Here is a 57,671-nt window from a genome sequence, read left to right as displayed (position 1 = left end):
ATACTACCCATCTTTCTACTCATACTCTTGCGGAACGTCTACGCGAATTTTTACGAGGAAATAGTGATAAAGAACTAAAAATCGTTGTTGAATCTTTTGGCTTTAAATATGGAATTCCTTTAGATGCGGATTATGTTTTCGATGTACGTTTCTTACCTAACCCACATTGGGATCCAACATTACGCCCAATGACAGGATTAGATGCGCCAGTAGCAGAATTTCTAAATAGCCATACACAAGTGAATGAATTTATCTACCTCACTCGTAACTATATTGATACTTGGTTGCCAATGTTAGAAAAAAACAATCGTAGCTATTTAACCATTGCCATTGGATGTACTGGAGGCAAACACCGCTCCGTTTATATAGCACAGCAGTTAGGCGAATATTTTCAAGCTAAAGGGAAAATCGTCCAAATTCAGCATAAATCTTTAGAACGAAATAAAAAGGCATAAAAAAGTGCGGTCAAAAATAATTTTATTGACCACACTTTCTTATAAATTAACAGGTTTTACAATCTCGCTAGGATAACAACCTAAAATCTTTAGATAGTTACTACAATTCTCTAACTCTTCCAAAGCTTGCTGAATATCAGGATGATGGATATTCGCTTCTATTTCGAGATAAAACATTTCTTCCCAAGGTTTCCCATAAATTGGACGAGATTCTAATTTCGTCATATTAATTTGATGTTTTTTGAAAACTAAAAGTGCATCAACTAATGAGCCAATTTGCTGTGAAGTTGTCATTAGCAATAATGTTTTTGCCGGTATCTGTGGTGAAACCTCACGCTGTTCTTTAGCAACGACAATAAAACGCGTAATATTGTTCTCTTGATTAGCAATATTAGTTTTTAATACGCTAAGTCCATACAATTTACCACCATCTTCATTTCCTAATGCCGCAATATTCGGCTTATTTAAACTTGCAATAAGTTGCATTGCATGTGAGCTACTTTCACAATACTCAATATGTACTCGATCAAGACTATGTATAAATTGACTACATTGTTGAATTACTTGCGGATGACTATATAAAGTATCGATTTCACTTAATTTAGTCGTGCCATTTACCAAAACACAATGCTGGATTGGATAAGCTAGCTCGCCTACCAATGATAGGTCTGTATGCTGGAGCAAATCATAAACTTCATTAATAGCGCCTGATGTTGTATTTTCTAAAGGCAATACACCAAAATCAGCCTCTCCACTTTGCACTTTTTCAAATACTTGCTCAAAAGACTGACATCCTAGTTCTACAAATTGTTTTTGATAACGAGCAGCATAATTACGTGCAGCTAAATTTGAATAAGACCCTCTCTTACCTAAAAAAGCAATATGTAAATTTTGATTGCGTTGTTCATTAAGTTTATTCTGCAAATAGACTTGCTGGGTCAATACTGAATCTTCAATAATTTTTTGGAAAATTGAAGTGATATATTGTGGTTCAAGTTGATAATTCTCATTTTCTGAGAATTGAACTAATTCTTGTAAAAGTTGCTGTTCTCGCTCTACATCACGTAAAGCTTTTTGCGAAATCTCTTTACTTCTCACTACATCGAAAGCTAAACGATGACGCTCAGAAAGCAATTTTAATAAACTACGATCTATTTGCGTAATTTGTTGGCGAATTTCAGATAATTCTAGCTTCATAGCATCCCCTTATAAAAAATAAGAAAAACAAACCGCACTTTTAAGCCTTAGTCATTTAAAGTGCGATGAAAATAAAAAAGCTATACTTCTTAGCAGAAATATAGCTTCTTCAAAAATAAAATGATTAGATAAATACTTGAACAGGCGCAACATATCCTTGAGGTACTTGTTCTTTATCTTCGAAAGTTACAAACTCCCACGCTTCTTGATTTGCTAAAACAGCACGTAGTAACTTGTTATTTAAACCATGACCAGACTTATAAGCCTTGAAATCACCAATAATGTTATAACCAGCCATATAAAGATCGCCAATTGCGTCTAACATTTTATGACGAACAAGTTCATCTTTAAAGCGTAAGCCATCTTCATTTAAAATTCTATAATCATCAAGAACAATAGCATTATCAAGGCTACCACCTAATGCTAGCCCTTGAGATTGAAGATATTCTATATCTTTCATGAAACCAAATGTTCTTGCTCGACTAATTTGATGAACAAATGCTTGAGCAGAGAAATCCATGACATAATTGCGAACATTTTTGCCAATAGCGGGATGCTCAAAATCAATAGTGAAATCTAAACGGAAACCATTGTAAGGTTTAAATTCAGCCCATTTATCACCATCTTCAACTCGAACATATTCTTTAATACGAATAAATTTCTTAGGTGCATTTTGTTCTTCAATTCCAGCATCTAATAACAAATAGATAAATGGACTCGCACTACCATCCATAATAGGAATCTCAGGCGCATCAACCTCAATAATGATATTATCAATACCAAGGCCCGATAGTGCGGCATTTAAATGTTCAACGGTAGAAATTCGTACACCTTGCTCATTAATTAATGCAGTACAAAGCATTGTATCACGCACTGAATTTGGATCAGCAGGGAATGCCACAGCTGGATTTAAATCTGTACGATAGTAAACAACACCGGTATTTGGCATAGCTGGACGTAACGTTAAAGTCACTTTCTTACCGCTATGCAAGCCAACGCCTGTTACTTTAATACTTTGTTTTAATGTTCTTTGTTTAATCATTCTACTACCTTAATATTCCAGGTATTTCTCAAAACCAATTAAATTAATTTTCTTCACGTTGCGCAGGATTAAAGAAACTGTTTTTCTTAAATGCTTCTAAACGATCTGTAATAGGTTTATCCAGCGGGCGATGATATTCTTCCGCTGGCGTTTTTTGAGTTTCTACTGGCTCACGAGTATGTATATCAGGCACAATATTTACGCGACCTGTACCTTCTGGCTCAACTGGACGAGAAGGTCGCAATACTTGAACAGACTCAGTTGGGGCGATTTCTCCTAATCCTGTTGCCACAATAGTCACTCGAATTTCATTACTCATCTCAGGCACTAGACTCGTACCAACAACAACTGTCGCTTCTTCAGAAGCAAAACTACCTATTGTCTCACCTATAATGTTAAACTCTTCAAAAACTAAATCCATTCCAGCAGTAATATTAACTAAAATACCTTGAGCGTTAGAAAGATCTATTTTTTCTAGAAGATCGTTACGTACTGCAAGACAAGCAGCCTCTTCTGCTCTACCCTCACCAGGTTCTCCCATAGCTGAACCAAAACCAATCATGGCTTGTCCTTGAACGGACATCACTGTTCTTACATCAGCGAAGTCCACATTAATTAAACCAGGAGAGGTAATCATATCTGAAATTCCCATCACGGAATTACGCAACACGTCGTTTGCAGCAGCAAAAGCCTCAATTAATTTAGCATTTTTAGAGAGAACTTTTTGGATTTGTTGATTCGGAATAATAATCATTGAATCAACATATTGGGATAAATCTTTAATACCGAGCTCTGCAAATTGCATACGCTTCTTGCCTTCAAAAGCAAATGGTTTGGTCACAACAGCAACAGTTAAAATACCTAATTCTTGAGCTATTTTTGCGACAACAGGCGCTGCACCAGTACCAGTACCACCGCCCATACCAGCTGCAATAAAGACCATATCCGCACCTTCAAGCATTTTGCGAATTTCTTCCTGATCATCTTCAGCAGCCTTACGACCAATATTCGGATTTGCCCCAGCACCTAAACCTTTGGTAGTTTCTCCACCAATTTGTACAGTTTGTTGAACTTGGCTTTTACGTAATGCTTGAGCGTCTGTATTTACAGCATAAAAAATAATACGGCCATGCTCTTCTGAAGTTAATGAGCTTTCACCTAAATAAGTTCCACCCATTTCTTGCTTGACCATACTCATAACCATATGGTTTACAGCATTACCGCCACCGCCGCCAACACCTACGACTTTGATCAGTGCGCCGGACTCATTAAAATTATCGTACTCAGGGTACTCTGGGTATAACATCGATGTTCTCCGTTAAGGCCAGATAAGCTGGCTCAATATAAAACCTAAATTCTCTCTATTGTAGATGAAAAATCAAAATAATCAAAATTCTGACCGCACTTTATTCATAATTTTTTTAATTCCATTCAAAATTAGTTTTAGTATTCTATCATCAGATTCATCATTTCCAGAAATCAAATCATCATCACTGTTACTATGGTTATACTGCAACAAACCCACCACCGTTGAATATTGAGGGCGATTGACGTAATCTGTCAATCCGGTAATATTTAGCGGGCTACCAATACGTACTTGGCAATTAAATACGTCAGATGCACATTCTTTCAAATCTTCTATTTGCGCACCACCACCAGTAATGACAACGCCAGCAATAAGCTCAAACTTCACGTGTTTTGTTTCCAACTCAGCCTTTAATTTATCTAATTCGTCTTTCACAACACCTAGAAGTTCCGTGTAGCGAGCTGATGTAATTAAGGATAGATCACTCTTTGTTAATGAACGAGGAGCACGCCCACCAATACTTGCAACTTCAATTTTTTTATCGCCGTGCAAACGAGCTGGGTAAAATGCGCTTGCATAATTAACTTTAATTCGTTCAGCTTCCGCACGCGAAATAGTACAAGCGTGGGCAATATCGTTAGTCACAATATTTCCTGCATAAGGAATAACCTTACTGAAACGTAATGCGCCGTTTGTATAAACCATCACATTCATTGTGCCTGCACCGAAATCAATCAAGCAAACACCAAGATCTTTTTCATCTTCAGTTAATACTGAATGTGTTGCTGCAAAACCAGAAAAAACGACTTTATCCACTTGTAAACCACATCGCTCAACCGCTTTTTTCAGGTTATTTTGCCAATCTTGATGACAGGCGATTAAATGTACTTGTGCTTTTAAACGGACACCTTGCAAACCCAATGGATTTTTAATATTCAACTGGCGATCCACTGCATATTCTTGTGGAATCACATGCAATAAGGATAAACCTTCAGGCAACTTGATGGAGCTTGCTGTATGCAGTGCGGAATCAATTTCATCTTGTGTTACTTCGCCATCTGAAATTGGCACAAAACCACTTTCATTTAAACTTTGAATATGTTCACCAGTAATTGCCAAAGTGACACTCATAATCTGACAATCAGCCATAGATTCAGCCGCTTCAATGGCTCTTTGAATAGAATTTACGACAGCTTCAAGATCTGTGATACTGCCACGATCAATCCCTTTAGATGGGCAACTACCAACACCTAACACATTCACTACGCCATCAGGAAATACCTCACCTACTACGGCAACAACTTTTGACGTACCGACTTCTAATCCTACAATTGTTTTAGCTTCCACACCTTTAACCATTTTCGCACCTAATTTTTATTTATCAGCCATACCCACTGCAGCGCCTGCCGCATATCGTAAATCTACATAATCTATTTTTTTATTTTCTGGAACATCAACTTGCGGATAAATCGTGACAAATCGTTCAAGCTTAGACTTCCATTCTCCACGACCTAACTTTAACACAATGTCATTATCAAGTGTTACTTGCCATGCACCACGTTCATCAATATTCATGCCTTTTGCAATTAAATTTTTTGATTTAAAATCTGCATAAATCTGATTCCATGCTTCCAATACTTTTAAACTTTGATAATTAGGCCCCCCTAAATAAGGCAAAGTATTTTCTTTTAAGCGTTCAATTGGAAGTTGGAATACAACGCCATCCTGAGTAACAAATTGATTCTGATTCCAAAATGCCACTGGTTGATATTCAGTAATCCAAATACTTAAACGATTTGGCCATATTTTTCGCACAATTGAGCTTTTAACCCAAGGTAAAGCTTCTATTTGCGCTTGAATTGGCTCAACATCTTGCCCCCAAAAGCCTTTAAGAGTGCCCATTTTTAATAAGCTTTCCTTAATATCGGCATCCGTAGTAAAAATCTTTTGTCCAGCCAATGCAAAACCGCTAATAGGCTTATCATCCATTTTATCTAGCAGAGTTTGCCAATTAAAATAGATACCAAGAGCAAAAAGTATACCAAGCAAGGCCAAGAAAGCCCGAATATGAAAATAATATTTAGGCTTTTGTTCACCAAAACGAATATTCTGTGGAGTTTTCCTTTTCAGGATGTTCATTACACACTTAGCTCCAAGATTTTCACAACAAGCTGTTCAAAAGAAATACCCACGCTTGCAGCCGATTTTGGGAATAAACTGTGGCTCGTCATTCCTGGATTCGTATTCACTTCAACTAAACGAAAATCACCTTTCGCATCGCACATAACATCAATACGGCTCCAACCACGACAGCCCACTGCATCATAAGCGCGTTTGACCAATATAGCTAACTCTTGCTCACGCTCAGGCGCTAAACCTGCAGGGCAGAAATATTGAGTATTATCAGAAATATATTTCGCATTGTAATCGTAGAACTCACCTTCAGGAACAATACGAATAGCTGGAAGCACCTGGCTATCCAATACAGGCACGGTTAATTCATCACCAGCCAACCATTCTTCAATCAGAATCGTATTATCAAATTTAAGTGCATATTCCACCGCACTTTTTAGCTCATCCATGGCTTTAACTTTAGTTAATCCAACACTAGAGCCTTCCAAAGAAGGTTTCACCATTAACGGCAAACCCAATTTATCTACTACAACCTGAGGGTCTAAATCAGCAAAGGTTTCACGGGTAACAACCTCCATATCAGCTACAGGTAATCCAAATGCCTTCCACAACATTTTTGTACGCATTTTATCCATAGTTAATGCTGAAGCCATCACTCCACAACCAGTGTAAGGTAAACCAATTTGCTCTAATAAACCTTGCATTGTGCCATCTTCACCACCTCGACCATGCAAAATATTAAACACACGATGAAAACCATCCTTTTTAAGATTAGCAACATTATATTCTTTAGGATCAATAGGATGAGCATCATAACCTTGGTTTAATAAAGCCTCTAATACCGCTTTACCTGAATTGAGAGAAACTTCACGCTCAGCGGATGTTCCGCCCAATAACACTGCAATTTTTTCTTGTTTTAAATTCATTTTATCCTACTTATATATCTTATTCTGATGTCCTTAATTAATAGATAAGGTCATCTCAAATTTCTAAAATCTGTTTATAAAAGTCTTAATTTTTCCAAGATTGAGCTAAGCCACGAGAGATTTTACTTACGCTACCCGCACCTTGTGCCAAAATCAAATCGCCATCTTGAATAATTTGATCAAGAACGTCGCCTAATTGTGATGTGTCAGAAACCAAGATTGGATCGATTTTTCCTAAATTTCTAATGGAGCGACAAAGCGATTTACTATCAGCTCCAACAATCGGCGTTTCTCCCGCTGCGTACACATCAAGCATAATTAATGCGTCCACTTGCGAAAGCACTTGTACAAAATCATCAAATAAATCACGAGTACGAGAATAACGATGAGGTTGGAAAATCATCACAATACGTTTATCACCCCATCCTTCTCGTGCAGCTTTAATCGTTACGCCCACTTCTGTTGGGTGATGACCATAATCATCAACTAAACGAACCTTACCATTTGGACGAATAAACTCACCTAACTGATCAAAACGACGACCTGCACCTTGGAAATCAGCAAGGGCTTCTAAAATAGCTTCATTGCCAATACCTTCTTCTTTTGCTACAGCAAGTGCAGCCGTTGCATTTAACGCATTATGTTTTCCTGGCACATTTAACAGCACATTAATACGCTCATTATCTGGGCAAATCACTGTGTAATGACCTTGAAAACCTGTTTGTTCATAATCTTCAATGCGATAATCTGCATGTTCACTAAAACCATATGTAATCACTTGGCGACCAACTTTTGACACAAGTTCCATTAATACTGGATCATCTGCACACATCACAGCTAAACCATAGAATGGCAAATTATGCAGGAATTTCACATAGGTAGCTTTCATTTTTTCGAAATCACCTTCGTAAGTGTCCATATGGTCTGGTTCCATGTTAGTCACAACAGATACCATTGGCTGCAAATGTAAAAACGAGGCATCGCTTTCATCCGCTTCAGCAATTAAATAACGACTAGCACCTAAATGTGCATTTTTACCTGCAGATTTCACCAAACCACCATTAACGAACGTTGGATCGAGTTTTGCTTGAGTGTAAATCATGGAAATCATAGCGGTTGTCGTCGTCTTCCCGTGTGTTCCTGCAACAGCAATACCATGACGGAAACGCATGATTTCAGCCAACATTTGTGCTCGTTGAATCACTGGAATGCGTTTTTGTTTCGCTGCAACTAATTCAGGGTTATCATCTTTTATCGCACTGGATACAACAACAACACTGGCCCCTTCAATATGTTCTTCTGCATGGCCGATGTAGATTTTTGCTCCAGCTTGAGTTAAACGTTGAGTTACTAAGCCGTCAGCAATATCTGAGCCAGAGATTTGATAGCCTTCATTCAATAAAATCTCAGCAATACCACTCATTCCCGCACCACCAATTCCAATAAAATGAATTTGTTGCACTCGACGCATTTCAGGGATAATTTTTCTAATTTCTTCGTGGGAATGTTTCATTTATTTTTCCTTTTTGACACATTGGCAAAATATTGGTGCCTATTCTAAAAGTGCGGTTGAAAATCGCAATATTTTTCTTATTCTTTGGAATATCAATTAGTTTGAATTTTCTATAATAACCTCAGCAACTCGTTGTGCAGAGAGAGGAGTCGACATTGCTTTCGCTTTCTCAGCCATTTGTAATAAATTTTCACGAGTAAAGTTTTTTAAATAATTCACCAGAATTTCAGGCGTTAAATCTGCCTGTTCTATAATCTTTGCTGCCCCCACATCAGCCAAATATTTCGCATTCAAATATTGTTGACGATCTTTATGCTGGAAAGGTACAAAAATAGCTGCTGCACCAACTGCCGCAATTTCACATACAGTTAATGCGCCAGAACGGCAAATTATCACATCAGCCCAGGCATAAGCCTCAGCCATATCATCAATAAATTCTGTTATCTTAACTTGTTCTGAATTCTCGCCATAAAGTTTGGTAACTTCTTCTACCGCACCTTTACCTACTTGATGACGAATATCTAATTTATCTGCAAGCTGGGCGGCTACTTTAGGTAAAGTATGATTGAGCACTCGCGCGCCTTGACTACCACCGACTACTAAGACTCGTAATTTTTCCTTACGCTCCGCAAAACGAACTTCAGGATATGGCATCTTAAATAAATCTTCTCGAACTGGATTTCCTACAACTTCAGCATGAGGAAAAGCACTTGGAAACGCTTGTAATACACGAGTTGCAATTTTAGCTAACCATTTATTCGTTAAACCCGCTATCGCATTTTGCTCATGCAAAATTATCGGTACACCGCAAAGTTTTGCAGCAATACCTCCAGGGCCTGAAACATACCCCCCCATTCCAAGCACAGCGTCAGGTTTTTCTTCTTGAATAATTTTTTTTGCCTGCAACACAGCACGGAAAATCGCGAAAGGCGCGCTTAATAAAGCTTTAATACCTTTACCACGCAAACCCGAAATTTGGATAAATCTAATCGGGATTCCATGATTTGGTACAAGATGAGCCTCCATTCGATCTTTGGTCCCTAACCAGCAAATATCCCATCCTTGTTTTTGTAAAAATTGGGCCACAGCTATCGCTGGAAAAACATGACCGCCAGTTCCACCAGCCATCACTAATAATTTTTTATTTTTCATCTTCTTTATCTCTAATCATCGCGTAGTCGTGCTTGACCTGCGCGAAGTAAACGGTTTTCGTGATCAATACGTAATAAAATGCCAATAGTCGCTGACATAATAATAATACTCGAACCACCATAACTCACGAGTGGAAAAGTTAAACCTTTAGTCGGCAACATTCCAAGCGCCATACCTAAATTAACAAAGCCTTGGAAGAAAATCCAAAAGCCAATACCTAACGCTAAAAATCCTCTAAAACGCTGTTCTAACATTAAAGATTCCTTTCCGATCTTCAACGCTCTAAACACAAGTAAACCAAGCAAAATAACAACAATTAAAATGCCTATAAAACCAAACTCTTCACCAATAATCGCCATAATAAAGTCAGTATGCGCTTCAGGTAAATAATCTAGTTTTTGAATTGAATTACCTAACCCTTCACCCGTTATTTCTCCACGACCAAATGCCATAAGAGAGTTCGTTAATTGGAAGCCTGTACCATAAGGGTCTTTAAATGGATCTAAAAAACCGGTGAAACGCTTTAAACGATAAGAAGCAGAGATGATCAGCCAAGCGCCAAGAATTACACCTGTTGCACCAAGCAAAATAAATTGGAAAAAGTGCGCGCCAACGATAAATAGCATACCGAAAGTAATAACAAACAGTACAACTGTACTTCCCATATCAGGCTGAACTAAGAGGAACATCCCCATCACGCCCATCACAATAAAGGGTTTTATCGCACTAAATTTTCTACCTCGAACCTCATCATAACGACGAGTAAAATAGCTTGCCAAGAAACAAGTCAGTGCTAGCTTCGCAAATTCAGCTGGCTGAAAATTCAAAACTCCCAATGAAATCCAACGCTTAGCACCATTCACTGATGTACCGATAAATAATACGGCTATCAATAAAGCCACGGCAGCCCAGAAAATATTTACATTCCATTTTTCCAACTTTTCAGTTGGAATATACAACATGGCATAACAAGTCGCTAAAGAAAGAAATACATAAAAAGCATCGCGTTTTGCAAAGTAAAAAGGATCATTAAATAAACGAGAGCTATAAGGAATAGAAGCAGATGTTACTGCAATTAAACCAATTAAAAGCAAAATAACAAATAACCAAAATAGCGCACGATCATACAACAAACCTTGCGGTGTGATACGTGTCCATTCATCGTAATTTTTTTTGATGTTTTGTAAAAATTCCATCTTATTTTTATTAATGACTAAATTAGGCTGAATATTGAGCTAAACGAGTAAATTCTTCACCGCGCTTTTCAAAAGAGGCAAACTGATCGAGACTTGCACAAGCTGGCGACAATAATACCATATCTCCGCTTTGCAATGTTGGGCGCAAAAATTCTATCGCTTGTTCCATTGTATCGAACAAATGGCTTTTCGATGAAAGCTTAGCGAGTTGAGCACCATCTCGACCAAAACAATAACAAATAATGTATGGTTGATTAATTAATTCAGCTAATTCTGAAAAATCAGCTCCTTTTCCATCACCGCCTAACAACAAGTGCAATTTTCCTTCCACATAAAGGCCTGCTAATGCGGCAACTGTACTCCCTACATTTGTTGCTTTAGAGTCATTAATCCAACGAACGCCATTAACTTGATGCGCTAATTGAAAACGATGATCTAACCCTTTGAAATGACGAAGTGCGGTACGAATTGAATCTAAATTAATACCGACAGCTTGTGCCAATGCCGTTGCCGCCAAAATGTTCATATAATTATGGCGACCAACTAATGTTGCTTCTTCACAAGGCAAAATTACTTCATCTTTTGCCATTAAGTATTGCTTGCCATTTTCAGTTTTTAGCCAATAATCCGCACCATTTTCTGCAAAAGAAACGATTTGTTCTGCTTGATTTTCGCCTTCCCCAAAAGTCAGCCTATCTTCATTATTCAACACACCTACTTTAGTATTATGATAGATACGTAATTTTGCTTGGCGATAATCTTCTAAATCCACGTAGCGGTCCATATGATCTTCAGTCACGTTCAAGACCGTTGCAGCCGCAGCTTTTAAGCTGTAAGTTGTTTCAAGCTGAAAACTAGACAGCTCTAATACATAAAATTCACAATCTTCATTTAATAATGACAAAGCTGGAATCCCAATATTTCCACCCATACCAACTTTCACGCCAGCAGCTTTCGCCATTTCATAAACTAAAGTAGTAACAGTACTTTTTCCATTTGAACCGGTAATCCCCACAATAGGCTTTGTCGCAGCGCGGCAGAATAATTCAATATCACCGATTACTTCTACGCCAGCTTTAAGTGCGGTTTGAATTTCAGGTGTTTTTACCGCAAGCCCTGGGCTGATAACAATCATATCGCTTTCAAGTAACCATTCCTGATTTAAACTACCAGTATGAAGAGAGATATTTTGAGGAAGTTTATCTACACCAGTAGGATTTTTTCGGGTATCAATCACACGAATATTAGCCTGTTGGGATAAGAGATAATCCACGCAAGAAAGACCTGTTTTGCCAAGCCCGATGATAGTAATATTTTTGTTTTGATAGGCGTTCATTTTCTTTCTTCTTAATTGCTATAAATTTTAAAATTATATTATTGATAGAAATATAAATTTCCTTTACTAACGTAAAAAAGGTCGCCCTTTCAAAAACTAAAAGAGCGAACCTAGCTATATTTATTAACGCAACTTCAAGGTGACCAATCCCATCAACACCAACATTAAGGAAATAATCCAAAACCGAATAATCACTCTTGGCTCTGGCCATCCCTTCAATTCAAAATGGTGGTGAATTGGTGCCATTCTAAAAATGCGTTGTTTACGCAACTTATAAGAGCCCACTTGCAAAATAACAGAGAGCGCTTCAACAACAAATACTCCGCCCATTATCACAAGTAAAAATTCCTGACGAACTAGGATCGCCACGACACCAAGTGCTCCACCTAATGCAAGAGAACCTACATCGCCCATAAAGACTTGCGCGGGATAAGTATTGAACCACAAGAACCCTAACCCTGCACCAACGATGGCGGTACAAAACACAACCACTTCAGAACTATATTTAATGTATGGGATGTGCAAGTATTCCGCGAAATTTACGTTACCCGTTGCCCATGCAATTAACGCAAACGCGCCTGCGACAAGCGCGGTTGGCATAATCGCCAATCCATCCAAACCATCTGTTAAATTCACCGCATTACCAGTTCCAACAATCACAAAGTAAGACAACACAATATAGAACAAACCTAATTGAGGCATAATGTCTTTAAAGAATGGAATCACTAAACGAGTTGCATCAGTGTCGTGTCCAAGCCAATAAAGCCAAAGGATTGCCACTAATGCCACAACAGACATCCAGAAATATTTCCAACGCGCAATCAAACCATCCGTGTTTTTACGAGTAATTTTGCGGAAATCATCCACAAAACCAATAGCACCATATCCAAATAATACAAATAAGCAAACCCAAATATAGGGATTAGAGAGATTTGCCCATAATAACGTACTTACTCCAATAGAGAATAAAATCATCACACCGCCCATAGTAGGGGTGCCTTTTTTTGCAAAATGACTTTCAGGACCATCATTTCGCACTTCTTGGCCAAATTTTAAGATCTGTAAACGTTTGATCACTTTAGGGCCAATCCAAAGTGAGATAAAAAGTGCGGTTAATAATGCAAGAATTGCACGGACAGTAATATAAGAAATCGCATTAAAAGCGGTTTCATAACGAACAAGATATTCAGCAAGCCAGACTAACATTTAATTTTATCCTTTAATGAATAGATCACATCTTCCATTTTCATTGAGCGCGAGCCTTTTCCTAGCACCACGACTTTATTATTTTGTTGTAATTGGGTTTCAATCAATGGCACAAGAAAATCAACCATTTTCACCTTATCAGTAAAATGCGTACCCGAAACAGCCTCAGAAATAACCGCACTTTCGTTGCCATAAGAACAAACTAAATCTAAATTTACCGAGTTGGCATATTGTCCTACTTCACGATGAATAGTGAGAGAGTTTTCGCCTAACTCTTTCATATCGCCGACACACAAAATACGGAAAGTGTCATAACTTTTTAAAACATCAATGGCAGCACACAGAGAATCTTTATTTGCGTTATAAGTATCATCTAATAACAATAAATTAGGCGTTACTTGAATTGGGAATAAACGTCCTTTCAGTTGTGAACGTTGTTCTAATCCAGCTTTTACATCCGTAAGAGTGGCGCCAACATTCATGGCAAGTGCGGTGGCAGCCAAGGCATTTTTTACATTATGTTCACCAAGGTAAGGTAAGTTAATCTCAATTTCACCTTGTGGGGAAATAAGTGTAAAAGTGGAACCTTGATCAGTATGATGAATATCTTTTGCAGAATAATCTTTACCGTTGAAATATTGAATTTCATGTTCACCGATTTCTTTTTGCCAACAATCTAAATGGTTATATTCTGCGTTAATAATCGCTACACCATTCAATGTTAAACCACGATAAATCTCACCTTTAGCTTGTGCAATGCCCTCTAAAGAACCAAAGCCCTCTAAATGCGCGGGCGCAATATTATTAATCAATGCGGCATCAGGTTGAGCTAATTTTGTGGTGTAATCAATTTCACCTTGATGATTGGCACCAAGTTCGATCACTGCGAAACAATGTTTTTCTGTTAAACGAAGAAGGGTTAAAGGCACACCAATATCGTTATTAAAATTCCCATTGGTAAAAAGTACCGCTTCTGAATCAGCCGCAGTATGTTGCAAAATACTCGCCGTCATTTCTTTCACCGTAGTTTTACCAGAAGACCCTGTCATCGCGACAGTACGCGGATTAATTTTCTCGCGTAACCATTTTGCAAGTTCGCCTAAAGCAATTCGAGTATCCTTAACCACCAGCTGAGGAATAGAAATGGAAGAATTTTCTTGGTGAACAACAACGGCTACCGCACCTTGTGCTACCGCTTGCTCAAGATATTGGTGAGCATCAAACTTTTCACCTTTCAACGCAAAAAATAAACTATTTGATACGCTTTTTCGGGTATCTGTATTAATTTCTTCAACTTGCACATTTTTATCGCCAATTAATTTAGCTTGAAGAATCTGTGCTAATTGTTCAGTAGAGAGTTTAATCATAATTTAATTGTTATTATTTTAAAAAATCATGTGCAATTTCTTGGTCAGAAAAATGTACGATTTCAGTGCCAATAATCTGATAATTTTCATGGCCTTTGCCAGCAATTAAAATCACATCATTTTCAACCGCACTTTCAATCGCAAACTGAATCGCCTGTTCTCTATCAGGAATAATTCCTACTTTATCCATATTTTTAAAGCCAGCGATAATATCTGCTTCAATTTGGCTTTGTGATTCTGTTCTAGGATTATCTTTTGTCACAATAACCTTTTCAGCAAACTGTTCTGCAACTTGTGCCATTAATGGGCGTTTGCCTCTATCGCGGTCTCCACCACAGCCAAAAATACACCATAACTCACCTTGGCAATGTTCACTCGCTGCCATCAAGGCTTTTTCTAGTGCGTCAGGTGTATGCGCATAATCTACAATAACTGTTGGTTTATTTGGGTATTGAATCATTTCCATTCTTCCACATACTCCTTTCAAAGATTTCGCCGTAGCGAGTAAATTTTCCAATGGGTAACCAAATGATAATAACGTGGTCATCACTAATAACAAGTTGCTTACATTGAAAGCACCGATTAATGGACTATGCAATACGCCATTACCCCAGCTAGATTCAAAAGTAATATCAGCGCCTTTAGCATGATAATGAATATTTGTTGCCTTCATCCATTGATGTGAGTTTGATAAGAAATCAGGGCTCGTACTTACCGCAATAGCATCTGGCAATTCACTCAACCATTGACTTCCAATCCCATCATCAGCATTAATCACTTTAATTTGCGTATCTAATTCGGTGAATAAGCGTTTTTTAGCCGAAGCATAATTTTCCATAGTCTGGTGATAATCTAGATGATCACGCGTTAAATTCGTAAAAATCCCTGCTTTAAAATGCAGCGCCTCCACGCGATGTTGTGCCAAACCATGCGATGAAACTTCAATAGAGGCAAAATCTGCGCCAGCTTGCTTAAAACTGAAAAGTGATGATTGAATTTCTACTGCTGATCCCGTTGTATTTTTAGCTTCTACAACTTGACCTAAAAGCCCATTGCCAATAGTTCCCATCACTGCCGAACGATGACCTAATAATTCCGCCCATTGTGCTAATAATTGAGAAATAGTCGTTTTGCCATTTGTCCCCGTGACACCAACAAGCGTTAATTTTTTAGAAGGCGAATCATAGAAAATATCCGCCAAAGACGAAAGATGACGTGCAAGTTGATAATATTTAACGACAGGCACATTCCCAATAAAAGCCACAGTTAAATGCTCGCTAGATAATTCTGTCTCAGACACCACCGCACTTGCACCAGAATGAATAGCCGAATCAATAAATTGATTTCCATCGACTTGATGCCCTTTTATCGCCACAAAAAGATCTCCAGCTTTAACTTTACGGCTATCTAACACCATATTATGGAGTTCTATATCATTCTTTAATTCAGGCAAATTAAAAAGTGCGGTGAGTTTTTTCATAATTTTTCCTTAATTCACTTTTTGATTCTTGTGATCACCAACATACACGATATGTTTTGCGCTTTTCGTTGCTGTTTTTTCAGCAGGTTCAGCATCTTGTGGAATAGCATTTGCACGCAAAGCATAACCCATAATGCTAGAGAATACTGGCGCAGAGACTGCACCACCATAATATTCACCGGCTTTTGGATCATTAATCAAAATCACTAATGCATAACGAGGGTCACTAATCGGTGCAATACCCGCAGTAAATGCCACATATTTATTTACATAATGTCCATTTTCAATCTTACGTGCCGTACCCGTTTTCACGCCAACACGGTAGCCTTCCACCATTGCGCGTTTATTTTTAATTGCTACTTTCTCTAAAATCCCTACGATATCTTTGGTTATTTTTTCAGAGAAAACACGTTTTCCAATCACTGGCGGATCGACTTTTGTGATAGAAAGCGGGCGATAAACACCAAAACTACCAAGGGTTGCATATGCTCGAGCAATTTGTAAAGGTGTCGCAGTAATACCATAACCATAAGCAACTGTTGCACGTTCAATATCTGCCCAGCGTTTACGGTTTGCGTTCAAAATCCCAACTTGTTCACCGATCAAACCTAAATCTGTCGGTTTACTTAAACCTGCATTTTGATAAGTTTCCATCAATGCACTAGGTGGCATACGCAATGCAAGGCGACTCACACCACGGTTACTAGAATTAATTAAAATCTCATCTAAAGTTTGTTGTGCGCGAGGTGCAACGTCTACAATTTCTTTACCACTCACTGTGAATGATCCCGTGTTGATGATTTCATCACGACGCACTACTCCACGTTGAAGTGCGGTTAAAACTACGAAAGGTTTTACAGTGGAACCTGGCTCAAACGTATCAGTGATTGCTCGGTTACGCATTAATTCTGATTTCACACCGACACGGTTGTTTGGATTATAAGATGGCGCAGTAGCCATAGCCAACACTTCACCAGTTCGAACATCGACTAATACTGCAGTACCAGACTCTGCATTATTGTCAGACACCGCCTTTTTAATCTCACGATATACCATGGATTGTAATTTTTCATCAATACTCAAGGTGACATCTTGCGCATCATATTTTTTCTCATCCGCAATATGTTCAACGATATTTCCACGTTTATCTTTACGAACAGTACGTGAACCATCTTTACCCACAAGCATGGAATTAAAGCTTTTCTCAATGCCCTCAATACCGTTTCCATCAATATCGGTATAACCCACCACATGCGCAGCTTCTTCTACGCGAGGATAAAAACGACGATGCTCTGTTTCTAAATTAATACCTTTAATCTTAAGTTTACGAATATAATCTGCTTTGTTAGATTCTACTTGACGGGCTAAATACAAATAACCTGATTTAGAATTCTTCTCGATTTTTTTCACCAAATCATTTTCGCTCATACCCAATTCTTGAGCCAAAGCAGTAACCCGTTCTTTATCCGCAAGTGCATTTTCTTTTAGCATAGTTTTCGGATCTGCAACTACAGCATTCATCGGTACACTCACAGATAAAAGCTGACCATTACGATCTAAAATTGAACCACGCACAGATAACACTTCATCTTTACGCAAAGAACGTTTATCCGCCTCTCCAGATAAGGTACTCGAATCAACAGACTGCACATAAGCCGCACGAGCGACTAAAGCACATAAACCAGCCAAAATAAAAAAAGCAGAAACTCCATAACGAACACGCATAAAACATTTTTCAAACACAATTTTCTGTTTGTTATGTTTTACGGTTTCAGGTGCGGTCAATTTTCTAATTGTTTTTTTTGCTTTACCTGATTTACGAGAGGAATTGAACTTAACCATCTTTTCTACCTATTATTCTCTAATTTCAACTTCTTGTTCTGGGGATAATATTTTCATTTTTAATGTACCAACAGCAATAGACTCTACTCTAGTACTATCTCCCTCTGTTGCTTCTTGCACTTGCAAATTTCGATATTCACTTTCAAGTGCTTGGCGCTGTAAAACCAATTGACCATTTTCAGAAATTAATCGACGAGTCTGATGAGTTACCCAAATCACGCTCATTGATGAAATCAAAATCGCAACCAATAACAAGACAATTAATTTATTTGAAGAAAATAGATCTTCGACCAAAATCTGCTGTAACGGATAACGAGGTTTATTATTTTCAGACATCACTAAATTCTCTCCGCCACACGCAATACCGCACTTCTTGAACGAGGATTTGCTTGAATTTCTACATCACTTGGTTGAATTGCTTTACCTATAATTTTTAATTTTTGATTACGTTGAATTTGATCTTCTCGCAATGGAAAACCTTTAGGGATATCCTCACCTTTACTTTGTTTTTTCATAAAATGTTTCACCATTCTATCTTCCAAAGAATGGAAACTAATAATTGATAAACGCCCTTCTGGCGCTAACATATCTAAAGCAGAATTGAGTACACTTTCCAATTCATCTAATTCTGCATTAATGAAAATACGGATAGCTTGGAAACTGCGAGTCGCAGGATGTTTATGTTTATCTTTAAAAGGTACCGCTTGTGAAATAAGCTCAGCTAATTGACTAGTACGCGATAAAAATTCAGTGCCATTTTTAGCCGCACTTTTGTTGTAATCAACAATAGCAGTCGCAATACGTTTAGCGAAACGTTCTTCGCCAAAAGTTTTCAAAACCCAAGTTAAATCCTCAATCGATACTTGTTTTAACCATTCTTCAGCCGACAAACCTTGAGTCGTGTCCATACGCATATCAAGCGGGCCATCTTTCATAAAACTAAAACCACGCTCTGCTTCATCAAGCTGTGGGGATGACACGCCAAGATCAAGCAAAATACCGTCAATTTTGCCAACCAAATTTAATTTTTCACAAATTTCAGGAATATGTGAAAAGCTGTTGTGTTCAATCTGAAAACGTGAGTCTTGAATTTTCTGAGCTTCAGCAATGGCTCTAGGATCACGGTCAACGCCAATAAGACGACCATTTGAGGATAATTTAGAAAGGATTAAGCGAGAATGTCCACCACGGCCAAAAGTACCGTCAATATAAATTCCATTTTCCTTCAATGCCAAGCCATTCACGGCTTCGTGAAGTAAAACTGTGATATGTTCAGATGAAGAAAAGGAATTTTCGGTATCCATAAATACAATATAAAAGTAAAAAACGGTGAATCATTTTCTATAATGAGAAATCTTTCAAAGCCTCAGACGCAAAGTCTGTACTTGAACCAATTTCCATATCTTCTTCAATTTGAGCATGCCATTCTACAGCACTCCAAATTTCAAATTTATTAAGTTGTCCTACCAACATTAAACCTTTTTCTAATTTTGCATGTTGACGTAATGGTCCACTAAGCAAAATACGGCCCTGAGCATCCATCTCACATTCAGTGGCATGGCCAAGCATTACTCGTTGCAAACGGCGTTGGGTAGGATCAAAGTTAGAAAGTGCGAGAAGTTTTTGTTCGATTTTTTCCCATTCATCAAGGGGATAAAGTAAAAGGCAGGGTTGGCGAATATCTACAGTACAAACCATTTGTCCTTGATTCTTTTCAAGAATTTCAGAACGATAGCGGGTTGGGATCGCTACGCGTCCCTTAGAATCTAAATTAACCGCTGTTGCACCACGAAACATATTACGCCTTAAAATTGAACTTATTTTGAGAAATTTTTCTACAAATCTCCACAAAACACCACTTTTCTCCACACATGCGTAAGTTTATAATTTGTTTGATTAAGTTGCAAGCGATTAACCCTGAAACAACCCTATTTTTTATCAAAATAAAAGCCGTTTGAGAAAATATCCCAAACGGCTTTTTTAAACCAAATTATCTTGATTAATTATTCACATAAGCTTCTTCATCACGCTCACCTAATGGCTTGAGCATAGCGAAGAATAACACAATACAAACAATTGTTGTTGCAAAACCAAGATAAACTGAAAGTTGATAATCTAAACCGAAACCGATTTTGTTGTAGAACAAGTAAGTTGCACATACTGTTGTAATAAACCAAGCCGGAATAGACGCAACCCAGTGGAATTTATGGTAGCGATATAAGTATGCTGCTGCAGTCCATAACATTACCATTGCAGTCATTTGGTTTGCCCAAGTGAAATAACGCCATAACACGCTAAAGTCAATGGTTGAAACGAAATAGCCTAATACGAATAGTGGTACAGCAATTAATAAACGTTTAGGTAATGAACGTTGGTCGATATGGAAAATTTCCGCTAATTGTAAACGAGCAGCACGGAATGCGGTATCTCCAGAAGTAATAGGTAAAATCACCACACCTAACACAGCAAAGATACCACCGATAAAGCCTAAGAAGTGTAATGAACTGTCATATACAACTTTAGATGGTGAACCCGCCGCAATCGCATCTTGTAATGCTTGTGGGTTTTCATAGAATGCAAGACCAACCATACACCAGATTAACGCAATTACACCTTCAGCAATCATTGCACCGTAAAAGATAAAACGACCTTCTTTTTCATTTTCAGCACAACGCGCCATTAAAGGAGTTTGAGTTGCATGGAAACCAGATAATGCACCACAAGAAATAGTCAAGAACAATAATGGCCAAATTGGAACATCACCTTTCACTTGGAAGTTTTGCGTGAATTTCTCTAAAGTTAAACCTTGACCATCTACATTGATAGTACGGAAGAACTCAATAGGATCAACAGCACTAAAGTGTGCAGAAACTAAGCCATACACCATACCCATAGACATAAATAGCAACAACGCGCCAAAGAGCGGATAGATTCGACCGATAATTTTGTCGATCGGTAATAAAGTCGCAAGAATATAGTAAGCAAAGATAATAATAGTCCAAACTGCAACAACAGTTGCTTTATCCATTCCCCATACTTTGATACCACCGGCTTCAACTGCATGATGAACAGCTTCAGCATCACCTAATTGTAACGCGCCTTGAGATGCGCCCAATAAGTCCATGGTAATCGTACCCATTAATTGAGCTGGGCTTGATACAAATACAACACCTACTAATAATAAAAGTACAAGTGCTAATGTGTTAATAAATACTTTTACAGGACGACCTAAGAATTTACCGGCTAAATGAGGCATAGTTGCACCGCCATGACGGATACTTAACATACCACAGAAATAGTCATGCACTGCACCGGCAAAAATACAACCGATTACAATCCAAAGCATTGCCACTGGTCCGTATAACGCACCAAGAATTGGACCAAAAATAGGACCAGTTCCAGCAATGTTTAATAATTGAATTAACCAAATTTTGGTTTTTGACATTGGCATATAATCCACGCCATCATTTACCTGGTAAGCAGGGGTCTGACGTTGTGGATTAATCACAAAGATTTTTTCGATAATTTTTCCATAAACAAAGTAACCAAGAATCAAGATGGCTACACAAAAGAAAAACCATAACATAGAAAGGCTCCTCAAAAGATAAAAGAAAGTATTTAGTAGATGCCCTAAACAAGCCGCGGTATTCTATTTCAAATTGTTCTAAATCAAAAATTGAATTTAAAGATTTTTATAGATTTGTGACTTATATCACATTTGTAAAATCTAAAAATTCAATTAATATACTAATAAATAAGTAATTTTATAATTATAGAGAAAAAGATGGCCTTAACTCGATGCCCTGGATGCAGAAAAAAGATTAGTGAAAATGCAGAAAACTGCCCTAATTGTGGTTTTTCGTTCAAACAAGCAGATTTAGAAATTTATAAACAACAATTAGAAAGACGTCGATTGCATAATGCTGAAATCAATCGTAAAAGCACAAAACTCCACATAATTTGGTTTTGCATCTTTGCTATTTTTATCGTGCTGGCTAGTTGGATTACAAATAAATAGAAAAAATATCTCGTATGTATATAAAGTTACTTCAAATATCAACTATTTATTCGTTCATATCCACTATAGATATTCCCTTTACCTTCTCTTGCAAAGCCAATCAAAGTCAAATGATGGGCTTCAGCCATTTTCACAGCAAGATCAGTTGCCCCAGAAATGGTCACTAACATTTCCACCCCGCAAGAAATAGTTTTTTGAACCATTTCATAACTTGCACGACTCGAAGCGACAATAATTCCATTAGGCTTGCCTGATTTTGCATGCCAGCCAAGTAATTTATCAAGTGCGACGTGACGACCCACATCTTCAAAAATAGCAAGCATATTACCTTCTAAATCAAAAAAGCCACAAGCATGTGTCGAACCTGTTTGCTGACCTAATCGTTGATTTTTATGAAGCTCTGACAAGCAGCCATCGAGCAAATTCAAATCAAACTTAAAAGTGCGGTCTAATTTTGGAAAGTTTTTATACACTTGATTAAGCTGCTCCGTGCCACAAATGCCACACCCAGTACGTCCTGTAAGATTACGACGATGCTCTTTTAATGCCATAAATTTTCGACTAGACAGTTCGATTTGCACTTCAATACCATTGCAAACTTCCACAACATCGATTCCGTAAATATCCGAAGGTTTTTCAATAATGCCTTCCGTAAGAGAAAACCCCAGAGCAAATACCTCTAAATCTTTCGGTGAACACATCATAACCGCATGAGAAATACCGTTATAAACTAATGAAACTGGCATTTCGACCGCTAGAAAATCTTCTTTTGATTGTAAAAGTGCGGTTGAATTTTCTATACTTTTATTTCTTTTAAAAAAGTTAATCGTTTGTCTAATCAGCCAATCCATTCTTTACCTACCCATTACTAAAATGTAAAAAAAATGTTAATATTTTGGTAAATTTATGATCTAGATCATAATATTTCTGCATTATAATGCCATTTGATTATAGATTTATCGTTAAAAAATCGTTATTCTAGGCGCCCATAAATTGGTCTACTTTGAACCAATTTTCGATGTTGAATAACGTTATTCTAACGGAATCAACCAAATTATCTAGTTACACTAGACGAATTTATTACTATCTAAATATCTCAACAACTTGTTGTTGAAAGGAGTGATTATGCAGATCTCAAGAAGAAAATTCTTTAAGGTCTGTGCAGGTGGTATGGCGGGAACATCGGCTGCAATGTTGGGTTTTGCTCCAGCAAATGCATTAGCTGCGCCGCGTGAATATAAATTATTACGCGCATTTGAATCTCGTAACACTTGTACATATTGTGCCGTAAGCTGCGGTATGTTGTTATACAGCACAGGCAAACCTTACGATTCATTAAGCAGCCATACTGGCACAAATACTCGTTCAAAACTCTTTCACCTTGAAGGCGATCCAGATCATCCAGTCAGTCGTGGAGCTCTTTGCCCGAAAGGTGCTGGCGCACTAGATTATGTCAATAGTGAAAGCCGTTCTTTATACCCTCAATATCGCGCACCTGGTTCTGATAAATGGGAGCGAATTTCTTGGAAAGATGCAATTAAACGCATTGCCCGTTTAATGAAAGATGACCGTGATGCTAACTTTGTTGAAAAAGACGCAAGTGGCAAAACTGTGAACCGTTGGGCAACTACAGGTATTATGACTGCATCTGCTATGAGTAATGAAGCTGCACTTCTTACTCATAAATGGGTGAGAATGTTAGGCATAGTGCCGATGTGTAACCAAGCGAATACTTGACACGGACCAACGGTAGCAAGTCTTGCTCCATCATTTGGTCGCGGTGCCATGACAAATAACTGGGTTGATATCAAAAACGCAAACCTTATCATTGTTCAAGGTGGTAACCCTGCTGAAGCTCACCCTGTTGGCTTCCGTTGGGCAATTGAAGCGAAGAAAAACGGTGCTAAACTTATCGTCATCGATCCACGCTTTAACCGTACAGCCTCTGTTGCAGATTTACATGCGCCAATTCGTTCTGGTTCTGATATCGCATTTTTAATGGGTGTCATCCGTTACTTATTGGAAACAAACCAGATTCAACACGAATACGTTAAACACTATACCAATGCCTCATTCTTAATTGATGAAGGTTTCAAATTTGAAGACGGTTTATTTGTAGGTTACAACGAAGAAAAACGTAACTACGATAAATCTAAATGGAACTATCAGTTTGATGAGAACGGACAGGCTAAACGTGATATGACCTTACAACATCCTCGTTGTGTCATTAACATCTTAAAAGAGCATGTTTCACGTTATACTCCAGAAATGGTTGAACGCATTACAGGTGTAAAACAAAAACTTTTCCTACAAATCTGTGAAGAAATTGGTAAAACCTCTGCACCAAATAAAACCATGACGCATCTATATGCGTTAGGCTTTACCGAGCATTCAATCGGTACACAAAATATTCGCTCAATGGCGATGATCCAATTACTTTTAGGTAATATGGGTATGCCTGGTGGTGGTATTAACGCATTACGTGGACACTCCAATGTGCAAGGTACAACAGATATGGGCTTATTGCCAATGTCTTTACCAGGTTATATGCGTTTACCAAACGATAAAGATACCTCTTACGAGCAATACATTAATGCGATTACACCAAAGGATATCGTTCCAAACCAAGTGAACTATTATCGTCATACTTCAAAATTCTTTGTTAGTATGATGAAAACCTTCTATGGTGATAAAGCAACCAAAGAAAACGGTTGGGGTTTCGATTTCTTACCAAAAGCAGATCGCTTATATGATCCTATTACTCACGTTAAATTAATGAATGAAGGCAAATTACACGGTTGGATTTTACAAGGCTTTAACGTATTAAACTCATTACCGAACAAAAACAAAACTGTTGCAGGAATGAGTAAGTTAAAATTCTTAATCGTGATGGATCCGCTTCAAACTGAATCTTCCGAATTCTGGAAAAACTTTGGTGAGTCAAACAATGTAAATTCTTCAGAAATTCAAACTGAAGTCTTCCGCTTACCAACAACCTGTTTTGCTGAAGAAGATGGTTCGATTGTAAACTCAGGGCGTTGGGCTCAATGGCACTGGAAAGGTTGCGATCAACCAGGTGAAGCATTACCAGATGTTGAAATTCTTTCTATGATTCGTGAAGAAATGCATCATCTTTACCAAAAAGAAGGTGGTCGCGGTATTGAATCATTTGAAGCAATGACTTGGAATTATGCTCAACCACACTCACCAAGTGCGGTAGAATTAGCCAAAGAATTAAATGGTTACGCGCTTGAAGATCTTTATGATCCAAACGGTAACTTGATGTACAAGAAAGGTCAATTACTCAATGGATTTGCACATTTACGTGATGATGGTACAACAACATCAGGTAACTGGTTATATGTTGGTCAATGGACTGAAAAAGGTAACCAAACCGCAAACCGTGATAACTCAGATCCATCAGGTTTAGGCTGTACCATTGGTTGGGGCTTTGCATGGCCTGCAAACCGCCGCGTACTTTATAGCCGTGCATCATTAGATATCAATGGTAATCCTTGGGATAAAAACCGCCAATTAATCAAATGGAACGGTAAAAACTGGAACTGGCATGATGTAGCAGACTATGGTACACAGCCACCGGGTTCAGATACAGGTCCATTTATTATGTCTGCTGAAGGTGTAGGTCGTTTATTTGCGGTTGATAAAGTTGCAAATGGTCCAATGCCTGAACACTATGAGCCGATTGAAAGCCCAATTGATACAAATCCATTACACTCTGCAGTGGTAAGTGATCCAACTGTGCGTATTTATCCTGAAGATAAAGAATTTATCGGTTCAAATAAAGAGTTCCCATTCGTGGCAACAACTTACCGATTAACAGAACACTTCCATAGTTGGACTGCACAATCTGCATTAAATATCATCGCACAACCACAACAATTTGTGGAAATTGGTGAAAAATTAGCGGCAGAAAAAGGTATCCAAAAAGGCGATATGGTAAAAATTACTTCTCGTCGTGGCTATATTAAAGCGGTTGCCGTGGTTACAAAACGTCTTAAAGATCTAGAAATTGATGGACGTACCGTACACCATGTAGGTCTTCCAATTCACTGGAATATGAAAGCCTTAAATGGTAAAGGTAACCGTGGATTCTCTACTAATACCTTAACACCATCTTGGGGTGAGGCAATCACGCAAACACCAGAATACAAAACATTCTTGGTGAATATTGAAAAAGTTGGGGAGGCATAATATGGCTGGAACTGCTCAAGGCGTTCAAACGCAAGATGTTATTAAAATCTCCGCAACTTCAGGCTTAACGCCTGCACCACAAGCGCGAGATCATAAAGTTGAAGTGGCAAAATTAATCGATGTCAGTACTTGTATCGGTTGTAAAGCTTGCCAAGTTGGCTGCTCAGAGTGGAATGACATCCGCTCTGATGTAAATGCGCAGTGTCATGGTATTTACGATAACCCTGTAGATCTAAATGCCAAAGCATGGACTGTGATGCGCTTTAACGAAGTAGAAGAAAATGATCGTTTAGAATGGTTAATCCGTAAAGATGGCTGTATGCACTGTGCAGAGCCAGGTTGTTTAAAGGCTTGTCCTGCACCAGGTGCTATCATTCAATACGCCAATGGTATTGTGGATTTTCAATCTGATAAATGTATCGGATGTGGTTATTGTATTGCAGGCTGTCCATTCAACATTCCACGTATGAATCCAGATGATAACCGTGTGTACAAATGTACTCTTTGTGTGGATCGTGTTTCTGTAGGTCAAGAGCCTGCATGCGTAAAAACTTGTCCAACAGGTGCAATTCGTTTCGGTTCTAAAGAAGAAATGAAAGTGTATGCTGAACAACGCATTGCTGAATTAAAATCTCGTGGTTATGAAAATGCAGGACTTTACGATCCTCCAGGCGTAGGCGGAACACACGTAATGTATGTGTTACATCACGCTGATAAACCAGAGCTTTACAATGGTCTTCCAAAAGATCCACAAATTGATTTAAGTGTGACTTTATGGAAAGATGTATTGAAACCAGTAGCAGCAGTTGCAATGGGTGGATTGGCATTAGCTGAAATCGCTCACTACTTAACTGTAGGTCCGAATATTGAAGAAGATGTGGAAGATCATCACCACGAATTTGAAGAAGAAAAACCATCTCAGGGGGAAAACAATGAGTAAAATTGAGATCAACAACGATACTCGAATCGTCCGCCATAGAACACCAGCGCGTATCAGTCACTGGATGTTGGTTATTTGCTTTTTTATGACGATGTTCACTGGTGTTGCGTTTTTCTTCCCTGATTTCGCATGGTTAACAGAAATTTTAGGTACACCACAAATTGCGCGTGCAATTCACCCATTTACTGGGATTTTAATGTTCTTTGCCTTCATCTACTTGGCATTATTGTACTGGGATCACAATATTCCAGAAAAAAACGATATTCGCTGGGCAAAAGGTATCGTTGAAGTTCTTAAAGGGAACGAACACGCGGTTGCGGATAATGGCAAATATAACCTTGGTCAAAAAATGCTCTTCTGGACATTAAATTTGGCGATGGTAACGTTATTAGTCACTGGCATCATTATGTGGCGTCAATATTTTTCGCACTACTTCTCAATCCCAGTATTGCGTTTCTCGATTCTGCTCCATTCTTTGAGTGCATTTATGTTATTCACTGGTATCTTAGTGCATATGTATATGGCATTCTGGATTAAAGGTTCGATTCGAGGAATCATTGAAGGTTGGGTAACCGTTCGTTGGGCGAAGAAACACCACCCGAAATGGTATCGCGAAGAAATTTTACCTGAGCTTGAAAAAGATTTACTCAACGAGCAATCAGGTAAAAAAGGCAAAACCAAAGTATTATTTAAAGGATTTGGCAAATAAGCTGAAATCCTGAAAAAGAAAAAAGTGCGGTTAAAATTGACCGCACTTTTTATTACAAAAGTGAGAAGAATATGAGTATCAAAATCTTATCTGAATCAGAAATTAAACAAGTAGCAAATTCATATCAAGCCCCAGCAATTTTATTTGCCAATCCTAAAAATCTTTACCAACGCAGAGCAAAACGTTTAAGAGACTTAGCACAAAATAATCCTCTATCCGATTATTTATTATTTGCCGCAGACATAGTTGAAAGCCAACTTTCCACGTTAGAAAAAAATCCTTTACCAGCACAACAGTTTGAACAGTTAAATGCTATCGAGCCACTAAATACCAAAACCTTTAAGCGAGACAGTATCTGGCGCGAATATTTAACTGAAATTCTTGATGAAATAAAGCCCAAAGCTAACGAGCAAATTTCTGCAACAATCGAATTTCTTGAAAAAGCCTCCTCTGCCGAATTAGAAGAAATGGCAAATAAGCTATTAACACAAGAATTTAATTTAGTTAGCAGTGATAAAGCCGTCTTTATTTGGGCTGCACTTTCTCTTTATTGGCTACAGCTCGCCCAGCAAATTCCCCATAATAGCCAAGTTGAGAACGCCGAAAATTTACATCACTGCCCTGTTTGTGGTTCTTTACCTGTTGCAAGTATTGTACAAATTGGTACATCGCAAGGGTTACGCTACTTACATTGTAATTTATGTGAAAGTGAATGGAATTTGGTACGCGCACAATGCACCAATTGCAATAGCCACGATAAACTCGAAATGTGGTCATTAAATGAAGAACTTGCACTTGTTCGTGCCGAAACCTGTGGTAGCTGTGAAAGTTACTTGAAAATCATGTTCCAAGAAAAAGATTCTCATGTAGAGCCAGTAGCCGACGATTTGGCTTCTATTTTCTTAGATATTGAAATGGAAGAAAAAGGTTTCGCACGCAGCGGATTAAATCCATTTGTTTTTCCTGCAGAAGAAGCATAAAAAAATATAGCCTAGGATAAACATTCTAGGCTATATCATTTGTATCTATAAATAACAGGCCATTACTACAGCATTTTCTCGTCCACCACTAGGTTTAGGATAATAATTTTTCCGAATATCCACTTCATTAAAACCAATTTTTTCATACAAAAAACGAGCAGGGTTAGACTCTCTGACTTCTAACCATAAGGTCTGTACACCTTTTTCTTTTAACCGAGCGATTAACTCATTCAACAATAATTTCCCCAATCCATTACCTTGATGAGACGGTAAAATAGCAATATTAAACAAAGTCGCTTCATCCAATACGGTTTGGCAAATAGCAAAACCGATAATCTGATTATTCTCAATTAATTTTAAATTGAGATAACGCTCACCTTGATTGTTTTTTAACGTACCAAATGACCAAGGCACAAGATGTGCTTGCTGCTCGATTTCATACAATCGGTCAAAATCATTGGCTTCAATTTGAGAAATAATAGACATAATTAAAGCTGTTGAATTTGTTGCCATAAGGCTCGTTTGGCTTGGTGATTAGATTGAAATTGTTGCCAACTTGGCGAACGATAAACGCGCTCAGCCTGCATGCAAAATAATAAAGTGCGGTCAATTTTTTCGCTATTGTCTGATAGTAACCAATAACGAATAGGCTGCTTACATTCCATATGCTGGATTTGATCGTAATTCAAACATAAGCAATCTTCTTTTTTAAGATCAAGGCTTAACAGCACATCAGCCAACAAAGGCGAGCTAGTGATATTTTCATCAGAAACAGTGATAAAGCGAATATTCTCTGCCACACTGATTCCTACTGAACCTTGCAGCACCTCGGGGCGATATAACGTCCACTGGGAAATCCCCATTTCTTGTAAAAGAAGATCGCGTCTGTTCATAAGTGAATTTTTAAAAACGTTGCTTGAAAAATAGTATTAATTTCTTTTATTAATCTTTGCTAAAATGGCGCATAATTTTAACCAATAACCCACAGGATTCAAAGCGTGATTTCTCTAGAGAGCCAAGTTTTAGAACGCCATCTCTCATTTTTTGATGGTAAATCAGTATTATTTGCTGGAGGTATCTCTGATAATTTTCCTCAAACATTAACCTCAAAATGCCAATCAATCCAAATTTGGAGCTGCTATTTTGACTATGCAAGAACGCAAAGTGCGGTCAATTTTTCCGTTGAATTTCAAGGTCAAGCTGATTTAATCGTTTATTATTGGACTAAAAACAAACAAGAAGTTAGTTTCCAACTGCTTCAACTATTAGCTCAAGCGCCTATTGGTCAAGAGATGTTAATTATTGGAGAAAACCGTTGTGGCGTGCGTTCAGTAGAAAAAACATTAGAACCTTATGGGAAAATAGCGAAAATTGACTCTGCTCGCCGTTGTGGTTTATATCATTTTTCACTACAAAACAAGCCGAACTTTGAACTTAAAAATTTCTGGAAAACCTATCAACATTCAACACTTAAAGACTTAACTATATATAGTTTACCCGGGGTATTTAGTGCTGCGGAATTAGACACAGGCACAGAACTGTTACTTTCAACCATTGATAATAAAATAAAAGGAAAAGTGCTTGATCTTGGCTGTGGCGTGGGAGTAATTGGCTCTATGATAAAAAAACGCTCGCCTAACACACAAATTACAATGACAGATATTCACGCTATGGCGTTAGAATCAGCGCGTAAAACACTTTCGGAAAATCAATTACAAGGGAAGGTTCACGCCAGTGATGTCTTTTCTGATATAGAAGGAAAATTTGATTTAATCATTTCAAATCCGCCATTCCATGATGGCATTGATACCGCCTATCGAGCCGTAAAAGAACTTATCACTCAAGCGAAATGGCACCTCAATCAAGGTGGAGAATTACGCATTGTCGCCAATGCATTTTTGCCTTATCCCGAATTACTTAAACAACATTTCAATGATTATCAAGTTCTTACTCAAACAGGAAAATTTAAAGTGTATTCAGTGAAAAATTAGAAACAAAAAAATCCCCATTACAATAATGGGGATTTTTATTATGCGTATAAATTTTACCGCACTTTATTCATCCATATATCCTAAACTACGCAGTGCACGTTCATCGTCAGCCCAACCAGATTTCACCTTCACCCAAAGTTCGAGGTGAACTTTGTTATCAAATAAACGTTCCATATCAGCACGCGCTTCCATACCAATAGTTTTAATTTTTTGACCGCCAGCACCAATCACCATTTTTTTCTGGCCTTCACGTTCAACGAGAATTAAGCCATTTATTTCATAAGTGCCACGTTCATTCACTTTAAATTGTTCAATTTCCACAGTAACAGAATAAGGCAATTCTTCACCAGTAAAACGCATTAATTTTTCACGGATTATTTCCGAGGCCATAAAACGTTGCGAACGGTCTGTAACATAATCTTCTGGGAAATGATGCACACCTTCGCGTAAAGATTGGCGTACAATTTTCTCTAATTCATGAACATTATTACCACGCTGTGCAGAAATTGGCACAATGTGAGCAAAATTAAATTTACTGCTAAGTTCCGTAATAAACGGTAACAAATCATCTTTATTTTTGATGTTATCTACTTTATTAATAGCTAACACAACCGGTGCTTTTGCATTGCGTAATTTGTTTAGCACCATCTCATCATCTGAATTCCAGTGTGTGCCATCTACGACAAAAATAATTAAATCAACATCGCCGATAGCACTACTTGCTGCGCGGTTCATTAAACGGTTAATAGCACGCTTCTCTTCAATATGAAGTCCCGGAGTATCCACATAGATTTCTTGATACGCCCCTTCAGTTTTAATCCCAACAATACGGTGACGGGTGGTTTGTGCTTTACGTGATGTAATTGAAATTTTTTGTCCTAAAATTTTATTTAAGAGCGTTGATTTACCCACATTTGGGCGACCTACGATAGCAATAAAGCCGCAATAGGTTTTGTCGAATTGTTCGGTCATTTGATGTCCAGTTCTTTTAAAATTTGTTCTGCTGCCGCTTGTTCAGCTTTACGACGGCTAGATCCTTTTGCCACAAAAGTGCGGTCAATTTTCTCCGCACTTTTCACTTTGCATTCAACAGTGAAAATTTGGCAATGGGCTTCCCCTTGAATATTGACTACTTCATAAGTTGGCAATGGCAGATGTTTACCTTGTAAATATTCTTGTAAACGCGTTTTTGCATCTTTTTGATTATCTCCAGGTTTTATTTCTGCCAATAATTGTTGATACCAATTTCGAATCACTTGGGTCGTCACGGCTAATCCTTGATCCAAAGACATCGCACCTATAATCGCTTCTACACAATCGGCAAGAATAGATTCACGGCGAAAACCACCGCTCTTTAGCTCGCCAGAACCAAGCAACATATAATCGCCTAATTCAAATTGGCGCGCTAAAATCGCTAAAGTGGGTTCGCGTACCAAAGTAGCACGCATACGGCTCAGTTCGCCTTCATTACAACGTGGAAACTGATGATAAAGTGCTTCAGCGATAGTGAAATTAAGAATGGAATCGCCTAGAAATTCTAGGCGTTCGTTATGTTGAGTTGCCGCACTTCTATGTGTAAGTGCCTGCTTTAAGAGCGCAATGTCATTAAAACGATAGCCGATTTTACGCTCAAGTCGATCTAAATGATTCATCTTATTTTATTGCTGTAAAGAAACGATCAAAACGGAAACCTGTTGGCCATTCATTCGCTTCTTTTTCTAAGCTCATCCAAATGTAAGTGGCTTTACCCACAATATTTTTTTCAGGCACAAAGCCCCAGAAACGGCTATCATCACTGTGATCGCGATGATCCCCCATCACAAAATACTGCCCTTCTGGCACAAGCCATTCTGCAGTTTGCATCCCCTCTTGTGGGAAAAATTCAGGGCCTGAATAACGACGATATTCACTAATTAACACGTTATGTGTTACATCGCCTTTTTCAGTCAATTCTAATTCATTCGGAAAAGCAGGATTTGTTGGATTTTGTGAATATTCAAACGCCTTGGTTTCGCAATCAATTTCACAAGGTTTGCCTTCTTTGCCATATACCACTTTTAGCGTTTTTTGTTCCGCATCAAAAATCACGCGATCTCCGCCCTTTCCAACAATACGCTTAATATAATCAACGCCAGACATATTATCTTTTGAGGTTAATGCAAGATTTTCTGCAAAAGCCGCTCGCGTTGCACCAAGACCTGTACGAATTAAGGCTTGTTGTGGTGCTTTAAACACAATTACATCGCCTCGTTGTGGTTTTTCGCCCGCAATAATCGTATTTTGGAAAATCGGATCTTTCACGCCATAAGCATATTTGTTCACGACCAAAAAGTCACCAACTCGTAAGGTTGATTCCATTGAACCAGAAGGAATTTGAAATGGTTCAAATAAAAAAGAACGCACTAAGAATACGACAGAAAGCACCGGAAAAAGAGATGATAAAAACTCAGAGGCTTCGGAAATCGGTTCAATTTTGTCTTTTTCTTCCTCACTTAAAATTTTGCCAGAACGTTGTTCTGCACGTGCGACTTGACGATGACGTTTTGGCAGCACAACAAAACGATGATAACACCATAATACGCCTGAAAGTGCGGTCAAAATTAGCAATACAATACTGAATGTGTTTGGTAATTGGAAATAATCCAATAATTTCCATACTCCAAAACCAACAGCTAGTAAAATCACAAAAAATAAATTTGACATAATTTTCCCTATTTATCTTTTCCTACATGTAAAATTGCTAAAAACGCTTCTTGTGGTACTTCTACATTACCTAAAGATTTCATACGTTTTTTACCTTCTTTCTGTTTCTGCAAGAGTTTTTTCTTACGGCTCACGTCGCCACCATAACATTTTGCTAATACGTTTTTACGTAATTGTTTTACGGTTGAACGCGCAATAATGTGGTTTCCAATCGCTGCTTGAATGGCAATATCAAATTGCTGACGAGGAATTAACTCACGCATTTTTTCAACCAATTCACGACCACGATATTGTGAATTATCTTTATGAACAATTAAAGCCAACGCATCTACTCGTTCGCTGTTAATCATAATATCCACGCGAACCATATCTGCAGCTTGGAAACGTTTAAAACCGTAATCTAACGAAGCATAACCACGCGATGTTGATTTTAAACGGTCAAAGAAGTCTAGAACCACTTCGCCCATTGGAATTTCATAAGTCAGCGCAATCTGATTACCGTGATATACCATATTGGTTTGCACACCACGTTTTTCAACGCAAAGGGTAATAACGTTACCTAAATATTCTTGCGGCACCAGCATATTACATTCAGCGATTGGCTCGCGAATTTCAGCAATATTATTAAGTGGAGGCAATTTTGCAGGACTATCCACATAAACAACCTCGCCATTCGTTAATTGCACTTCGTAAATTACCGTTGGCGCAGTAGTGATAAGATCTAAATCATACTCACGCTCTAGACGCTCTTGAATGATTTCCATATGTAGAAGTCCAAGGAAACCACAACGGAAACCAAAACCAAGTGCGGTCGAAGTTTCTGGTTCATAGAAAAGTGATGCATCGTTTAAACTTAATTTACCAAGCGCATCACGAAACGCTTCATAATCATCAGAACTTACAGGGAAAAGCCCAGCATAAACCTGTGGTTTTACTTTTTTAAAACCTGGCAACACTTCAGTTGCAGAATTATGTTGATGGGTTAAGGTATCGCCCACTGGCGCACCTAAAATATCTTTAATCGCACAAACAACCCAACCCACTTCGCCACATTCTAAAACAGTCGTATCTTCTTGTTTTGGCGTAAAAATCCCTAAACGATCTACGTTGTAAGTTTGCCCTGTGGACATCACTTTAATTTTATCGCCTTTACGTAATACCCCGTTTTTAATACGCACTAAAGATACCACGCCCAAATAATTATCGAACCAAGAATCAATAATCAATGCTTGTAATGGCGCATTAGGATCGCCTTCTGGTGCGGGAATTTTTGCAACGATTTCTTCTAATACATCTTCGATACCTACCCCCGTTTTAGCTGAGCATCGAACCGCTTCCATCGCATCAATTCCCACGATATCCTCAATTTCTTCCGCTACTCGTTCAGGATCTGCGGCAGGCAAATCGATTTTGTTTAAAATCGGTACCACTTCTAAATCCATTTCAATTGCGGTATAACAATTTGCCAGAGTTTGGGCTTCCACCCCTTGACCAGCATCGACTACCAACAACGCCCCTTCACAAGCAGCAAGAGAGCGAGACACTTCATAAGAAAAGTCCACGTGTCCTGGGGTATCGATAAAGTTTAATTGATAAGTTTCGCCATCTTTGGCTTTATAATTTAAAGTCACACTTTGTGCTTTGATGGTAATTCCACGCTCACGCTCAAGATCCATTGAATCTAGCACTTGTGCTTCCATTTCACGATCCGAAAGGCCACCACAGGTTTGAATTAATCGGTCAGAAAGGGTTGATTTACCGTGGTCAATATGGGCAATAATAGAAAAGTTGCGAATATTCTTCATAAAAGATAGTTTTTCTCAAAAATCATTAAATTTAACTGGCGGATTGTACCTGAAAAGCGTGTAAATCGCTAGGGATGAAAGGGAAAAGTGCGGTCAAATTTTTTAACCTTTTAGATAAAACAAAACCCCGAATAACTTCGGGGTTTCTTTTTTCATTCAAACTGAAATTATAGGCTTTCAGTGAAAGTACGAGTGATAACGTCGCGTTGTTGTTCTGGAGTTAAGGAGTTGAAACGTACTGCGTAACCAGAAACACGGATAGTTAATTGTGGATATTTATCTGGATTGTTTACCGCATCTTCTAAAGTTTCACGACGTAATACGTTTACATTTAAGTGTTGGCCACCTTCAACTTTAACAGTTGGCGCTACGTTCACTGGTAATTCACGGTATTCGATTTGACCTAATTCGCTAACAGCAACAACTTGGTCTTCAGCGAATTCGCCTTTTGCACATAAGCAACGCGCTTCATTTTTTTCGCTGTCTAATAACCAGAATGAATTAAGCAAATTGTCATTTGCCGCTTGAGTAATTTGAATACCTTTAATCATAATAGCCTCCTAATTGGCATTGGAATAATCATAAAAACTGTACAAAGTTTATCAAATAATTTGAAGATTTCAAATTATTTTGGATTTTTTTGATAAAGAACAGGTTATCTTTTTAGAATAATTTTACAAACTTGATCTAAATTAAACTTTACTCATCTATATAGCGATTCACCAAAATTTATTTAACATTAATTTAACCTTTAAACTTTTTATTGCCTTAACCTTTTTGTTTATAATAAGAGCAAATTTATTAATAGGATCAAAATAATGAAAACCTGGACAGATGTTATCGGAAAAGAAAAAGAACAACCTTACTTTCAACACGCACTACAACAGGTTCATCTTGCAAGAGCAAGCGGGAAAACGATTTATCCCCCACAAGAAGATGTATTTAATGCATTCAAATATACCGCTTTTGAAGATGTAAAAGTGGTGATTTTAGGTCAGGATCCTTATCATGGACCAAACCAAGCTCATGGATTGGCTTTTTCAGTAAAACCTGAAGTGGCCATTCCCCCTTCTCTATCAAATATGTATAAAGAACTTACACAAGATATTTCTGGATTCCAAATGCCATCTCATGGTTATTTAGTCAAATGGGCAGAACAAGGGGTATTGCTGCTCAACACAGTGCTTACCGTGGAACGTGGTATGGCTCATTCACATGCTAATTTCGGTTGGGAGACATTCACCGATCGTGTTATTACGGCGCTTAATGAACATCGTGAAAAACTCGTATTTTTACTTTGGGGGAGTCACGCACAAAAAAAAGGGCAAATTATTGACCGTACTCGTCACCTTGTTTTAACGGCTCCGCATCCTTCCCCGTTGTCAGCACATCGAGGTTTCTTTGGTTGTCATCATTTTTCCAAAACAAATTCATATTTGAAAAGCCACAGAATAAAACCGATAGATTGGCAAATCTAAAGCATATCCCCCTAAAAAATAACCGCACTTCAATTTCTCAAAGTGCGGTTAAATATTTCAAGATTTCAATTAGCCGTGGTAACGTCCTACACCTAATTCATCTTCTTTACGTGTGCGATTCATCACTTCTTGTGGAGATTGCGCAATACGTAATCCCATTTCATCTTCAGTACGCACCACTTCACCACGTAGAGAATTGGTATAAACATCAGTGATTTTCACATCCACAAATTTACCAATCATTTCTGGAGAACCCTGGAAATTGACAATACGATTCGTTTCAGTACGCCCTGTTAATTCCATTATATCTTTCTTCGATGGCCCTTCAACTAACACGCGTTGTTCTGTGCCAAGCATACGACGGCTAAACTGTGCGGCTTGTTGATTAATACGCTCTTGTAACACGTAAAGACGCTGTTTCTTTTCATCTTCCGTCACATCATCTGGCATATCTGCTGCTGGCGTACCTGGTCGGGCTGAGTACACAAAACTGAAACTCATATCAAAGTTCACTTGTGCAATCAAATTCATAGTTTGCTCAAAATCTTCTGCAGTTTCACCTGGGAAACCAACAATAAAGTCTGAGCTAATTTGAATATCAGGGCGCACAGCACGAAGCTTACGAATAATAGATTTATATTCTAATGCTGTATGACCACGTTTCATCATCGTTAATACACGGTCAGAACCTGCTTGAACTGGAAGATGCAAGAAACTCACCAATTCAGGCGTATCACGATATACGTCAATAATATCATCCGTAAATTCTATTGGATGACTGGTTGTAAAACGTAAACGGTCAATACCATCGATAGACGCCACAAGACGAAGCAACTCAGCAAAGCTGCAAATTTGACCATCATGTGTCGGACCACGATAAGCATTCACGTTTTGCCCAAGTAGATTGACCTCACGCACGCCTTGATCCGCTAGTTGCGCAATTTCAAATAAGACATCATCCACAGGACGGCTGACTTCTTCACCGCGAGTATAAGGTACAACACAGAAAGTACAGTATTTATTACAGCCTTCCATAATCGAAACGAATGCTGTTGGGCCTTCTGCACGAGGTTCAGGTAAGCGGTCAAATTTCTCAATTTCAGGGAAACTTACATCTACAACAGAACTCTTACCACCACGAATTTGGTTAATCATTTCAGGCAGGCGGTGCAAAGTTTGCGGACCAAAAATAATATCTACATAAGGCGCTCGATGGCGAATATGTTCACCTTCTTGAGAAGCTACACAGCCGCCCACACCAATCACTAAATTTGGATTATTTTTCTTTAATTCTTTCCAACGACCAAGTTGGTGGAACACTTTTTCTTGTGCTTTTTCACGAATAGAACAGGTATTCAATAATAATACGTCTGCTTCTTCTGGAATTTCAGTAAGTTCTAATCCATGAGTACTTAATAAAAGATCGGCCATTTTAGATGAATCGTATTCATTCATCTGGCAGCCCCAAGTTTTAATATGTAATTTTTGAGTCATTTTCTACAATATCGTCAGGTGTTATAAATAATTAGTCGAATAAAGCGGTCGGCTATTTTACAGACTTGCAATAATTCTGGCTAGTAAATATTCGGTGAAAAAAAACATCAAAAATAAACCGCACTTTCGTGACAAGCAAAAAGTGCGGTTTAATTCAGAGCAGTTTTCAATTATTTCACTAATCCGCCACTGGCTTGTAAATCAGCGTGATAAGAAGAACGAACAAATGGTCCACAAGCCGCATGTTCAAAGCCCATTGCATTGGCTTTTTCACGGAATTCATCAAATTCAGCTGGCGGAACATAACGGGCCACTGGTAAATGATGGCGGCTAGGTTGAAGATATTGCCCCAACGTGAGCATTGTCACACCGTTATCACGTAAATCTTGCATGACTTGTAAAATCTCTTCATTAGTTTCACCTAATCCCACCATTAAACCTGATTTAGTTGGGATATTCGGGAACATTTCTTTAAATTCACGCAATAATTTAAGTGACCATTCGTAATCTGCTCCAGGACGAATCTCTTTGTACAGGCGCGGCACGTTTTCTAAATTATGGTTAAAGACATCTGGCGGATTATCTTTTAATTTTTCCAATGCCTGCGTAATGCGACCACGGAAATCAGGCACTAAAATTTCAATCTTAATGTTAGGATTAAGCTCGCGCACAGCTTTTACACATTCTGCAAAATGACCCGCGCCACGATCAGGCAAATCATCGCGATCCACCGATGTAATCACTACATATTTAAGTTTCATATCTTGGATAGTTTCAGCCAATTTTTGTGGCTCTTCAGGATCGGGCGGTAATGGTTTCCCATGCGCAACATCACAGAACGGACAACGGCGCGTGCAAATTGCGCCTAAAATCATAAAAGTTGCTGTTCCATGATTAAAACATTCGTGTAAATTTGGACAAGATGCTTCTTCACACACGGAATGCAAACCATGACGACGCATTCCATTTTTGATGCTTTCAATTTTAAGTGAATTTGCCGGAAGTTTAATTTTCATCCATTCGGGCTTTTTCAATAGCTCTTGGTTTGGATCAATATTTTTTACTGGAATAATCGACGTTTTTGCCGCATCGCGATATTTTACACCGCGTTCCATTTTGAAAGGCGTAGACATAAGCGTTCCTAAATAAAAATGCCCAAACAGGGCATTTTTGATCATTAAATATTACAAATTTGTTACATTATAGCCTAAAAGCTCGGCAAAGTGTTTAATTAATTTTGGTGAAACCTTATCACAATTAGCCTCATCTTGATTAACAAAATCCGCTAATTGACACATTTCAAGACCAGCATAGCCACACGGGTTAATATAATGAAATGGATTCAGATCCATATTGATATTCAATGCTAATCCGTGAAAAGAGCAACCACGACGAATACGCAGCCCAAGAGAACAAATCTTTTTTCCATCCACATACACGCCTGGCGCATCAGGTTTTGGATAACTTTCAATACCATATTCAGCTAAAGTTTTTACCACCGTTTGTTCAAGTGCGGTAACTAATTGACGTACATTTAAATTCTCATGACGCTTAATATCAATGAGCACATACATCACTTGCTGACCAGGTGCATGATAGGTTATTTGCCCACCACGATCCGACTGTACCACAGGTATTTCACTACGTTGTAAAAGATGCTCAGGTTTACCTGCTTGCCCTTGGGTAAATACAGGAGGATGTTGCACTAACCAAATTTCGTCTTGCGTTTCCGCGATGCGACTATCTGTAAAATTCTGCATTTTATGCCAAATTTCTTGATAATCTTGCAACCCTAACTGACGAACGATAAGGGAATTATTCATACTAGATGACCATTTTTACGCCTTCAACTTTAGCAAGTTCTTTATAAAGTGTTTCTACTTGCTCAAAGTTTTCAGCAATAATGTCGATTGAAACCGAATTATAGGTACCTTTACTACTCCGTTTTTCCTTAGGAATATAATCGCCTTTAATATATTTTTGAACGACTTGAATTAGATCTTGCGCTAACCCCTCACGATTAATTCCAGCAACTTTAAATGTCATTTTTGCTGGAAATTCCATTAATTCTTTAAGTTTTGCGTAATCATTTTCTGTTGTCATATTATCTCCCAATAATAAAAATGATGTGTGAATAGTGGAGCACTCACACATTACGAATGCCTCAATTAAAAATGAAAAAAGTGCGGTAAGTTTCTGGCATATTTTATGCAAATAAGCCTTTTACAGTGAGCACGAGCCAATCCCAAGCTTTTCCGAAAATACCCGCTTCGCCCACCTCATCCATCACTTGTAAGTTTACCGCTGCAATATCTTTGCCTTCTAATTGATAAATGACTTTACCTACGACTTGGCCTTTTGCTAAAGGCGCTTGTAAGTTTTTACTTTCTAACTCATAGCGCGCTTTAAGCTCATTTTGTTTACCTTTCGGAACAATAATAAAGCTATCTTGTAACGTACCTAATTTCACACTACCTTTATTACCGTAATAAACAGGTTGTTCTGAAATTTCTTTGCCAGCCTCTAAAGTTTTAAATGTTTCAAAATTAGCAAAACCCCATTGTAAAAGTTTTTTACTTTCTACTTCACGACCTTTGTAAGTTGGCACACCCATTACTACAGAAATTAAACGCATATTGTTCGGTGTAATCGCTGAAGCAACTAAGTTATATCCAGCTTGGCTAGTATGCCCTGTTTTCATTCCATCAACATTGATAGTTTTATCCCACAATAAGCCATTGCGGTTAGGCTGTTTAATTTTGTTAAAGGTAAAATCTTTTTCTGAGTAAATTTTATATTCTTCAGGTAAATCACGAATAATATGCGCACCAATAATTGCCATATCACGCGCGGAAGAATATTGATTTGGATCGTCTAAACCATGCGGCGTGGTGAAATTCGTGTTTTTCAAACCAAATTGTTGAACATATTTATTCATTGTTTCTACGAAATTCGGTACATTGCCAGAAATATGTTCAGCTAATGCCACTGTCGCATCATTACCAGATACAACAATCACACCACGATTCAAATCTGCTACAGATACTTGTGTATTTAAATCTAAAAACATTTTTGATGAGTCAGGGAAATTACGCCCCCACGCACTTTCACCAATGGTAACCATATCGGTATTATGGATTTTGCCTTGTTTTAAAGCGCTCCCTACCACATAACTTGTCATCATTTTAGTTAAAGATGCGGGATATTGACGCTCGTCAGGATTAAGTGCGGCTAAAATTGCACCTGAATTGTAATCCATCAATACATACGTTTGAGCAGTAATTTGTGGTGGAGTCACGCCAAACTGCATATCCTCTGCAGATACCGAAAAAGCACTAAATGCCACAAAACTTGATAAAAATACGATTTTTGTTGTTCTTTTCAACATAGTGTGTTCCTACAATTAATTTTTATATGTGTAAACAATTAGTGGCTTGTTTACTGCCATTTTTTGTAATTTAGCTCTCACTTGTGCCATTTGTGCTTTATTATCAAAGGGCCCTATGTGAATTTCATATTTATTTCCCGAGCGATTTACTTCAGTTTGAATATTCGCTAACGCAAGTTGCGTAATTAACTTATTTGCTTGGCTACGAGAGGTTAATTCAAGCATTTTCAAACGGTAAAATTCGGTTCCTTTTAGAGCATTTATTGACTTAGATGCGTTATCAAAAAGCGTATTAGATTTTAATACTAAACGATCAGCTGCTTCTTGAGTTTTTGCATGCTTAGCCAGCGTTCTTGTCGCTGCGCCTGATAAATTCCCATTTTTGGCAACGTGCAACGCCTCAATTCTAACATGCCCCATACCGCGAGAAATTAATCCAATTTCTTTCGCCGCTGCATGAGAAAGGTCAATTAAACGTTTATCACTAAAAGGCCCACGATCATTAATACGTACGATAACTTTACGATTATTATGTAAATTAGTCACCAAAGCATAAGAATTTATTGGCAATGTTTTATGTGCCGCAGTAAATTGCGTTGAATTATAAACATCACCACTTGCAGTTCTACGCCCATTAAATTTGAGATGATAGTAACTTGCCATCCCTTCTTTCGTATAGGATTTAGCATCATCTTCAGCTTTTGTCGTATAAGTTTGCCCTTTCACGGAATAAGTACTAGGAGAAGGTACTTTGGTTATAATCGAAAGTTTATCCCCTCGAATACCATACATTTTTTGCGTATCAGCCTGCGCAGGAAAAGCTACGCTTATCATAAACAGCAAAAGTGCGGTCAGATTTAATAATGTTTTTAATTTCATAAGCGTTGACTATTTTCATTTATTTACCCTTTTAAGAAAAGCAAAAATGAAATTAGTTCCCTTTCATAAATTTTACTTGATGTGTATGAACTGACATCACCAAGCCAAAAGCAGCCATAATAGCAACGTAAGAAGTCCCGCCATAGCTAAATAAAGGTAATGGCACACCCACTACAGGCAAAATACCACTTACCATGCCTATGTTAACAAACACATAGACGAAGAAAATTAACGTCGTTGCTCCAGCAAGAATTCGCCCAAAAGAAGTTTGAGCGTTCACGGCAATTATCAAACCACGTATAATAATGAACATATAAATGGAGATCAAAATAAGAAAACCAACCATTCCATGTTCTTCACTCATTACAGCAAAAATAAAATCTGTATGAGGTTCGGGTAAAAACTCAAGCTGAGATTGCGTACCCTGCATCCAGCCTTTTCCCCAAAGGCCACCAGAACCAATCGCAATCTTTGATTGTAAAATATGATAGCCTGCACCAAGAGGATCTTTTTCTGGGTCTAATAATGTAAGTACGCGAGTGCGTTGATAATCGTGCATTAGATATAGCCACATGATCGGAATAAATCCAGCTAAGCCAATCACTGCAGCTAAAATTAGCCACCAACTCATCCCTGCTAAAAATACTACAAATAAACCTGACGCACTTACCAAAATTGATGTGCCTAAATCTGGTTGTATAGCCACAAGTAAAGTCGGAATCATAATCATTGCAATCGCAATAAATGTTTCACTTAATTTAGGTGGAAGTGGTCGATTACCTAAATACACCGCGACCATTAATGGCACCGCAAGCTTTACAATTTCAGATGGCTGAAAACGAATAAATCCAAGATCAAGCCAACGCTGTGCACCTTTACTGGTTGTTCCAATTGCATCCACTAAAATCAACATGATAAAGCCTATCAGATAGAGATAAGGCGCAATGCGTTGATAAAATTTAGGTGGAAATTGTGCCATGACAAGCATAACAGTAAATCCAAGAAAAACCTGAATAATCCGGTTGTTAAACATAGTTTCACTGGCACCAGTGGCACTATAAAGCACAAGCATGCCATAGGCTGTTATTGCAACTAAGCCAATAAACAGCCAAAAATCAATATGCAAACGTTGCCATGCGCGCAACCAGAAAGGGATTTTATCTTCCATTTATTTGTTCGCTCTCTTGTGACAAATCTTTTTTTTGCTGAATAGGTATATTATATTTTTCAACTTGTGGTAAACGCTGATTCAAATAGTAATCCATCACTTTACGTGCTAACGGTGCGGCATTACTTGAACCACCACCTGCATTTTCTAAAATCACTGTCACAACCAATCTAGGATTTTCATAAGGTGCATATGCGGTAAACCATGCGTGATCATGTAATTCTTTTTTCAATCCCGCCGCATTGTATTTTTCATTTTCTTTTAAACTAAACACTTGAGCTGTACCAGATTTTCCTGCCACACGATAGTTTGCTCCAGCAAAAGCCTTTCTCCCCGTCCCTAAAGCTGAATTGACAACATTATACATTCCACGTTTTGCAGCATCCCAATAGCTTTGTTTAGCCTCTGTAATATCAGGATAAAGCAAAGGATCTTCATAAGGTTTTAGCGTAGATACTTCAATTGCTTTCATCAAATGTGGGGTATTCACCTTTCCATTGTTCACCAATACAGCCGTTGCTTTTGCCACTTGTAATGGTGTCGCAGTCCAATACCCTTGCCCAATTCCCACAGAAATAGTATCACCTTGTACCCAAGGGCGTTTATAACGTTTTTGTTTCCATTCGCGCGTTGGCATATTGGCTGCCGTTTCTTCTTGAATTTCAATCCCAGTTGGCATACCAAAGCCAAAACGTTTCATCCAATTAGAAAGACGATCAATTCCCATACTATGAGCGACTTGGTAAAAATAAGTATCGGATGATTCTGTAATTGCTTTATTTAAATCTGTATAACCATGACCGCTCTTTTTCCAATCTCGGAATCGCTTGGTCGTATTTGGCAATACCCAGTAGCCAGGATCAAAAATCGTTGTATTTTGAGTAATCACATTTTCAGTTTGTGCAGCTACTGCAATAAAAGGTTTCACCGTAGAAGCAGGAGGATACACCCCTTGGGTCGCACGACTATAAAGCGGGCGAGCAGGATCATTTAATAGGCGCTTATAATCTTCTGAGGAAATACCATCAACAAACAAATTATTATCATAACTTGGCGTAGACACCATAGCCAGTACACCACTATCTTTAGGATCCAATACAACAATCGCACCTTTTTGCCCAGACAAAAGATCAGTGATATAACGCTGCAACTCTAAATCAATAGTAAGATAAATACTTTTTCCTGCAACTGAAGGTTGTTCACGTAACTTACGAATAACTTTACCACGATTGTTGATTTCTACTTCTTCAAAACCTGTGATGCCGTGTAACTCATCTTCATAATAACGTTCAATGCCCAATTTACCTATATCATTGCTACCAGAATAATTGGTAAATTTTTCCTCTTTTTTCAAGCGTTCAACGTCTTTATCATTGATTTTTCCCACATAACCTAAAATATGCGTCATAATCTCGCCATATAAGTAATAGCGTTTGAAATAAGGACGTACATCTAAACTCGGATATTGATAGCCACTCACTGCAAAACGTGCGATTTGTTCTTCTGTTAAATTCGGTTTCAATAAAATAGGCGTGTAACGCGTTCCGCGGCGACGTTCCTTTTTAAAATTTTCAATATCGTTATCCGTTAATCCCACAATGTAGCGTAATTCATCTAAAGTGCGGTCTAAATTTTCAGTTTTTTCCGGCACAATGTATAAACCAAAAAAAGTAAGATTTTCGGCTAATAATTTACCGTAACGATCATAGATTAAGCCACGCGTTGGCGGTAAAGGTAATAATTTAATTCGGTTACCATTAGAACGCGTTTGGTAAGTATCGAAATTAACAATCTGTAGCTGATAAATATTGGTGAATAACACCCCTGTTAGTAGCAAAATCCCCAAAAAAGCCACTAAAGTTCGGCGTGCAAAAAGGTTACGCTCCGCTTTTTTATCGCGAAACGGTTCATGAGTTGGCGTATTGAAGAATCTTTTTAAATTCATCTGACTAAAATGAGGATTTACTATTCTCGATGATAAGGATGATTAGTTGTGAGCGACCACGCACGATACAAACTTTCAGCCACCACAACACGAACAAGTGGATGAGGTAATGTCAATGGTGAAAGCGACCAACTTTGCTCTGCAGCGGCTTTACATTCAGGTGAAAGACCCTCAGGACCACCGATCAACAAACATACATCACGACCATCATTTTTCCACGCTTCTAATTGCTCGGCTAACTGCGGGGTGGTCCAAGGTTTACCTGGAATATCTAACGTCACGACTTTGCCTTTTCCACTGGCGGCTAACATCGCCTTACCTTCTTGCTCTAAAATACGTTTAATATCAGCATTTTTTCCACGCTTGCCTGCTGGGATTTCAATCAGTTCAAAAGGCATATCTTTTGGGAAACGGCGTTGATATTCCTCAAAACCCGTTGTAACCCAAGAAGGCATTTTTGTTCCGACAGCAATTAACGTGATTTTCACAAGTCATCCTTATCTAAAAAGTGCGGTTATTTTTCACCGCACTTTACTAAAATTTACGCCCAAAGTTTCTCTAATTGATACATTTCACGCGCGTCACGTTGCATGATATGTACGATTGCTTGACCAAGATCCACCACAATCCAATCTGCAGTATTTTTACCCTCTTCACCAAAAGTTTCAAAACCTGCTTTTTTGCATTCTGTAATTAAATTATCTGCCATTGCAGAAACTTGGCGGCTCGATGTACCCGTGCAAATAATCATATTATCCGTAATCGATGATTTTCCACGTACATCAAAATGTACAATATCTGTTCCTTTTAACCCATCTAAGGTTTCCATCAAAAATTCAACTAATGCCATTTTGTTCTCGCTTCGCAATAAAAGTGCGAGATTCTATCATTGAATACCCTCTCGCGCAAAATCCACACAAAAAATAAGCGCGAAATTAACCGCGCTTTTGTTTGTATAAATTGAACTTATTTTGGCTATGCTGCCCACAATAACACTGCTAATAATTGCGGTGACATTATCCGCAAGAACATCACCAATGGATACACAGTGGCATAAGAAAGTGCTGCTGCACCGTTATCTTCTTTAATTTCATTAGCAAATGCTAAAGCCGGAGGATCTGTCATTGAACCCGCAAGTAAACCACAGATTGTAAGGTAATTCAGTTTGCCATATAGACGAGCCAAAACACCAGTAATCATTAATGGAATAAAGGTGATAAAAATACCGTATCCCATCCATTCAAGACCAGAGCCATTCAACAAGGTATCAAAGAAACTTCCACCTGATTTTAAACCTACCACTGCTAAGAAAAGGACAATCCCTATTTCACGCAATGCCAAGTTAGCACTAGGTGGCATAAACCAGTAAAGTTTACCAATCGTGCCAATTCTCGCTAAGATCAACGCAACCACCAATGGCCCACCGGCAAGCCCTAATTTTAATGCGACAGGGAACCCTGGAATATAAAATGGAATCGAGCCGACAAGCACACCTAAACCAATGCCGATAAACACTGGTAACATTTGCACTTGAAGCAATTTTTGTTGTGCATTGCCAATGACTGAAATGGCTTGATTTAGTACATCACTGCGTCCGACCATATGTAGCACATCGCCAAATTGCAGTGTGGTATTTCCCGTTGGAACTAGCTCAATACCTGCACGATTTAAACGTGAAATCACAACCCCATATTTTTGATGAATCCCCAACGTGCGGATCTTTTTACCTAAGACTTTTTCGTTCGTCACTACCACTCGCTCGGAACGAATTTCGCCACTATAGGCAACGGTTGGTGCATCAACTTCGTGCCCGATAATCAAACGCATTTTTGCAAGCGAATTATCATCCCCAACTAGTTGTAAAATATCGTTGGTACGAATCTCAGTACTTGCCTTTGGAACGATTTCCATATCATCGCGTTTTAAACGTGAACATACGACTTCTTCATCACTAAATCCTGGAATTTGAATTAACGTAAGACCATCTAGATTTTGGTTCGTCACTTTTAAAGAAATATTATGTAAACTTTCTTTTTCTTGACCGCTCTCCACATTAAAACGTGCCGCTTCATCGTCCACTTTAACTTTAAAAAATAAGCGGATTAACCACATTGCAAGCAAAATACCGCAAATACCGAATGGATAAGCCATTGCATAAGACATCCCCATAGTTACAGTGGTTTGAGGTACCCCTAATTCTGCCAGAATTTGCTGCCCTGCCCCCAACGCAGGCGTATTGGTGACAGCACCAGAATAAATACCTAAGGCAATATCAAGTGGAACATCTGTAATTTTATGTACAAGAACCACCGCAACAGAACCCAGTAAAACAATCAAAATAGCAAAAGCATTTAGCTTTAAACCAGATTTTCGTAAAGAAGAAAAAAAGCCCGGTCCAACCTGAATACCAATAGTGTAAACAAATAAAATTAGACCAAATTCTTGCACAAAATGCAGCGTATGCGCATCCAGTTTCAAGCCATATTGACTAGTAAAATGGGCAACAATAATGCCGCCAAACAGCACACCACCTATGCCAAGTCCAACCCCGCGGATCTTCCAATGCCCGATCCATAAACCGATTACGGCAACAAGGGCAAGAAGACTAATCGTGATTGCAATATCACTCATATTGACCCCTTAAAAATGAAATTTAACTCCTTCGGATTATATCCAAGTTGTTTTTTGAAAACCTTAACCAAACTCAAAAAATGATACGTTCGTCACATTTTTTCTTGCGAAATTGAACATAGGCTCTACAATACCGAAAATTTTTGACCCTTTTACAAAAAGTGCGGTTATTTTTCACCGCACTTTTATCTCGGATGGAATATTTATGGATTACGGCCAAGAAGCCATTACTTCTCTTATTTGGATTTTACAAACGCTAGCCATCACCTCAGTCGTCTTTAGTTTTGGCATTTTTCTTTTGGTGCGTTTTACCCAATGGGGAAAACAATTTTGGATGTTTGCAGGTGGCTATCTTTCACCTAAACGTAGCATAAAACCTATCCTATTCTTTCTGCTTATTGTTGCGATGACATTACTCAGCGTACGTATCAGTCTTGTGCATTCTGAGTGGTACAAAAATATGTACACATCACTGCAAGAATTTAATGAACATGTATTTTGGCAACAAATGGGCTTGTTCTGTGTCATCGCGGCAAGTTCTGTTTCTGCGGCATTAGTAAGCTATTATTTAGAGCAACGTTTGACCATTAACTGGATTGAATGGCTTAACGAACAACTTGTTGATAAATGGATGGCACATCGCGCCTATTACAAAACTCAGTATTTATCCGAAAGCCTAGATAACCCCGATCAACGTATTCAACAAGATGTCCAATCTTATGTAAAAACCACGCTTTCTTTAAGCACTGGGGTTATTGATGCGGTCACCTCGATGATCTCTTACACGATTTTGTTATGGGGATTAGCGGGTCCAATGATGGTACTTGGCGTGGAAATTCCACATATGATGGTATTCTTAGTATTTGGCTATGTCATTTTCACTACCCTCATTGCATTTTGGCTCGGTCGTCCATTAATCTCTTTGAATTTTATTAATGAACGCTTAAACGCAAACTACCGTTATTCTTTAATTCGCATAAAAGAATATGCCGAAAGCATTGCTTTTTATGCAGGTGAAAAGGTAGAAAAAAATCAGCTTTACCAACAATTCAATGCTGTCATCCATAACATGTGGGTAATCGTATTTAGAACGCTAAAATTTTCAGGATTTAACTTAGTTGTAAGTCAAATTTCTGTTGTTTTTCCATTGTTAATTCAAGTTGGGCGTTACTTTGAAAAACAAATAAAACTCGGTGATTTAATGCAAACTTTACAAGTATTTGGTCAGTTACACGCAAATCTTTCATTCTTCCGCAATACTTATGATAATTTTGCAAGCTATAAAGCAACGCTAGATCGTTTAACTGGGTTCAGTTATGCCATTGAAAAAGTAAATAATAAATCACAAACACAAATATATAATCATCCAACAGATGTAATTTTCAACAACTTAAGTGTTAAAAATCCATTAGGTCACACACTGGTAGAAAATCTCAACATTACGCTACCGCCAGGAACAAGTTTACTCATTCAAGGAAAATCTGGTGTAGGGAAAACGACACTTTTACGAACAATCGCAGGACTCTGGAGCTACGCAGAAGGTGAAGTAATTTGTCCAATAAACAGTCAACTTTTCTTATCACAAAAACCCTATTTGCCACAAGGAAATTTGATTTCAGCATTAACTTATCCCAATAAGCCAGACAATATTTCACATACGCAAGCGGTAGAAATATTAAATAAAGTGCAGCTAGGGCATCTGGCTGAACAATTAGAAAAAGAACAAGACTGGACGCGTATTCTTTCTCTTGGTGAGCAACAGCGTTTAGCGTTTGCGCGTTTGATTCTACACAAACCTGCCGTAGCCTTCTTAGATGAAGCTACAGCAAGTATGGATGAAGGTTTAGAATTTGCGATGTATCAACTGTTAAAACAAGAGCTACCAAAAACCACGCTAATCAGTGTTGGGCATCGTTCAACGCTAAAAGCATTACATCAACAACAACTGATTTTGCAAGATAAAGGTCAGTGGCAACTAATGTAAAAAACACGAAAAACAACTGTAATTTCAACACATTTTTTGGTACATTTAGCACAATTTTTTGCGTGCTTGGCGATGAGATAATTTCACTTTTTCAGCCAAGCAAAATTAACTCTGATTTTAGAATGGAATAATTATGTTATTTAAAAAAATACGTGGACTTTTCTCCAACGATCTTTCTATCGACTTGGGTACAGCCAACACCTTAATTTATGTCAAAGGTCAAGGTATTGTCTTAGATGAACCTTCTGTTGTTGCAATTCGCCAAGATCGTGTTGGCACATTAAAAAGCATCGCTGCTGTAGGTAAAGAAGCGAAATTAATGCTTGGACGTACACCAAAAAGCATCGCTGCCATTCGCCCAATGAAAGATGGCGTAATCGCAGACTTCTTTGTTACAGAAAAAATGTTGCAATACTTTATCAAACAAGTTCACAGCGGTAATTTTATGCGTCCGAGCCCTCGTGTACTTGTATGTGTGCCAGCTGGTGCAACACAAGTAGAACGTCGTGCAATTAAAGAATCAGCAATCGGTGCTGGCGCGCGCGAAGTATATTTAATTGAAGAACCAATGGCAGCGGCAATTGGGGCTAAATTACCCGTTTCTACCGCCGTTGGCTCAATGGTAATTGACATCGGTGGCGGTACAACTGAAGTAGCTGTGATTTCCTTAAATGGAATCGTGTATTCTTCTTCGGTTCGTATTGGCGGTGACCGTTTTGATGAGGCAATTATTTCTTATGTTCGCCGCACTTTTGGTTCTGTTATCGGTGAACCAACAGCAGAACGTATCAAACAAGAAATCGGTACAGCCTATATTCAAGAAGGTGATGAAATTAAAGAAATGGAAGTGCATGGTCACAATCTTGCTGAAGGCGCACCTCGTTCATTCACCTTAACCTCACGCGATGTTTTAGAAGCTATTCAACAACCATTAAATGGTATCGTAACCGCTGTTCGTACTGCTCTTGAGGAATGTCAACCAGAGCACGCAGCTGATATTTTTGAACGAGGTATGGTGTTAACCGGTGGTGGTGCACTATTGCGTAATATTGATACGCTTCTCTCTAAAGAGTCTGGCGTTCCAGTAATTATCGCAGAAGATCCATTAACCTGTGTTGCTCGCGGTGGTGGTGAGGCATTAGAAATGATCGATATGCACGGTGGCGACATTTTTAGTGACGAAATTTAATTTAGACCAAAAATAAAAAGTGCGGTTAAAAATGACCGCACTTTTCCTTTTAATCTTTTTATCTCAACGTAGGACGCTTAATGAAGCCTATTTTCGGTAAAGCCCCCCCGCTTGGCATTCGATTATTATTAGCTGTAGCAGCTTCCCTTTCTTTAATCTTAGCTGATGGTCAAACTAATTCAATGACTAAAGCTCGCAGCGCCATGGAAACTGCAGTGGGTGGGCTCTATTATCTTGCCAATAGCCCTCGTACAGTATTAGATGGGGTATCGGATAATTTAGTGGATACCAGTAAATTACAAATCGAAAATAAAGTATTACGCGAACAATTACGTGAAAAAAATGCCGATTTACTCTTACTAGATCAACTCAAAGTCGAGAATCAGCGTTTACGTTTATTGTTAAACTCCCCTTTACGCACAGATGAATACAAAAAGATTGCTGAAATTTTAACTGCAGAAACTGATATTTATCGTCAACAAATTGTTATTAATCAAGGCGAAAAAGACGGTGCATATGTAGGCCAGCCTGTAATTGATGAAAAAGGCGTCATTGGTCAAATTATTTCTGTGGGAGAGAACACCAGCCGAGTATTACTCTTAACTGATGTCACTCATTCTATTCCAGTACAAGTTCTACGTAACGATGTTCGCGTCATTGCAAGTGGAACTGGGCATACTGATGAGCTAACTCTTGATAATGTACCTCGTTCTGTGGATATCGAAAAAGGCGACTTACTTGTAACGTCCGGTCTTGGTGGCCGTTTCCTTGAAGGCTATCCAGTAGCGGTTGTGCAAAGCGTTTCACGCGATGGCTCCAATTACTTTGCGACTGTCAAAGCCAAACCTCTCGCAGCCCTTGAACGCTTACGCTATGTATTACTACTTTGGCCAAGCAATTTAGATATGTCTAAAGTAAAATCTATGTCTCCAGAAGAAGTGCGTAATTTAGTGCAAAAACGTTTAGAAAGCCAAGCGAATGAAGCTGATTACAAAGTAAAAAAAGCCCCATTAACAGACGATAATCTTCAAGAAAATAAGGATAAATCAACGGTTGAACCTGAAATTCCAACCGATGCACCGCAAAATGAAGAGGCTGTACCGTCAGAACAACAAGAACATAGGGAAGAAGATTAATGCAAACTCGCTTTATTTTACAATGGCTCACAATTTTAAGCTTCTTTGTCGTGGCATTAGTGCTAGAACTCGCGCCCTGGCCACTTGGTTTTCAGGCATTTAAGCCTGCTTGGTTAGTTCTCGTTTTACTTTACTGGGTTCTGGCTATTCCAAATAAAGTCAGTATTGGGTGGGCATTTTTATTAGGGCTTGTATGGGATTTAATCCTAGGTTCCACATTAGGCATTCATGCTTTAGTCCTTTCTGTGACAATTTATTTTGTGGCAAAAAACTATCTCGTACTCAGAAATTTATCGCTTTGGTTTCAAAGTCTTTTAGTGATTGCGTTTGTGTTTATTGTCAGATTAGCTATTTTCTTGGTTGAATTCTCCCTGCATACCGCATTTTTTAACTGGCAAGAAATCTTTGGAGCTTTAGCGTCGGGAATACTATGGCCATGGGTATTTTTATTAATGCGTAAAATGCGCCGAAAAGTTAAATTACATTAAAAAAGAGAGATAAATATCTCTCTTTTTTATGACTTACGAGTATCTAAAAAACTAATTCAACTGCTTGTTCGCATCCATTAAAGAATCACATTCCCAACCGATATACTCTCCCGAAAATTGTTCAGCCAATTTTTCGAAACGTTCTACTTGTTCAAAAATTTCGCTATTTTCTAATGAAATTTCTTGCTCTAATTTCACCAAGAAATAAGGTTCATCATCTTCATTAAACTGAATAGCTTGTGCAGAATATTGTAATGTCGTGAAAGAATAATCCCCTAAACTAAGCTCATCCATAAAAGGAAACATTTTCTCTTCTTCATCAAAATGAAAACTATGCTCCACCAGATACGTATCACTTAAATCACGACCTTTATTTTTCAGCAAATCAAGTAACTCTTCCGTTGCATTTAACTTAATCTCTAATGGAGAAGCAAGCAAAAAGTCAAAATAAGTATCCCAACTTAAATCCTTTTGTACATTAATATCTTTAACAAAATCAATTTGTTGTAAAGTTTCTACAATAAGATTTTCATGCTCACAGTAAAAATGCATTTTAGCTTGGGAATTACAAATAAAATGTCCCGCAAAAAATACATTCGGAAGTGCGGTTAATTGCGCCAGAATTTTAAATACACGATTAATTAACTTATCGTATTCAACTTCTGAGGGCAAACCTGTTTCATCATCAGCCTTATAAGCGATTGTGAATTGCACTATTTTATCGAGATCTTTACCGTGATATTTTTCAACATCTTCAATATTTGCGGTAAACACGGCGGGCATACCATTCACGGTAGAACGATAATTCTGCCAATTTGCCATATCCATTTCGCTTTCCTATTTAAATTCAGCCCAAATCGGTGCGTGATCAGAAGGTTTTTCCATTGCTCGAATATCCAATGCAATGCCCACATCTACACAGCGTTCAGCCAATTGTTGGCTTACTAAAATATGATCAATTCGTAAACCTCGATTATCATCAAAACCTTTAGAACGGTAATCAAACCATGAGAATTTATCATTTGCCGTTGGATTTAGCTTACGGAAACTATCTTCTAATCCGTAATCATATAAACGTTGATACCACGCTCTTTCTTCTGGTAAGAAAGAACATTTACCTGTGCGTAACCAACGTTTACGATTTTCATCTCCGATACCAATATCTAAATCACTTGGGCTAATATTCATATCGCCCATAATTAAAATAGGATTCGATTTGTCGTGTTCTTTTTCTAAATACTGTTGAAGATCTGCATAAAATTTCTCTTTAGCTGGAAATTTAGTCTCGTGCGCACGACTTTCCCCTTGAGGGAAATAGCCATTAATTACAGTCAGTAAACCAAATTCAGTTTCAAGATCAGCCATAATAATGCGTTTTTGCGCATCTTCATTGTCTGTTGGAAAACCACGACGAACCGCTTTAGGTTCTTGTTTAGTCAATAATGCTACGCCATAGTGACCTTTCTGTCCGTGATGAAATACGTGATAACCTAAGTTTTCTGTAATTTCATAAGGAAAAGCCTCATCAGCAACTTTAATTTCCTGCAAGCCGATTACATCTGGCTGATATTTTTCAATAATGGCTTCAAGTTGATGTGGTCGAGCACGTAAACCATTTATATTAAAAGAGATAAATTTCATTTTTATTCCTATTAAAGAGTAAAATTGTCTTTATTATACAGAGATTTCTATTTTGATAAAAACGGCTTTGCCAGATAAGCCTTAATTTGCTCAAACACACTGGATTTAATCCAAAATTGACCTTGAGAGGGTAAACAAGTTACCGAAATAAAATCATTCAAATAATCAAATTCCAATTGGGCAGCATGCAAATAAGTGCGGTCAATTTTTTCAGTATTTTTACCATAAAGTCCATCGCCTAAAATCGGGCTACCTAAACTTTTCATCGCAACACGTAATTGATGCGTTTTTCCCGTTTGTGGTTTTAAAATAAATAAACGTAAATTAGGCTCACAACTTACACTTTCAAAACGCGTAATTGCGGGATTGTCTTTTGTTTGGCAAAGTTTCCATGCGCCATCTCGGACTTTCTTCATATCCCCAATAATCAATCCTTGTTTCTTTTTAGGCTTTTGGTTACTTAAAGCCAGGTAAGTTTTATGAATTTTATGTTCAGAAAAAAGTCGTGAAAATTCAGCCGCACTTTCAGCATTCAGTGCCAAAATTAATAGCCCTGACGTCACTTTATCCAAGCGATGAACTAACCATACTTGAGGCACATTCAATTGTTTTGCAACAATTTCTGTTAAGCCTTGTTCTTCTTGATCTTTATGAACACTAATGCCTTCAGGTTTGTTGATAATAATAAAATCGCTATGTTGATAAACAACCTCGATTTTCATCAGACTTGCTCCTTTTTGTAAATTTTATTTTTACCGAGAACAATATCTTTCACCGAGCTAAGTAATTCCTGTTGAATATGTGAGAGCTTTGGTTTTTCATTTAATTGAAATGCTAATGGGCGACAAAGCTCCATTGCTTTCACGCCTAATCTAGCAGTGAGCAATCCCACACCGATCCCTTGAGCTATACGCGCAGAAAGTTTTGCTGTCACATCTTGAGAAAGCCAATCCATTCCAATATCTTGTGCCACTTCGGTTGCCCCAGCAAAAGCGATATTGACCAATACCATTCTTAACAATCGAATACGCGAAAAATACCCTAATTCAATCCCATAAATTTCAGCAATTTTATTCATTAATCGAAGATTGCGCCACGCAATAAAAAACATATCCACTACAGCAAGTGGACTAATCGCGACAATCACAGCTGATTCAGCGGCCATTTTACTAATCAATTTTTTAGCTTGTACATCAAAAGAAGACAAAACATGACGACTGAATAAATAAGTAATTTCTTGCACTGAATAAGCTTCATTTAATTGGTGTTGCCATTGAATTACCGTTGGAAAATCATTTTCCAAACCTAGAGATTTTGCAATATCTAAGCAAAGAATTTTACTTTTTTCTGCGTTATGAACGGAAAAAACATCACCATTTTTTACCGCACTTTCCAACCAGATCTGCTGACTTTGTTGTTGCAATTGCCCACGTTTTTTTAAACTAACTAAACGTCGCCACTCACCAATAATCTCTTTAATACCCAATAAAATGACAATTAAACTGACTAAAGCAAAAGCAAGATAAATCCATTGATGTTGTTGATAGCTATCCCAAATCCACTGCACGGATTGCGCAATCGTCGCCACACCAAATAAAAGTGCGGTAAATTTTAATAAAGTTTTTCCAAAACTGGATTTTGGTTTCAATGCTTGTTCAAGCTGAGCATCAAGTAACTCTCCGTCCAACACTTCATCTAACTTTGCTTCCACATTATGAAACTCTTGCTTAGGCTGATATTGTTCTTCCTCAACATTGACTGAATGTTCAAAAATTTGTTTTTCCATTGTCTATTCCAAAAAATAACCCCACTAAATAGTGGGGTCATAAAGTCAAAATTCAATCATTATTCATCGCTTGAGAAGATAGAAAGTAATCTTAATAAACTCAAGAATAAATTGTAGATTGAAACATAAATATTCACGGTTGCGCGAATGTAATTAGTTTCACCACCGTGAATGATATTACTGGTTTCGTACAAAATAGTCATTGTAGAGAACACAACAAATAATGCACTAATTGCGACTGATAACGCAGGAATTTGGAAGAAGAAACTTGCCACCATACCAAGTAATAGCACAATAAATAATGCGAACATTGCGCTTGATAAGAATGACATATCTTTTTTCGTGGTCAATACATAAGCAGAACACGCGAAAAATACGATAGCAGTTCCTGCGAATGCAAGCATAATCAAATCTTCCATTCCACGTGCCACATACATATTTAAAATTGGCCCGATGGTGTATCCCATAAATCCAGTGAAAGCAAAGGCAGCCAAAATACCAGCAGGGCGATCAGCTAATTTATTGGTTAAGAAAAGTAAGCCATAAAAACCCACTAGTAACACAATAATATTTGGATAGGGCAAGTTTAGGCTCATTGAAATAAACGCAACAACCGCTGAAAATGCCATTGTTAATCCCAATAAAAAATATGTGTTACGCAACACTTTATGTGTGCTGAGTAACGATTCTTTTTGAGCATCCACAATAAGACGTGATTGCATAAAAGCTCCTTGTAAAATAAATAAAAAGTCTTCAGTAAAGTAAGGGCTAAGGATAAAAAAGTCAATGCTATTAATGGAATTAATTTCATCAAAATGAATAAATTATCATCATCTAAAGTTAAATCATCAAATTTCTATTTACATCAATAAAATATTCATTATACTACGCCCATCAATCACGGAGGAATGGTCGAGTGGTTGAAGGCACCGGTCTTGAAAACCGGCGAGGGTTT

54 protein-coding genes (1 of these 54 running past the window's edge) are annotated in these 57,671 nt (G+C 38.1%); 12 read left to right on the top strand and 42 right to left on the bottom strand.

Features of this window, described 5'->3' with window-relative positions:
- Positions 1 to 455 carry the 3' portion of an RNase adapter RapZ gene (gene rapZ / locus ABW51_RS02620; protein WP_005637682.1) on the top strand. Its footprint begins 403 nt before the window's first position, so the window shows 455 of its 858 coding nt (coding positions 404-858); the start codon falls outside the window, past its left edge; its stop codon occupies positions 453 to 455.
- Between the two features lie 39 nt (positions 456 to 494).
- On the opposite strand, the gene ABW51_RS02615 is transcribed toward rapZ, so the two are convergent.
- The 18 genes from ABW51_RS02615 to ABW51_RS02530 all read right to left on the bottom strand — a co-directional run bounded on the left by ABW51_RS02615 (position 495) and on the right by ABW51_RS02530 (position 21,737).
- Positions 495 to 1,652, bottom strand: a complete 1,158-nt coding sequence (locus ABW51_RS02615; RefSeq protein WP_053465445.1) for a chorismate mutase — start codon at positions 1,650 to 1,652, stop codon at positions 495 to 497.
- Positions 1,653 to 1,776: 124 nt separating this feature from the next.
- Complete coding sequence (lpxC, locus tag ABW51_RS02610) at positions 1,777 to 2,694, bottom strand: UDP-3-O-acyl-N-acetylglucosamine deacetylase (protein WP_053465444.1); 918 nt, start codon at positions 2,692 to 2,694, stop codon at positions 1,777 to 1,779.
- Positions 2,695 to 2,737: 43 nt separating this feature from the next.
- Positions 2,738 to 4,000 (bottom strand): cell division protein FtsZ, encoded by a 1,263-nt coding sequence (ftsZ, locus tag ABW51_RS02605; RefSeq protein WP_053465443.1) that lies wholly within the window; start codon positions 3,998 to 4,000, stop codon positions 2,738 to 2,740.
- Positions 4,001 to 4,081: 81 nt separating this feature from the next.
- The gene (ftsA, locus tag ABW51_RS02600; protein ID WP_053465442.1) at positions 4,082 to 5,359 is read right to left on the bottom strand and encodes a cell division protein FtsA; all 1,278 of its coding nucleotides are present in this window, start codon (positions 5,357 to 5,359) and stop codon (positions 4,082 to 4,084) included.
- Between the two features lie 15 nt (positions 5,360 to 5,374).
- A complete protein-coding gene (locus tag ABW51_RS02595) occupies positions 5,375 to 6,139 on the bottom strand; it encodes a cell division protein FtsQ/DivIB (RefSeq protein ID WP_053465441.1) in 765 nt (254 codons plus the stop codon).
- Positions 6,139 to 7,059, bottom strand: coding sequence for a D-alanine--D-alanine ligase (locus ABW51_RS02590; RefSeq protein WP_053465440.1), 921 nt, complete (start codon positions 7,057 to 7,059; stop codon positions 6,139 to 6,141). The genes ABW51_RS02595 and ABW51_RS02590 overlap by 1 nt, the downstream gene beginning before the upstream one ends.
- 85 nt (positions 7,060 to 7,144) lie before the next feature.
- Entirely contained in the window at positions 7,145 to 8,572 is a 1,428-nt protein-coding gene (gene murC / locus ABW51_RS02585; RefSeq protein WP_053465439.1) for a UDP-N-acetylmuramate--L-alanine ligase, read from the bottom strand.
- A gap of 96 nt (positions 8,573 to 8,668) precedes the next feature.
- Positions 8,669 to 9,724 carry an undecaprenyldiphospho-muramoylpentapeptide beta-N-acetylglucosaminyltransferase gene (gene murG / locus ABW51_RS02580; RefSeq protein WP_053465438.1) on the bottom strand — a complete coding sequence of 352 codons (1,056 nt, stop codon included), beginning with the start codon at positions 9,722 to 9,724 and terminating at the stop codon, positions 8,669 to 8,671.
- An 11-nt stretch (positions 9,725 to 9,735) separates the two neighbouring features.
- The gene (gene ftsW / locus ABW51_RS02575; protein ID WP_053465437.1) at positions 9,736 to 10,920 is read right to left on the bottom strand and encodes a putative lipid II flippase FtsW; all 1,185 of its coding nucleotides are present in this window, start codon (positions 10,918 to 10,920) and stop codon (positions 9,736 to 9,738) included.
- A 22-nt stretch (positions 10,921 to 10,942) separates the two neighbouring features.
- Positions 10,943 to 12,256: a UDP-N-acetylmuramoyl-L-alanine--D-glutamate ligase gene (murD, locus tag ABW51_RS02570; protein WP_053465436.1), complete on the bottom strand. Its 1,314-nt coding sequence runs from the start codon at positions 12,254 to 12,256 to the stop codon at positions 10,943 to 10,945.
- Between the two features lie 123 nt (positions 12,257 to 12,379).
- A complete protein-coding gene (mraY, locus tag ABW51_RS02565; RefSeq protein ID WP_005646401.1) occupies positions 12,380 to 13,462 on the bottom strand; it encodes a phospho-N-acetylmuramoyl-pentapeptide-transferase in 1,083 nt (360 codons plus the stop codon).
- Positions 13,456 to 14,829: a UDP-N-acetylmuramoyl-tripeptide--D-alanyl-D-alanine ligase gene (gene murF, locus ABW51_RS02560; protein WP_053465435.1), complete on the bottom strand. Its 1,374-nt coding sequence runs from the start codon at positions 14,827 to 14,829 to the stop codon at positions 13,456 to 13,458. The genes mraY and murF overlap by 7 nt, the downstream gene beginning before the upstream one ends.
- Positions 14,830 to 14,842: 13 nt before the next feature.
- Positions 14,843 to 16,309 (bottom strand): UDP-N-acetylmuramoyl-L-alanyl-D-glutamate--2,6-diaminopimelate ligase, encoded by a 1,467-nt coding sequence (gene murE / locus ABW51_RS02555; RefSeq protein ID WP_053465434.1) that lies wholly within the window; start codon positions 16,307 to 16,309, stop codon positions 14,843 to 14,845.
- 9 nt (positions 16,310 to 16,318) lie between these two features.
- Positions 16,319 to 18,151, bottom strand: coding sequence for a penicillin-binding transpeptidase domain-containing protein (locus tag ABW51_RS02550; RefSeq protein WP_053465433.1), 1,833 nt, complete (start codon positions 18,149 to 18,151; stop codon positions 16,319 to 16,321).
- Positions 18,152 to 18,163: 12 nt separating this feature from the next.
- Positions 18,164 to 18,487 carry a cell division protein FtsL gene (ftsL, locus tag ABW51_RS02545; RefSeq protein ID WP_053465432.1) on the bottom strand — a complete coding sequence of 108 codons (324 nt, stop codon included), beginning with the start codon at positions 18,485 to 18,487 and terminating at the stop codon, positions 18,164 to 18,166.
- A gap of 2 nt (positions 18,488 to 18,489) precedes the next feature.
- Complete coding sequence (gene rsmH, locus ABW51_RS02540) at positions 18,490 to 19,455, bottom strand: 16S rRNA (cytosine(1402)-N(4))-methyltransferase RsmH (protein WP_053465431.1); 966 nt, start codon at positions 19,453 to 19,455, stop codon at positions 18,490 to 18,492.
- A gap of 37 nt (positions 19,456 to 19,492) precedes the next feature.
- Positions 19,493 to 19,948 carry a division/cell wall cluster transcriptional repressor MraZ gene (gene mraZ, locus ABW51_RS02535; protein ID WP_053465430.1) on the bottom strand — a complete coding sequence of 152 codons (456 nt, stop codon included), beginning with the start codon at positions 19,946 to 19,948 and terminating at the stop codon, positions 19,493 to 19,495.
- A gap of 202 nt (positions 19,949 to 20,150) precedes the next feature.
- The gene (locus ABW51_RS02530) at positions 20,151 to 21,737 is read right to left on the bottom strand and encodes a carbon starvation CstA family protein (protein ID WP_053465429.1); all 1,587 of its coding nucleotides are present in this window, start codon (positions 21,735 to 21,737) and stop codon (positions 20,151 to 20,153) included.
- Between the two features lie 198 nt (positions 21,738 to 21,935).
- Between ABW51_RS02530 and ABW51_RS02525 the strand changes: the two genes are divergently transcribed.
- Positions 21,936 to 22,169 carry a zinc ribbon domain-containing protein gene (locus ABW51_RS02525; RefSeq protein ID WP_053465428.1) on the top strand — a complete coding sequence of 78 codons (234 nt, stop codon included), beginning with the start codon at positions 21,936 to 21,938 and terminating at the stop codon, positions 22,167 to 22,169.
- A 38-nt stretch (positions 22,170 to 22,207) separates the two neighbouring features.
- On the opposite strand, the gene fdhD is transcribed toward ABW51_RS02525, so the two are convergent.
- Positions 22,208 to 23,020 (bottom strand): formate dehydrogenase accessory sulfurtransferase FdhD, encoded by an 813-nt coding sequence (gene fdhD / locus ABW51_RS02520; protein ID WP_053465427.1) that lies wholly within the window; start codon positions 23,018 to 23,020, stop codon positions 22,208 to 22,210.
- 274 nt (positions 23,021 to 23,294) lie between these two features.
- Here fdhD and fdnG point away from each other — a divergent pair, with 274 nt between their 5' ends.
- From fdnG to fdhE, 4 genes are all read left to right on the top strand, one after another.
- On the top strand, positions 23,295 to 26,381 hold the full coding sequence (gene fdnG, locus ABW51_RS02510; protein WP_156262540.1) for a formate dehydrogenase-N subunit alpha: 3,087 nt from the start codon (positions 23,295 to 23,297) through the stop codon (positions 26,379 to 26,381).
- Between the two features lies 1 nt (position 26,382).
- The gene (gene fdxH, locus ABW51_RS02505) at positions 26,383 to 27,321 is read left to right on the top strand and encodes a formate dehydrogenase subunit beta (RefSeq protein WP_053465424.1); all 939 of its coding nucleotides are present in this window, start codon (positions 26,383 to 26,385) and stop codon (positions 27,319 to 27,321) included.
- Entirely contained in the window at positions 27,314 to 28,030 is a 717-nt protein-coding gene (locus ABW51_RS02500; RefSeq protein WP_053465423.1) for a formate dehydrogenase subunit gamma, read from the top strand. Before fdxH ends, ABW51_RS02500 begins: the two co-directional genes overlap by 8 nt.
- 71 nt (positions 28,031 to 28,101) lie before the next feature.
- Positions 28,102 to 29,010, top strand: coding sequence for a formate dehydrogenase accessory protein FdhE (fdhE, locus tag ABW51_RS02495; protein ID WP_053465422.1), 909 nt, complete (start codon positions 28,102 to 28,104; stop codon positions 29,008 to 29,010).
- A 45-nt stretch (positions 29,011 to 29,055) separates the two neighbouring features.
- Here the strand turns inward: fdhE and rimI are convergent, their stop codons facing one another.
- The gene (gene rimI / locus ABW51_RS02490; protein ID WP_082318365.1) at positions 29,056 to 29,496 is read right to left on the bottom strand and encodes a ribosomal protein S18-alanine N-acetyltransferase; all 441 of its coding nucleotides are present in this window, start codon (positions 29,494 to 29,496) and stop codon (positions 29,056 to 29,058) included.
- A gap of 2 nt (positions 29,497 to 29,498) precedes the next feature.
- Positions 29,499 to 29,903, bottom strand: coding sequence for a DNA polymerase III subunit psi (holD, locus tag ABW51_RS02485; RefSeq protein ID WP_053465420.1), 405 nt, complete (start codon positions 29,901 to 29,903; stop codon positions 29,499 to 29,501).
- A gap of 105 nt (positions 29,904 to 30,008) precedes the next feature.
- Between holD and rsmC the strand changes: the two genes are divergently transcribed.
- Positions 30,009 to 31,001 carry a 16S rRNA (guanine(1207)-N(2))-methyltransferase RsmC gene (gene rsmC / locus ABW51_RS02480; protein WP_053465419.1) on the top strand — a complete coding sequence of 331 codons (993 nt, stop codon included), beginning with the start codon at positions 30,009 to 30,011 and terminating at the stop codon, positions 30,999 to 31,001.
- Positions 31,002 to 31,064: 63 nt separating this feature from the next.
- Here the strand turns inward: rsmC and era are convergent, their stop codons facing one another.
- The 5 genes from era to grcA form a co-directional block, all read right to left on the bottom strand.
- A complete protein-coding gene (gene era / locus ABW51_RS02475; RefSeq protein ID WP_053465418.1) occupies positions 31,065 to 31,973 on the bottom strand; it encodes a GTPase Era in 909 nt (302 codons plus the stop codon).
- On the bottom strand, positions 31,970 to 32,653 hold the full coding sequence (rnc, locus tag ABW51_RS02470) for a ribonuclease III (RefSeq protein ID WP_044331376.1): 684 nt from the start codon (positions 32,651 to 32,653) through the stop codon (positions 31,970 to 31,972). The genes era and rnc overlap by 4 nt, the downstream gene beginning before the upstream one ends.
- A gap of 1 nt (position 32,654) precedes the next feature.
- Positions 32,655 to 33,704 carry a signal peptidase I gene (gene lepB, locus ABW51_RS02465; protein ID WP_053465417.1) on the bottom strand — a complete coding sequence of 350 codons (1,050 nt, stop codon included), beginning with the start codon at positions 33,702 to 33,704 and terminating at the stop codon, positions 32,655 to 32,657.
- An 8-nt stretch (positions 33,705 to 33,712) separates the two neighbouring features.
- Positions 33,713 to 35,509: a translation elongation factor 4 gene (gene lepA / locus ABW51_RS02460; RefSeq protein WP_005652644.1), complete on the bottom strand. Its 1,797-nt coding sequence runs from the start codon at positions 35,507 to 35,509 to the stop codon at positions 33,713 to 33,715.
- Positions 35,510 to 35,676: 167 nt separating this feature from the next.
- The gene (gene grcA, locus ABW51_RS02455; protein ID WP_005628746.1) at positions 35,677 to 36,060 is read right to left on the bottom strand and encodes an autonomous glycyl radical cofactor GrcA; all 384 of its coding nucleotides are present in this window, start codon (positions 36,058 to 36,060) and stop codon (positions 35,677 to 35,679) included.
- A gap of 267 nt (positions 36,061 to 36,327) precedes the next feature.
- Between grcA and ung the strand changes: the two genes are divergently transcribed.
- Positions 36,328 to 36,987, top strand: coding sequence for a uracil-DNA glycosylase (gene ung / locus ABW51_RS02450; RefSeq protein ID WP_053465416.1), 660 nt, complete (start codon positions 36,328 to 36,330; stop codon positions 36,985 to 36,987).
- A 69-nt stretch (positions 36,988 to 37,056) separates the two neighbouring features.
- Here ung and miaB read toward each other — a convergent pair whose 3' ends face one another.
- From miaB to ABW51_RS02395, 11 genes are all read right to left on the bottom strand, one after another.
- Complete coding sequence (gene miaB, locus ABW51_RS02445; RefSeq protein ID WP_005630294.1) at positions 37,057 to 38,481, bottom strand: tRNA (N6-isopentenyl adenosine(37)-C2)-methylthiotransferase MiaB; 1,425 nt, start codon at positions 38,479 to 38,481, stop codon at positions 37,057 to 37,059.
- 170 nt (positions 38,482 to 38,651) lie between these two features.
- Positions 38,652 to 39,614 (bottom strand): lipoyl synthase, encoded by a 963-nt coding sequence (lipA, locus tag ABW51_RS02440; protein WP_046940048.1) that lies wholly within the window; start codon positions 39,612 to 39,614, stop codon positions 38,652 to 38,654.
- 51 nt (positions 39,615 to 39,665) lie between these two features.
- Entirely contained in the window at positions 39,666 to 40,304 is a 639-nt protein-coding gene (gene lipB / locus ABW51_RS02435) for a lipoyl(octanoyl) transferase LipB (RefSeq protein ID WP_053465415.1), read from the bottom strand.
- A 1-nt stretch (position 40,305) separates the two neighbouring features.
- Positions 40,306 to 40,584: a DUF493 family protein YbeD gene (gene ybeD / locus ABW51_RS02430; RefSeq protein ID WP_006995721.1), complete on the bottom strand. Its 279-nt coding sequence runs from the start codon at positions 40,582 to 40,584 to the stop codon at positions 40,306 to 40,308.
- Positions 40,585 to 40,687: 103 nt separating this feature from the next.
- Entirely contained in the window at positions 40,688 to 41,869 is a 1,182-nt protein-coding gene (locus ABW51_RS02425; protein WP_053465414.1) for a D-alanyl-D-alanine carboxypeptidase family protein, read from the bottom strand.
- Between the two features lie 15 nt (positions 41,870 to 41,884).
- Positions 41,885 to 42,748: a septal ring lytic transglycosylase RlpA family protein gene (locus ABW51_RS02420; protein WP_053465413.1), complete on the bottom strand. Its 864-nt coding sequence runs from the start codon at positions 42,746 to 42,748 to the stop codon at positions 41,885 to 41,887.
- Positions 42,749 to 42,800: 52 nt separating this feature from the next.
- On the bottom strand, positions 42,801 to 43,916 hold the full coding sequence (rodA, locus tag ABW51_RS02415; protein ID WP_053465412.1) for a rod shape-determining protein RodA: 1,116 nt from the start codon (positions 43,914 to 43,916) through the stop codon (positions 42,801 to 42,803).
- Positions 43,906 to 45,861, bottom strand: coding sequence for a penicillin-binding protein 2 (gene mrdA / locus ABW51_RS02410; RefSeq protein ID WP_053465411.1), 1,956 nt, complete (start codon positions 45,859 to 45,861; stop codon positions 43,906 to 43,908). The genes rodA and mrdA overlap by 11 nt, the downstream gene beginning before the upstream one ends.
- A gap of 20 nt (positions 45,862 to 45,881) precedes the next feature.
- Positions 45,882 to 46,349, bottom strand: a complete 468-nt coding sequence (rlmH, locus tag ABW51_RS02405) for a 23S rRNA (pseudouridine(1915)-N(3))-methyltransferase RlmH (RefSeq protein WP_053465410.1) — start codon at positions 46,347 to 46,349, stop codon at positions 45,882 to 45,884.
- Positions 46,350 to 46,402: 53 nt separating this feature from the next.
- Positions 46,403 to 46,711, bottom strand: a complete 309-nt coding sequence (gene rsfS / locus ABW51_RS02400; RefSeq protein WP_005635481.1) for a ribosome silencing factor — start codon at positions 46,709 to 46,711, stop codon at positions 46,403 to 46,405.
- A 125-nt stretch (positions 46,712 to 46,836) separates the two neighbouring features.
- On the bottom strand, positions 46,837 to 48,492 hold the full coding sequence (locus ABW51_RS02395) for a putative transporter (protein ID WP_053465409.1): 1,656 nt from the start codon (positions 48,490 to 48,492) through the stop codon (positions 46,837 to 46,839).
- A gap of 205 nt (positions 48,493 to 48,697) precedes the next feature.
- Here ABW51_RS02395 and ABW51_RS02390 point away from each other — a divergent pair, with 205 nt between their 5' ends.
- From ABW51_RS02390 to mreD, 4 genes are all read left to right on the top strand, one after another.
- Positions 48,698 to 50,476 (top strand): ABC transporter ATP-binding protein/permease, encoded by a 1,779-nt coding sequence (locus tag ABW51_RS02390; protein ID WP_053465408.1) that lies wholly within the window; start codon positions 48,698 to 48,700, stop codon positions 50,474 to 50,476.
- Between the two features lie 133 nt (positions 50,477 to 50,609).
- On the top strand, positions 50,610 to 51,665 hold the full coding sequence (locus ABW51_RS02385) for a rod shape-determining protein (protein WP_005630272.1): 1,056 nt from the start codon (positions 50,610 to 50,612) through the stop codon (positions 51,663 to 51,665).
- Positions 51,666 to 51,745: 80 nt separating this feature from the next.
- Positions 51,746 to 52,801 carry a rod shape-determining protein MreC gene (mreC, locus tag ABW51_RS02380; protein ID WP_005629099.1) on the top strand — a complete coding sequence of 352 codons (1,056 nt, stop codon included), beginning with the start codon at positions 51,746 to 51,748 and terminating at the stop codon, positions 52,799 to 52,801.
- Complete coding sequence (gene mreD, locus ABW51_RS02375) at positions 52,801 to 53,289, top strand: rod shape-determining protein MreD (RefSeq protein WP_005629096.1); 489 nt, start codon at positions 52,801 to 52,803, stop codon at positions 53,287 to 53,289. The genes mreC and mreD overlap by 1 nt, the downstream gene beginning before the upstream one ends.
- A gap of 51 nt (positions 53,290 to 53,340) precedes the next feature.
- Here mreD and ABW51_RS02370 read toward each other — a convergent pair whose 3' ends face one another.
- From ABW51_RS02370 to ABW51_RS02350, 5 genes are read right to left on the bottom strand one after another with little or no spacing between them, the layout of a single operon-like run.
- Entirely contained in the window at positions 53,341 to 54,117 is a 777-nt protein-coding gene (locus ABW51_RS02370; protein ID WP_053465407.1) for a TIGR01619 family protein, read from the bottom strand.
- 9 nt (positions 54,118 to 54,126) lie between these two features.
- A complete protein-coding gene (gene xthA / locus ABW51_RS02365) occupies positions 54,127 to 54,930 on the bottom strand; it encodes an exodeoxyribonuclease III (protein ID WP_053465406.1) in 804 nt (267 codons plus the stop codon).
- A 47-nt stretch (positions 54,931 to 54,977) separates the two neighbouring features.
- Positions 54,978 to 55,652, bottom strand: a complete 675-nt coding sequence (locus tag ABW51_RS02360; RefSeq protein ID WP_053465405.1) for a TIGR01621 family pseudouridine synthase — start codon at positions 55,650 to 55,652, stop codon at positions 54,978 to 54,980.
- Positions 55,652 to 56,716 carry a YcjF family protein gene (locus tag ABW51_RS02355; protein WP_053465404.1) on the bottom strand — a complete coding sequence of 355 codons (1,065 nt, stop codon included), beginning with the start codon at positions 56,714 to 56,716 and terminating at the stop codon, positions 55,652 to 55,654. The genes ABW51_RS02360 and ABW51_RS02355 overlap by 1 nt, the downstream gene beginning before the upstream one ends.
- A gap of 59 nt (positions 56,717 to 56,775) precedes the next feature.
- Positions 56,776 to 57,438, bottom strand: a complete 663-nt coding sequence (locus ABW51_RS02350; protein ID WP_005649826.1) for a Bax inhibitor-1/YccA family membrane protein — start codon at positions 57,436 to 57,438, stop codon at positions 56,776 to 56,778.
- Between the last annotated feature and the right edge of the window lie 233 nt (positions 57,439 to 57,671).

Source organism: Haemophilus sp. C1 (assembly GCF_001276515.1).
GTDB lineage: Bacteria > Pseudomonadota > Gammaproteobacteria > Enterobacterales > Pasteurellaceae > Haemophilus.
Note: the sequence above shows the minus strand (reverse complement) of the source record. Positions and strands in the feature narration are given on the sequence as shown.

What these genes read in the sequence shown, in the direction of transcription:
- ABW51_RS02350 (WP_005649826.1), bottom strand. Translation starts at nt 57,438, where the DNA reads ATGCAATCACGTCTTATTGTGGATGCTCAAAAAGAATCGTTACTCAGC.
- rsmH (WP_053465431.1), bottom strand. Translation starts at nt 19,455, where the DNA reads ATGGATACCGAAAATTCCTTTTCTTCATCTGAACATATCACAGTTTTA.
- ftsZ (WP_053465443.1), bottom strand. Translation starts at nt 4,000, where the DNA reads ATGTTATACCCAGAGTACCCTGAGTACGATAATTTTAATGAGTCCGGC.
- rimI (WP_082318365.1), bottom strand. Translation starts at nt 29,496, where the DNA reads ATGTCTATTATTTCTCAAATTGAAGCCAATGATTTTGACCGATTGTAT.
- ABW51_RS02530 (WP_053465429.1), bottom strand. Translation starts at nt 21,737, where the DNA reads ATGTTATGGTTTTTCTTTTGTGTAGCCATCTTGATTCTTGGTTACTTT.
- ABW51_RS02615 (WP_053465445.1), bottom strand. Translation starts at nt 1,652, where the DNA reads ATGAAGCTAGAATTATCTGAAATTCGCCAACAAATTACGCAAATAGAT.
- miaB (WP_005630294.1), bottom strand. Translation starts at nt 38,481, where the DNA reads ATGACTCAAAAATTACATATTAAAACTTGGGGCTGCCAGATGAATGAA.
- mreC (WP_005629099.1), top strand. Translation starts at nt 51,746, where the DNA reads ATGAAGCCTATTTTCGGTAAAGCCCCCCCGCTTGGCATTCGATTATTA.
- lipB (WP_053465415.1), bottom strand. Translation starts at nt 40,304, where the DNA reads ATGAATAATTCCCTTATCGTTCGTCAGTTAGGGTTGCAAGATTATCAA.
- mreD (WP_005629096.1), top strand. Translation starts at nt 52,801, where the DNA reads ATGCAAACTCGCTTTATTTTACAATGGCTCACAATTTTAAGCTTCTTT.
- ybeD (WP_006995721.1), bottom strand. Translation starts at nt 40,584, where the DNA reads ATGACAACAGAAAATGATTACGCAAAACTTAAAGAATTAATGGAATTT.
- ABW51_RS02525 (WP_053465428.1), top strand. Translation starts at nt 21,936, where the DNA reads ATGGCCTTAACTCGATGCCCTGGATGCAGAAAAAAGATTAGTGAAAAT.
- mrdA (WP_053465411.1), bottom strand. Translation starts at nt 45,861, where the DNA reads ATGAATTTAAAAAGATTCTTCAATACGCCAACTCATGAACCGTTTCGC.
- mraZ (WP_053465430.1), bottom strand. Translation starts at nt 19,948, where the DNA reads ATGTTTCGTGGTGCAACAGCGGTTAATTTAGATTCTAAGGGACGCGTA.
- lipA (WP_046940048.1), bottom strand. Translation starts at nt 39,614, where the DNA reads ATGTCTACGCCTTTCAAAATGGAACGCGGTGTAAAATATCGCGATGCG.
- era (WP_053465418.1), bottom strand. Translation starts at nt 31,973, where the DNA reads ATGACCGAACAATTCGACAAAACCTATTGCGGCTTTATTGCTATCGTA.
- ABW51_RS02590 (WP_053465440.1), bottom strand. Translation starts at nt 7,059, where the DNA reads ATGAATTTAAAACAAGAAAAAATTGCAGTGTTATTGGGCGGAACATCC.
- ABW51_RS02595 (WP_053465441.1), bottom strand. Translation starts at nt 6,139, where the DNA reads ATGAACATCCTGAAAAGGAAAACTCCACAGAATATTCGTTTTGGTGAA.
- fdhE (WP_053465422.1), top strand. Translation starts at nt 28,102, where the DNA reads ATGAGTATCAAAATCTTATCTGAATCAGAAATTAAACAAGTAGCAAAT.
- rsfS (WP_005635481.1), bottom strand. Translation starts at nt 46,711, where the DNA reads ATGGCATTAGTTGAATTTTTGATGGAAACCTTAGATGGGTTAAAAGGA.
- ABW51_RS02355 (WP_053465404.1), bottom strand. Translation starts at nt 56,716, where the DNA reads ATGGAAAAACAAATTTTTGAACATTCAGTCAATGTTGAGGAAGAACAA.
- fdhD (WP_053465427.1), bottom strand. Translation starts at nt 23,020, where the DNA reads ATGGATTGGCTGATTAGACAAACGATTAACTTTTTTAAAAGAAATAAA.
- mraY (WP_005646401.1), bottom strand. Translation starts at nt 13,462, where the DNA reads ATGTTAGTCTGGCTTGCTGAATATCTTGTTCGTTATGAAACCGCTTTT.
- fdxH (WP_053465424.1), top strand. Translation starts at nt 26,383, where the DNA reads ATGGCTGGAACTGCTCAAGGCGTTCAAACGCAAGATGTTATTAAAATC.
- ABW51_RS02550 (WP_053465433.1), bottom strand. Translation starts at nt 18,151, where the DNA reads ATGGTTAAGTTCAATTCCTCTCGTAAATCAGGTAAAGCAAAAAAAACA.
- grcA (WP_005628746.1), bottom strand. Translation starts at nt 36,060, where the DNA reads ATGATTAAAGGTATTCAAATTACTCAAGCGGCAAATGACAATTTGCTT.
- ftsA (WP_053465442.1), bottom strand. Translation starts at nt 5,359, where the DNA reads ATGGTTAAAGGTGTGGAAGCTAAAACAATTGTAGGATTAGAAGTCGGT.
- ftsW (WP_053465437.1), bottom strand. Translation starts at nt 10,920, where the DNA reads ATGGAATTTTTACAAAACATCAAAAAAAATTACGATGAATGGACACGT.
- ung (WP_053465416.1), top strand. Translation starts at nt 36,328, where the DNA reads ATGAAAACCTGGACAGATGTTATCGGAAAAGAAAAAGAACAACCTTAC.
- murD (WP_053465436.1), bottom strand. Translation starts at nt 12,256, where the DNA reads ATGAACGCCTATCAAAACAAAAATATTACTATCATCGGGCTTGGCAAA.
- lepA (WP_005652644.1), bottom strand. Translation starts at nt 35,509, where the DNA reads ATGAAGAATATTCGCAACTTTTCTATTATTGCCCATATTGACCACGGT.
- ABW51_RS02420 (WP_053465413.1), bottom strand. Translation starts at nt 42,748, where the DNA reads ATGAAATTAAAAACATTATTAAATCTGACCGCACTTTTGCTGTTTATG.
- xthA (WP_053465406.1), bottom strand. Translation starts at nt 54,930, where the DNA reads ATGAAATTTATCTCTTTTAATATAAATGGTTTACGTGCTCGACCACAT.
- ABW51_RS02500 (WP_053465423.1), top strand. Translation starts at nt 27,314, where the DNA reads ATGAGTAAAATTGAGATCAACAACGATACTCGAATCGTCCGCCATAGA.
- ABW51_RS02395 (WP_053465409.1), bottom strand. Translation starts at nt 48,492, where the DNA reads ATGAGTGATATTGCAATCACGATTAGTCTTCTTGCCCTTGTTGCCGTA.
- ABW51_RS02385 (WP_005630272.1), top strand. Translation starts at nt 50,610, where the DNA reads ATGTTATTTAAAAAAATACGTGGACTTTTCTCCAACGATCTTTCTATC.
- lepB (WP_053465417.1), bottom strand. Translation starts at nt 33,704, where the DNA reads ATGTCAAATTTATTTTTTGTGATTTTACTAGCTGTTGGTTTTGGAGTA.
- rodA (WP_053465412.1), bottom strand. Translation starts at nt 43,916, where the DNA reads ATGGAAGATAAAATCCCTTTCTGGTTGCGCGCATGGCAACGTTTGCAT.
- murG (WP_053465438.1), bottom strand. Translation starts at nt 9,724, where the DNA reads ATGAAAAATAAAAAATTATTAGTGATGGCTGGTGGAACTGGCGGTCAT.
- ABW51_RS02360 (WP_053465405.1), bottom strand. Translation starts at nt 55,652, where the DNA reads ATGAAAATCGAGGTTGTTTATCAACATAGCGATTTTATTATTATCAAC.
- murC (WP_053465439.1), bottom strand. Translation starts at nt 8,572, where the DNA reads ATGAAACATTCCCACGAAGAAATTAGAAAAATTATCCCTGAAATGCGT.
- rnc (WP_044331376.1), bottom strand. Translation starts at nt 32,653, where the DNA reads ATGAATCATTTAGATCGACTTGAGCGTAAAATCGGCTATCGTTTTAAT.
- murF (WP_053465435.1), bottom strand. Translation starts at nt 14,829, where the DNA reads ATGATTAAACTCTCTACTGAACAATTAGCACAGATTCTTCAAGCTAAA.
- ABW51_RS02390 (WP_053465408.1), top strand. Translation starts at nt 48,698, where the DNA reads ATGGATTACGGCCAAGAAGCCATTACTTCTCTTATTTGGATTTTACAA.
- lpxC (WP_053465444.1), bottom strand. Translation starts at nt 2,694, where the DNA reads ATGATTAAACAAAGAACATTAAAACAAAGTATTAAAGTAACAGGCGTT.
- holD (WP_053465420.1), bottom strand. Translation starts at nt 29,903, where the DNA reads ATGAACAGACGCGATCTTCTTTTACAAGAAATGGGGATTTCCCAGTGG.
- ABW51_RS02425 (WP_053465414.1), bottom strand. Translation starts at nt 41,869, where the DNA reads ATGTTGAAAAGAACAACAAAAATCGTATTTTTATCAAGTTTTGTGGCA.
- ABW51_RS02370 (WP_053465407.1), bottom strand. Translation starts at nt 54,117, where the DNA reads ATGGATATGGCAAATTGGCAGAATTATCGTTCTACCGTGAATGGTATG.
- ftsL (WP_053465432.1), bottom strand. Translation starts at nt 18,487, where the DNA reads ATGTCTGAAAATAATAAACCTCGTTATCCGTTACAGCAGATTTTGGTC.
- murE (WP_053465434.1), bottom strand. Translation starts at nt 16,309, where the DNA reads ATGAAAAAACTCACCGCACTTTTTAATTTGCCTGAATTAAAGAATGAT.